Origin of the sequence: Paenibacillus sp. PastF-3 (genome assembly GCF_029893135.1) — a bacterium.
Lineage (GTDB): Bacteria > Bacillota > Bacilli > Paenibacillales > Paenibacillaceae > Paenibacillus_AQ > Paenibacillus_AQ nitricinens.
In genome coordinates this window covers 1-57,671 of sequence record NZ_JARXWM010000011.1, presented here as the reverse complement: position 1 = coordinate 57,671, position 57,671 = coordinate 1, and the positions used below count along the sequence as shown (strand labels likewise).

Sequence of the window (57,671 nt, the reverse complement as noted above, 5' to 3'; positions counted from 1 at the left end):
GGCTAAGGAATTTCTGACGCAAGGGATGAAAGTATACGAGGTGGCCGAGAAGGTAGGATATATGAACCCTGATTATTTCAATGCTAAGTTCCGTAAATATGTAGGAATCTCACCAACTTCTTATCGAAAAAGCATCTAAGGATGGTGTGGTGTTCTTGTCTTGTCTGTTATACCCGTGGCTGAGTTCAGGTGGTTTTCCGAACTTCAGTCCACGGGTCTTTTTTTTGTTTTCCCTACTCCCACCAATTGTACGTGGTGAAGTATTAATGCAGTTAAATAGATACCTGGTTAAGCTTATGCAGGCGGAGATATAATGCATTTTCTTTTGATTTCGGTTCAATGAAATCTGCTGGAAAAGGAGTGAAGAGGAATATTTGGAACTGTAGAAGCGGAGCGCTCGCCTTTATCCTCGGATTTCTACCGCGAGAAGCGGTTCATATCAGGAAATCTGAGGATAACAGCGATCGGAAGTCCAAATATTCCGCGTAGCGACTAACATCCAGGTGAGTGTTTCCAGAAGTCCAATCCAAAGAATAATGCAGACGCCAGCAGCATTAGCCCCCCTGTGTCGATGAGCCGAAATGAGAATTCACCCCGGACAAAAATCTCTAATTTTCACCTGATTTTAAGTCGAATTTATAGGGTACTGCAATCGCTTACAAAGTTTTAGAATTATGACATAGAGAGGAGGGGCTTTATGAAAGCGGACACAGTAACTGCTCAAATCCCGCCGGACACCCGAATGCGCAACAAAAAGCCTGCTTCAGGAGGACGGTTTTGGAGAAGCTTTAAGAATCAAAAGTATTTGTGGATGATGTCGATACCTTTTGTCATCTGGGCATTCGTTTTCAGTTATCTCCCCTTATGGGGCTGGACGATGGCTTTTCAAAAGTACAAGCCCGCACGTGGCTTTTTTGAACAAGAATGGGTAGGTTTTGAACACTTTAAGACACTGTTCAGTGACTCGCAATTCCTTCTGGCGCTGCGTAATACGCTGGCGATGAGTGGAATGGGTCTCATCGCAGGCTTTATCTTTCCGATAACGTTTGCAATATTGCTAAACGAAGTTCGCCTCGGATTTTTTAAACGATTTGCTCAGACGGTCTCGTATTTGCCCCACTTTGTATCTTGGGTGGTTGCAGCGGGGATTGTAACTAAAATGTTATCTAGTGAAAATGGTCTTGTAAACGATCTCTTGTTAACAATTGGATTTATAGACTCACCTATTCAGTTCATGGCTCAGGGCCATCTCTTCTGGGGAATCGTTACTTTATCAGATGTGTGGAAAGAAACCGGGTGGAATGCGATTATCTACCTTGCAGCTATCTCGGGTATCGGACCTGAACTGTACGAAGCGGCCCGGGTAGACGGAGCCAGCAGGCTCCGCCAAGTATGGCATATTACCCTTCCAGGTATCCGGCCGACTATTACAGTGCTACTCATTATGTCGATTGGTAATTTGCTGAATATCGGCTTTGAGAAGCAATTCTTGCTTGGAAACAACCTCGTTACCGATTATTCTCAGGTGCTGGATCTGTACTCTCTGAAATACGGACTAGGCATGGCGAGATATTCCTACGGTACCGCGATCAATATATTCAACTCAGTGATCAGTGTAATCCTGCTGTTTACGATTAATGGAATCTTCAAGCGTACAACTAAAGAGAGCCTTCTGTAACACAGAAGACCTTCTACCAATCGTGGCTGCAATATTGCCCTTTTCATGAAAGGAGAGCGTTACAGTGGGGAACACAGCTATTACCGGAAAGTCGTGGTCAGACCGGATCTTTGACTTCATAGTGTACTTCGTAGTACTGTTCGTGGTTGTAATCACGATCTATCCGTTTCTGAATGTGCTTGCGATCTCGCTGAATGATTCAGTGGATAGTGTGCGCGGCGGTATCACCATTTATCCCCGGGAATTTACCTGGGACAATTACTTGAAAATCTTCAGTTTCGCAGGGCTGATGACAGGGTTCAAAATATCCGCTTTGCGGACAGTCATCGGTACTTTGTTCGGACTGATCAGTGCCTCGATGCTAGCATTTACGATCAGTCGTCCTGACTTTGCAGGCCGCAAGTTCGTCTCCACATTCTTGGCGATGACCATGTATATCTCTGGAGGGATGATTCCAATATACATGCTGATCAAGGATCTGCACATGATGAACAGCTTTGCAGTCTACGTATTGCCTGGATTAGTTAGTGCTTTTAATGTCTTCGTTATCCGCTCCTTTATTGACGGTCTGCCGTATGCACTGCAGGAATCGGCGAAACTGGATGGAGCGAATGATTTTACCATTTACTGGCGTGTCATCCTGCCGCTGATGAAGCCGGCTCTAGCAACAATCGCGCTGTTCCTGGCGGTAGGTCAATGGAATGCATGGTTTGATACGTATTTGTATAATGGTTCAAGCCCTCAGCTGACGACATTGCAATATGAACTGATGAAGGTTCTGCAGAGTACAACCAGTGGTAATGGTGGCGATTACCGCTCCAACATTGCTTCTCTAGCTTCGAATCAGGTCTCGCCAGAGTCTATCAAGATGGCGATTACGATTGTCGTAACCGTACCAATTTTGTTGGTGTATCCGTTCATTCAGAAGTACTTTGTTCAAGGTATGACACTTGGTGCTGTGAAGAGCTAATCACAGCTACAGGGGAGCTTAGTCTCCCCTGCACTTTAATTGTGTTTTGTATCCGTTTTCTTTTCCTGTGGGAAGTTTTGGGATAAGTATTAACAGGATTTATCTGTGATACGATAGATAAACAATTTTAAGGAGGGTTTATGTAATGGGGAATAATAGAAAAATAAAAGCTAAAGCAACTGCACTTACACTCACTTCTATTATGATGCTCGGCATGCTCGCAGGTTGTGGTGGAAATAACGGCAATAACGCAGCTGGAGATGCAGCTAAAAATGCAACAAATAAGGGTAATGCGGCTAATTCGGCCAATGCGGTTGAGGATACTTCTCCGCTCACGATGACTTTCTTCAGTGCTGACCCTAACCCGAACTGGACAGGCATGCAAGACGAAGTTGGTAAAGTGATTACGGAAAAAACAGGAGTTACCTTGAATGCTGAATACGCGGTTGGTGACCCTGCTCAAAAAGTAGCGTTGATCGCAGCGAGCGGTGATTATCCGGATCTGATCAGTGCCAAGACCGACGTAAGCAAGCTGGTGGATGCAGGCGCAATGCTTGATCTGACAGATCTGATTGAAAAATATGCTCCGAACATCAAAAAAGTATTAGGCGAAGAAGGCATGAAACGCTCACGCTACAGTGATGATGACCACGCGATTTATGCTATTCCTACGTATGCAGGTGTGGATAACAAATACTTTGATGCTGGTGGCGGATTTGAACTACAGCATCGTGCTGTTAAAGAAGCGGGATATCCTGTAATTAAAACGGTCCAAGATTATGAGAACGTAATCAAGGCTTACCTGGAAAAACATCCCACCGATGAAAATGGTAACAAAAACATCGGTCTGACCCTAAATGCAGATGATTGGTACATGTACATTACAGTAACTAACCCAGCATTCACTACTACAGGCTCTCCTGATGATGGTGAATATGCAATCGATATCGACACACAAGAGGTAACTTATCACTTCCGTCGTCCTGCTGAGAAAGAATATTTCCGCTGGCTCAACCATATGAATGATATCGGATTGCTTGACCCGGAAAGCTTCGTTCAAAAGTATGATCAGTACAAAGCTAAAATCGCTACCGGCCGTGTTATTGGTTTGATTGACCAAGACTGGGGTTATGGCGATGGAGAAAGAGCATTGAAAGCTGAAGGTAAGCTGGATCAAGGATACGGTCACTATCCAGTAACCCTGTCTGAAGAGTACAAAGAAACTTCCTTCTGGCCTACAGGCTTTATGGGTGGTAACGGTATTGGGATCAGTGTAGATGCTAAAGATCCAGTACGTGCCATTAAATTCTTGGACTACTTAGCATCCGATGAAGGTCAAGTATTGGTTAACTGGGGTATTGAAGGCAAGCATTATAACGTAGTTGACGGCAAACGTGTCATTCCTGAAGATGTGAACAACCGCAAATATAATGACACTACCAATTTCCAAAAAGAAACAGGACTTGGCAATGTCGGATCAAACTATGCTCTGCTTAGCGCTCACTATGGTGACGGCGTATTGGACCCAACTGGAAATTACTATACAACTCGTTTCCCTGAGCAAGTAACTGTAGGCTACAATGCAGTTGAAAAAGAAACACTTGCTGCTTATAAAGCAACAACTTGGAAAGACCTCTTCCCAAATGAAGATGAATTCAAAGTTAAACCTTGGGGCGCGGCATGGAACATCACGATTCCTGGGGATAGTGAAATTGTCGTTCTCGACAACAAGCTGAAGGATATCAGTTGGAAACGGATTCCTGAAGCCATCTTGTCCAAACCAGCTGATTTCGACAAAGTTTGGGATGCTTATATGGCTGAACTGGATAAAGCTGACGTGACGAAAGCTGAAGATTTACGTGAAGAGCTGGTTAAACAACGCGTGAAACTTTGGAATGAGTAATTACTGAATCGCGGCTAATAAAATAAAAGCATGAAGATGGCGGGAAGTCCGAACGAAAGTCCGGGCTTCCCGCCGATTTCTTTTCATCTGTAATTACAGGATAGGAGGAATATACGTGGGAGAAGGTAAGAACACTGGGCGGCATGATCTCTGGTATAAGCAGCCGGCGGCTGTATGGGAAGAGGCAATGCCAGTCGGTAACGGCCGTCTGGGCGGCATGGTCTTTGGCGGAACGGAAGAAGAACTGATTCAACTAAATGAAGACACCTTATGGTCGGGCTTTCCACGGGATACAGCTAATTATGAGGCGCTGCGTCATTTGGCTCCGGCCAAACATTTAGTGGCAGAGGGGGAATACAAGAAAGCGGAAGCACTGGTAGATTCCAAGATGTTAGGCAGACGGACTGAATCCTATCAACCGCTCGGAGACTTGCGAATGAAGTTCAATCTTGGCAGTCCTATAGAGGATTATCAGAGGGAGCTTGATTTGAATCAAGCGCTTGCTACGGTATCCTATACTGCTGGGGATGTAAGGATTGTGCGCGAAGTTTTGGCCAGCAGACCAGATGAACTTATAGTCATTCATATCCATGCAGAGGGGAGAAAGGGTGTGGGCATTCTACCGGATTTCTCGGTGGCTCTGACTTCGCCGCATCCTTCTCGAACAGAGATTACTCCTGACGGTATGCTGATAATGACCGGTCGTGCCCCGTCGCATGTTGCTGATAATTATGTAGGAGATCATCCGCGTGCTGTATTATACGAAGAGGGTCTCGGCATAAGTTTTGCCGCTGCAATGGAGATCCGTACAGATGGCGGTAATTGTAGAGCTGAGAACGGTATATTGTCGGTTTCAGGTGCGCGCTCCATTACGATCCGTCTAGCTGCAGCAACCGATTTTGCCGGGTATGACCGGATGCCAGGAAGCGGCGGTAAGCTACCTTCGGAGTTGTGCCTAGAGCAATTGGCTTTATCTTCTACTGGATATGCGAAGCTGAAGCAGCGCCATCTAGAGGATCATCAGTCCTTGTTCCGCCGCGTGGAGTTGACGCTTGCATCTTCGTCCTCCCGGATAGAGCTTCCCACGGATGAGCGACTAAAACGGTACCAGGAGGGGCAGGCAGATTCTGCGCTAGAAGCGCTGCTGTTCCAGTATGGCCGGTACCTGATGATTGCTGGCTCACGGCCGGGTACACAAGCTCTGAATCTGCAAGGGATCTGGAATCCCTATCTCCAGCCGCCATGGAACAGTAATTATACGACCAATATAAACACTGAAATGAATTATTGGCCAGCCGAGTTATGCGGGTTGGGTGAATGCGATGAACCTTTAATCGATTTTATTACTGAACTTAGTGTGGCTGGCAGTCGTACAGCAAATATTCATTATGGCGCACGTGGCTGGACGGTGCATCATAATACAGATTTGTGGCGTATGACATCTCCGTCAGACGGCAAGGCGATGTGGGCATTTTGGCCAATGGGAGGCGTTTGGCTCTCTCGCCATTTATGGGAACGTTACGCTTTCCGTCCAGACGAGGAATATTTGCGCAACACAGCTTTTCCTTTGTTAAAGGGAGCCGCATTATTTTGTCTGGATTGGCTGGTAGAGCTGCCTGATGGAAGATGGACAACGGGTCTGTCTACGTCACCGGAGAATGTATTCTTGACTGCTGATGGCAAGCCATGCAGTGTTTCAGCTGGCTCAGCTATGGATTTATCGCTGATCGATGAGCTGTTCAAGCATTGCATTCGGGCTGCTGAGATTTTGAATACCGATGCCCAGCTGAGGCAGGAGCTGAGTCAGAAACAGGAACGACTCGCTCATCCTGGGATTGCACCGGACGGACGTATTCGTGAATGGAGTGAGGATTTTGCTGAACAAGAGCCTGGGCACCGCCATGTCTCTCATTTGTATGATTTATATCCCGGAAATGTAATTAGTCCTTCCTCCACACCAGAGCTAGCGGAGGCAGCAGCGTTAACGCTTAAGAAGCGCTTGGAAGGCGGGGGTGGACACACGGGCTGGAGTGCAGCCTGGCTGCTTAATCTATATGCACGTTTGAAGGATGGAGGGAGTGCGTATAGCTGTTTACGTCGTATTTTGCAAGATTCAAGTCTGCCGAATTTATTCGGTAATCACCCTCCATTTCAGATTGACGGTAACTTCGGAACTACGGCCGGAATTGCTGAAATGCTCTTGCAGAGTCATCAGGAAGGGCTTGAATTATTACCGGCTCTTCCAGAAGAATGGTCTGATGGTAGTGTGAAAGGCTTAGTAGCACGTGGCGGCTTTATCACAAATATAGAATGGCGTGAAGGACGCTTAATGAAGGCGGAGCTGACCTCGACTCATGGTCAAATCTGCAGAATTTATAGTCACCAGCCTTTGCTCATTCAAAGTTCTGATGGTTCACGAATAGGGCTAGAGATGGAATTTGAAACCGTAATAGGAGAGACCTATATCATTACACCACAAAGCGAATAAAACACATCGTTCTAGCATATAGGCTGTTCTCAGAGTAGAATTATTCTACAGGGAGCAGTCTTTTTTTGCCTAAACGCTCATTATCTATTAAATGGTAGGGTTCGTTATAAGACTATAGGAGCCGGAGGAACGGAATATATATGTGGAAAAAACGCTTTACATTAGTAAAGATCATTCTGGGAGGAGTGATTATATTCGCTGCTATTCCACCGATGATTTATTGGGGCTGGGGTCATGCTTATGCGGCTTCGAGTTCACCCACCCTTCGTTCTGTAAATGAAGTAGCGCAGAAGCTAACGGGTGCAATGAACAACCGAAGGGAGACCATTACTTTTACTTATGAGAGCAAAGGTTCAAATTTGAAAACGAAAATACAAGCGGCCCTGGATCAAGCGATGGCTAGTGACCCTTATTTGTATTACATTATAGACAGCTACGGATATACTTATCGAGGAAGCGCAAGCTCTGTAAAAGTTACGGTGGAAGTGAAATATTTGGAGACGCTGGAGCAGACGGCTTTTGTGAACAAAGAAGTGAAGGCTGCGCTGAAGAAGATCATAACGCCGGGCATGAACAATCATCAGAAGGTGAAGGCGATCCATGACTGGGTTGTGCTTCATCTGAAATATGATACTTCGTATCGTAAATATACGGCTTATGAAGGATTGAAGAGTGGCAGCGCCGTTTGCCAAGGGTATTCGCTGTTGACCTATAAGCTGTTAAAGGAAGCTGGATTCACGAATAAAATCGTTGAGGGTACAGCAAAGCAGCCGGGAGGACGTAGTCAGTTGCATGCCTGGAATCTAGTATTATTAGATGGACGGTGGTATCATCTCGACACGACTTGGGATGACCCGACACCGGATAAGGCTGGCGTTATTAGTACGGCGTACTACATGAGGACAGATGCACAGATGCGTCAGGATCATAGCTGGACGAAATCCTATCCGGCAGCGTCGGTAGGTTATCATAAGACCTTGTCTGCACTTGTGGAGCGTGGAGGACAGAGTGCAGCTGTGTATAAAAAGCTTCAGAAGGATCTCAATTATGAGCTATATGCCGAGGAGCTAATTGTACGTTCGGTAGGAGATCTGACTCGGCTAGCGAATAAGGCAATGGCCTCCGGTGAGGTGTCTATATTATTCCGCTATCATGGAAGTGGAGCACAGCTTAAGAATGACCTGCAGGAGCTATATAAGCTTGGACTAGAGGATGTATCTTACTCCAGTTCTGCTTTTGACAATACGGGCGACCTCAAAGTGTTTGTGACTTGGGAATAGAAGGATATAAGAAAGGGACATCCCATAAGCCTGAATGGCTGCGGGAGATCCCTTTTTGTTTTTTTTACGGGTTCTTATTCGCGAATCTCTTTGTATATTACTTCAATGATGCCTATAATCTGAAGCGCTGATTAACAATTAGGGAAAATCTCCCTGAAATTCACCTGATTTGTTGGTAAATATAGAACTCAACCCAATTATTAGGGAGAAATCCCCTAATTCCATTCAATTTAAGAGCTTTCTATCTATCTTTAGGGCGATTTTCCCTAATTACTTTCACATAGCTTAGCTGCAGTGAACGCCAAAAATGAAGGAGCTAAGCGTTGAGAGACTGCTAGGCTCCTTCATTTGCATTCTAACAATGTTTTACTACTCAGATTGCTCAAAACAGCCACTTTTTCAAGTCATTTTATTCTGGGTGAGTACTAAGATCGCATTTATCCAAAGGAATAATACTGCTCTTTCGGAACCAGCGATAGCCGAACCAGATTAAGAGAAACAGCGGTAAGCTGATATAAGAAACGGCGATACCATACCAGTCGATCGTTCCACCTGTGAAGGCGCCCATATTCTGACCGAGTATAGCTACAATACAAAGTGCTAAGGCAAAAATAGGTCCGAATGGGAACCATCTGGCCCGGTAAGGTAGTTCATCTAGGGAATGGCCTTGTGCTATAAAGGCACGTCTGAAGCGGTAGTGGCAGACTGCAATGCCTAGCCAGTTAATAAATCCGCACATCCCAGAGGCGTTCAGTAGCCAGTTATATACGGCACCATCACCAAAGAATGAAGCAAGAAAGGCGAGCATTCCGACAGCCGTAGTTACTAGCAAAGCGCCAACAGGGACACCACGGCGATTAAGCTTGCCCAGTGCGCGTGGAGCCATTCCATCCTTAGCCATTGCATACAGGACACGGGTGGAAGCATACATTCCAGAGTTCCCTGCCGACAGTACAGAGCTGAGAATGACGGCATTCATTACGGATGCAGCAATGGCAAGCCCGGCTTTATTGAACACGATCGTAAACGGACTGACTCCGATGTCATCGATGCCACCACGCAGCAGATCTGGATTCGTATAAGGAATCAACATTCCGATTACAAATATAGCAAGGATATAAAAGATTAATATACGCCAGAATACTTGGCGGATCGCAATGGGGACGTTGCGGCGTGGATTCTCGCTCTCACCCGCAGCAACGCCGATTAGCTCGGTACCCTGGAAGGAGAATCCGGCTGCCATAAATACCCCGACGAAGGCAAAGAAGCCACCGTTGAAGGAACTGCCCCCCATTTGGAAGTTACTGAAGCCTACAGCTTTTCCACCCATAATGCCGAATATCATGAGCACCCCGACAATAAGGAAGGCGATAACGGTAATGATTTTGATAATAGCAAACCAATATTCTGATTCCCCATAGCCACGAGCAGATAGGAAATTCAGACCGAACATCAGTAGAAGGAACACCAGACTCCAGAGGAAGGAAGGACTGTCCGGGAACCAATATTTGATGATGAGGGTAGCCGCTGATAGCTCTGCTGCAATCGTAACCGCCCAGTTATACCAGAAGTTCCAACCGATGGCGAAACCAAAGCCAGGGCTGACAAAACGAGTGCCGTAGGTACTGAAGGACCCGGAGTCCGGTAAATAGGTGGCGAGCTCTCCAAGACTAGTCATGAGAAAATAAACCATTACACCTACAGCCGTATAAGCCAGAAGGGCTCCACCAGGTCCTGCTGAAGCGATCGCGCCGCCACTGGCTAGAAACAGACCCGTCCCAATAGATCCGCCTAGTGCGATCATGGTCAAATGTCTTGCTTTGAACGATTTTTTAAGCGCAGGCTGATTCATGTTGCCTTGCGCTGGGTTGTGCTGATTGCCCTGCATGAATATGACACTCCTTATGATCTAATCTTACTGTTCATGAACGGGGAGCGCTGAGCTGCTTACTCCCGCAATGCGGGAGGTATACTTCGATGATGCACGAAACATACAAATTCTGTAAACGCAAAGAAGCCGCAAACTATGTCTGCGGCTTCCATCTATACAGCTCCGCATCATACTCCCTGTGAAGATAGCGCAACACACTGCAGTCTGCTACTTACGCAGGCTGTACAATGTGACAGTTCCGTGCCTTTCGGCAACGGCCCCAGCCTGCACCGCTGTAAGAGCTACAGCGCAAGCTTCGGCGGATATTCCTTTCGGCGTGATTCATAGACGGCTCTAACGTCTCCACACGCGTACTTTTTATATCCGCGACCTCTACCTCATCTTAGTATGACGAGGCTATCTTTACTTCATTCATTTATAAACAACAGGAATTAGTATAAAGCAAGTTTACTTCTCAAAGCAATGACAAAATCAGGTACTTCCGTGTTAATTACGGCGGCGCTCTGACATCTGTTGCCATACAGTGCCTGCTGCGGCTTCACCTGAGGCGATACGTTCCAAAGCCATCTTGGCTTGAAGGCCAACCTCGAACTCTGGATCATCCGCTGCAAGTGTGAGCGCATCTTGAGCTTCAGATGTGCCAACTTCGTAGAGAAAACGAGCTGCGCGCCAGCGGACAAGCTTGCTCTTATCCGTTAGTGCTGCCGTCATCACTGGCGTGGCGGCAGGATCGCCGATGTCGGATAGCGTATCGCCAGCCGTACGTCTTACGGCTGGGGCGCTGTCAGCCATCGCCTCATAGAGCAGCTCCATCGCCTCAGGTGTGCGAAGGTCGCCTAGATACACGACAGCAAGCCTGCGAATATGCAGCTTGGGATCGTGTAGCGCTGCCTTAAGCTCCGGCAGGAGCTCCGCCGTCGGCGTAAGATCCTCGAGCGCGGCGTAGCGCACGCGCCAATCCTCATGCTTCAGGTCTCGCAGCAGCTCATCCTGCGTGCGAGTTCGTCTCTGCTCGACGAACTCACCTTCGGCTCCGTGCGCAATAGCTTGCTGCACGAGTGAGTCGAGGCGTTCCTGCGGATACGCTGCCTCGATTTCTTGCTCGACCTCGCGCGCAATGTCCGCGGGCTCGCCATAACGCACGCCGTAATCGGTGAGCTTGCGCTCTTTGATCATCACGGCGCTAGCCACATCCATAACCGCTTTAGTAAAGCGGTTAGCTAAGGATATGCGCTCTTCATTCGCGCCTGTTTTTACGCGGATTTGCATCGGAATTCCGCGGAACAATTGGACGAAGACTTGCGCTTCCCCAAAATGCGCACCGGCATTCTCGTCAGCCAGACTCCAATCTCCAGTTAATCCTTCGTTGCTCCCGAAGCGGCTTTGAACTTCCCTTAGAATGGCCGCCCAATCGGCGTTGCCTTTGCGCTCAAGTGCTGCAAAGTCAGCGGCATGATAAATGCTAGTAACGCCCGGTATCGTTAACATTTCACGTGCCCAAGCAGGTGCGGAACGCTCACTTTCTGGCGTATAGGTTTTGCGAATTCCGGGTTCTAAACTTTCGTCCAAATGTAGCTTCATCGTATTTGGACTTGGAGTCGGTTCAATAAAAGTAATCTTCATACGTAGCTCCCCCTTGAACGGTATATGCACCGCCATACTTTATACACATATTATCTCATTTCTGGCGTGAAACCAAAAGAACTCTTCTATTATTTCGCTAAAGTCTGCCATTGTGAGGAATAAAAGGGCGAACCTTTATCATGCTATTTGTATATTTTGCAAAATACGCTGCTGTTCAATATAGTTGTAGTATATTCGCAAAAGCTAGGATTGCCCGGTAAACTTCTGAAGAAGAGGTGTTGTATGCCTAAAACTCGTTACCATAACGTCGATAATGTAAGTACCGATAAATCATTAAAGGAATTTCGCCAGTGGCGTGAGGAGCGTCGTCGCAAGAAGAAGGACTATTCTTATGTTGTACCGAATACGCCGCCCAAAGTATCTTATCTGTCTGAGAATCGATTGGAGAATACCATTACGTGGATTGGGCATTCAACATTTTTCCTTCAATATGAAGGGATGAATATCATTACAGATCCCATCTGGGCGAGAAGGCTAGGCTTTGAAAAAAGACTGGGACAACCTGGGATTCCACTTAGCGAAGTGCCACCGATTGACCTGATTCTGATTTCGCACTCTCATTATGACCATTTGCATATCGCCTCTATCCGTAAATTATATCGGGCAGGGACAACGCTTGTAGTTCCTGTTGGTCTGAAGCGTAAAATGCTTCGCAAAGGGTTCCACAACTGTGTGGAAATGGAATGGTGGCAGGAGATTAAGCTAGGTAAGATCAAGCTTAGTTTTGTTCCTACTCAGCACTGGACGCGGAGAACGCCATGGGATACGAATACTTCTCATTGGGGTGGGTACATCTTGGAGCCCGCTGACTCCGGAAATCAGAAGTCTTCTCCAAATCTTTATTTCGCTGGGGACAGCGGTTATTTCCCAGGCTTTAAGGAGATCGGAAACCGTTATAAGATCGATATCGCGCTTATGCCGATTGGGGCCTATGAACCGGAATGGTTCATGACCTCTCAGCATGTAAATCCTGAGGAAGCCATACAAGCTTTCCTAGATGTAGGGGCGGAGACCATGATTCCGATGCATTACGGTACCTTCAGACTTGCTGATGATACCGCCCGGGAAGCACTGGATCGTATGGAGAATGCCCGAGTTAAACACGCGATTTCGGAGGAAAGAATTCGTATACTCGGTTATGGAGAAACACTGGTCGTACAAAAGGAGAATCGCACATCTGGGGAATAATTGAAAAAATTCCTCCTTAAAAGTTGTCGCTGTAAAACAGCTGGAATAAGTTTCGTAGGAGAGAGATCAGCTTAAATGCCTATTTCACGGGATTTTTGCACTGATTTTATGCTATAATGAGCCGAAACCCTAAAGTGAAAAGGATGGTAATGCGTAATGATTAGCACAAGCGGCGTAACACTCCGCTACGGAAAACGCGCTCTCTTCGAAGATGTAAACATAAAATTCACCCCTGGTAACTGCTATGGTTTGATTGGTGCCAATGGTGCTGGTAAATCAACCTTTCTGAAAATTCTGTCTGGGGAGATTGAAGCGAACACGGGTGATGTTCATATAACACCAGGTGAACGCCTTGCAGTTCTGAAGCAGAATCATTTCGAGTACGATGAATTCCCGGTACTTGAAACAGTAATTATGGGTCACACTCGTCTTTATGAAATCATGAAAGAAAAGGACGCGCTTTATGCGAAGTCAGATTTCACGGAAGCAGATGGCCTACGTGCCGGTGAGCTTGAAGGCGAATTTGCAGAACTTAATGGCTGGGATGCAGAGCCGGATGCGGCAGCTATGCTGATCGGTCTTGGTATTATGCGTGAACTGCATGATAAGAAAATGGCCGAACTGAGCGGCAATGAGAAGGTACGGGTACTCTTGGCACAAGCCTTGTTTGGCCGTCCAAATAACCTCCTGCTCGATGAGCCTACCAACCACTTGGATCTAGAATCGATTGGCTGGTTAGAGAACTTTCTCATGGATTATGAAGGTACTGTTATCGTCGTATCCCATGACCGTCACTTCTTGAACAAAGTATGTACGCATATTGCGGATATTGATTTTGGCAAAATCCAGATGTACGTTGGTAACTACGACTTCTGGTATGAGTCCAGTCAGCTTGCTCAAGCTTTGCAGCGTGATTCGAACAAGAAGAAGGAAGACAAGATCAAGGAACTGCAAGCCTTTATTCAGCGTTTCTCGGCCAATGCTTCCAAGTCTAAGCAGGCGACTTCTCGTAAGAAACAACTCGAGAAAATTACGTTGGATGACATTCGTCCATCTAACCGTAAATATCCGTTCCTCAACTTCAAACCTGAACGTGAAGCAGGTAAGCAGCTTCTGACAATCAGTGGATTGACCAAATCGGTTGAAGGTGAGAAGGTTCTTGATGAAATCAGCTTTGTAGTTAACAAAGGTGATAAGATTGCTTTCGTGGGTCCTTACTCCCAGCCTAAATCACTGCTGTTTGATGTGATCATGGGTGAGCAGGAAGCGGATGCAGGTGAATATGCATGGGGAGTCACTACAACTCAAGCTTATTTCCCGAAAGACAACTCCAGCTATTTCGATGGCGTGGACATGAATCTCGTAGAATGGCTGCGTCAGTATTCTAAAGATCAAGATGAGACGTTCCTACGTGGATTCCTTGGACGGATGCTGTTCGCCGGAGAAGAAGCACTGAAGAAAGCAAGCGTATTGTCCGGGGGCGAGAAGGTTCGCTGTATGCTGGCGAAGATGATGCTGAACGGTGCGAACGTGCTTGTATTCGATGAACCTACCAATCACTTGGATCTGGAATCCATTACGGCACTGAATAACGGACTGATCGATTTCGACGGGACTATTCTATTCACTTCCCATGACCATCAGTTCATCCAAACGATTGCTAACCGTATCATTGAGATCACACCTACAGGTGTAATTGATCGCACGATGACATACGATGAGTATTTAGAGAATCCAGAAATTAAGGAAATGCGCCAACGCATGTATCCTGTAGAAGTATAATATTTACTTTCCGCCGTTATGCGGAAGGAACCCGTTAAGCAGCTACTCTAATCCTAATAGGATTGGAGTAGCTGTCTTTATAATTTCTATTTTGAAAAGATAACGGCAGGTGATGCTTGTGGACAGAACTATTTTTATTATGAGGCATGGGGAGACCGAATTTAATACGCAAGGTCGTTACCAAGGCCAATTGGATTCACCTCTGACTGAGCATGGAATGGATCAAGTCAGACAAATGAGCAGGCTGCTTCGTTATTCGGTGGATCATCCCTCTGAATGGAAGGTGATTTCAAGTCCACTTGGGAGAGCGCTGCAAAGCACACAAATTTTGTGTGATATCTTAGGTTATGATTTCAATAAAGTAGAAACGGATTCTAGGTTAAGTGAGGTTTCCGTTGGTTCTTGGTCAGGGTTAACGCTTAAGGAAATTGAGCAGGGCTGGCCGAATAGTCTTGAAGATACGACTATGTATGATTGGTATTTTCGTTCACCAGATGGAGAGAGCTATGAAGCGGTTCAGGAGCGTGTTACAGACTGGCTAGATAGCTTGTCCTCCACTCCGCGGGTCATTGCGGTTACACATGGATTAACAAGTAGAATTCTACGGGGAGTATACGCGGGGCTTGCAAGACAGGACGCCTTATCACTTGAGGTTTCCCAAAGCGCATGTTTTCAGTTGGCTAATTATACAATAAAGAGAATCAGTTATGAATTTGATGAGTTCTAGCCCATCCATTAAGGCAGACGAACGCATAAAAGGCTGCGTTGTCCCTGAGGGATACGCAGCCTTTTATGTTTATAAAATAGTGCTAGGATCCGCCGGTACGACGGCGTTGGTTGCTAGGCTTTTTGTTATTCTGACTTTTTAGGGGTTTAGCGGATCCTGCCTGGAAAGTTGATCCAGGTTTAGAGGAAGATTGTTGTTTCTTCTGCTCCAGCTTTTGCCGGATAGCTTCAGCTAAATTGATTTTTCCTTTTTCATTGTTTTCGCTCATTATGATAACCTCCTTTGAAGCAAGTCCTTCACTTTATTCTAATTGTTTTTAAATGCTGCTACAAGGGCAAGAATAATTGAAAGAATTCTTTTCTAACAAAACAGAAAACGAGGAGATAGCCCAAATGGTTGATATTTACGAAGATATACGTAAAGGCGAGCGTGGCGCTTGGGTTAGTATAGCCGCGTACCTCATTTTATCGACATTCAAGCTGGTTAGCGGTTATCTATTCGCCTCTAGTGCATTGGTCGCGGACGGTGTCAATAATTTAACTGACATCGTAGCATCTGCAGCCGTGTTGGTTGGTCTAAAGATTTCGCGGAAGCCGCCTGACTCTGACCATGCTTATGGACATTTTCGGGCAGAGACAGTAGCTGCATTGTTGGCTTCATTTATTATGGCGGTAGTAGGTATTCAAGTGATTGTGGAGGCGGTGCGGTCCTTTTTCGATCGTGCAAAGGAAACCCCGCAGCTATGGTCTGCTGGTGTGGCCCTAGTGTGTGCAGTAGCAATGATGGGAGTATACATATACAACAAAAGGCTGGCTAAGCAGATAAATAGTAGTGCACTCATGGCAGCGGCGAAAGATAATTTTTCGGATGCTATGGTTAGTATAGGTGCTGCTGTTGGGATTGTAGGTGCGCAGTTCGGACTGCCGTGGATTGATTCTGCGGCGGCAGTAGTTGTCGGACTAATTATCTCTAAGACGGCATGGGATATTTTTCGTGACTCGACCTACCGGCTTACGGATGGCTTTGATGAAGATAGATTGATGGATCTACGTAGTACGATTGCTCGAACACCGGGAGTAGAGGGGATTAAAGATGTGAAGGCACGGGTGCACGGGAACCATGTACACGTGGATGTTGTAGTGGAGGTAGACGCGAATATTACAGTGGTGGAAGGTCATAGGATTAGTGATTCCATTGAAGAGAGAATGAGCAAGCTACACAATATTATGAATGTACAGGTGCATGTGGAACCTAAAGATTAAATTGAAAAATTCTATTTTAAGGAAAAAACAAACATATTCAAGGAGGATTCAAGACTTTAGTCCTGTGTTTTACCATAAAGTGGCATGATTATATGTGCAATTTGGAGCATGTTCCAAATCCCGGGCAAGCCTATAATGAGGGCATAAAGGAATGTAGTACATACCTTTGTTGAAATCTCATCATGGTATTGGGGGAACGTATGATTAAATCACATAAGCAATTAACAGCATCCTTATTGGTTTCAGCTGCAATTGTTGCAGGTTTAGGAGTATCTGCTCCTGGAAATGCAGCAGCAGCCTCAAGTCCATCAAATTCAGTTATGGCAGCAGCAGCCGGTCAAACAGCGGTCATCGAGGCAAGTGTTCGCCTTCGCAGTACACCTTCTACAAGTGGAGAAGTAGTGAAGTATTTGCAAAAGGGAGATCAAGTGCAGATTGTGGCACAACCGAATAGCTATTGGTATCAGGTGAAAGCAGCGGATGGATCCGTAGGCTATACAAGTGCAGATGATAAGTATATCAGCGTAAATTCATCATCAGTAGGTACACCAACAACACCATCAGCACAAACGGGAACCATAAAGTACGGAGTGAATCTTCGAACTACACCTTCTACAAGCGGAAAAGTACTGAGACTTCTGAAGAAGGGGGAACAAGTACAGCTTCTGGCACAGCCGAACAGCTCCTGGTATCAAATTCAAACCTCTGATGGTAGCATTGGATATATAAGTTCAAGTGATCAATATACTTCGTTCGCTAATAATGGGGGGACTGGGACGGTAACGCCGACACCAACGCCGCCAGCACCAGTACCACCTATTTCTACACCTGGGGCTTCTGCCCAAATCGAGAGTGTAATCTCAGCAGGTATGGGCTATCTTGGGACACCTTATGAGTTTGGTTCCAGCAGATATGATACAAGTACCTTCGATTGTTCTGATTTTATCCGGCAAATTTTCATGGATGGTGTGAATCTGAAACTGCCTGCTGATTCCCGTCAACAGGGAGATTGGGTGAAATCGAATAGTACGGTAGTTACGTCTACTTCCGGTTTGAAACGCGGCGATCTAATGTTCTTTATGGATTATAAAGGGAACTCCGCTTCAGCGTATGAAGGGGTCGACAAATCTAAGGCAAGAATATCGCATGTTGCTATGTATCTAGGAGATGGACAAGTTCTCCATACGTATTCCGTAGCTTCAGGCGGGGTGAAAGTAGATAAATTAAGCGCTTCTTGGACGAATCGTTTCCTCTTCGGGGGATCGGTCATCCGATAATTATATAGGTATACAGAAGCGGCAGCATCGCATGTTTGTGACGGGTGAACAAAGGCGGCGTAAGCGCAAAAGCTACCCCCTCAGTAGAATGATCTACTGAGGGGGTAGCTTTTTGTATATATAAGAGTTTATATGTTCCGTTCTATAAATTATCCTTATATTTCTCGCTTAAACACTTGCCGTCCTTATAGGGACGCCGAAGGCATTTATGCTTGTTATCATCTTTTTTGTACTAATTACATAATTACATTGGCAGCAACAGGAACCTTTACCCACGCTTTTCCTAGCCAAGTGTAGATTTCTCTCCATTCATTGCCCCAAGTATCCGTAATCACTTCACCTGTGGTATCAAGCGTTTGAGCGCTAAGCCAGCCTGCGGGAATCATACTGCCAACTGAAAAGTGGAAAGCTGTTTTTTCGGTTAGAACAATTTGTGGTGTGGCTGGAGTAATATCCGATGGGGTAATGATCGTTTCAAAAGATGTTGTGTAAGTGCTTCCATCTGCGGTCGTAGAATCTGTAGTTGTCCCTGTTACCTCTGCGGCTGATGCTGTAGCTGCTATTGAAGCCATAAGTCCCAAGGCAACTGTTATGCTGGCGAATTTTTTCATGTTAAGTTCCTCCTCATTATGATCTAATTTCAAAACTTTTTCTTATTTTCTCAAGTGACATCTGTGTGGGAATGACCTATACTTTCTGCATGATGAATAAGATATATGGATAGTTATGGGAGGAGGCTACATCGATCTACCTCTGCGTCCCGTGAAGAGGGAAACAACAAACAGAACCAAGAATACGAAGAATAGTATCTTTGCAAGACCAGCAGCGGCTGCTACAAGATTGAAGAAACCAAAGATACCAGCGATTACAGCTACAACTAGCAGAATTGCGGACCATTTTAACATTACATATCACCTATCCTTTTTTTGATTTGTAGTCATTGTATAAACGGGGACTTTGATTCTGAAACAAAGGGGAGCAGGGAGTTTTGACAACGCTCGACAGATTGTTTCGGCATATGGTAGTAGGGGTAACTATGCAGTATACAAGGCTGATTAGCCACTATTTATGAGATTTGGAAGGGGTTATGAATATGATCATTGAACTTAGTGTAGCTCTCGTTGCCATCGCATTCGCAATACTTGTTTTCTTTCTAATTAAGACTTTGCAGTCAGCGAAGCAATCTCTTGACAAAGTAAGCCAGACCTTGGTGGAAGTGCAGAAGACGATGGATGAACTGACTTATGAAGTGAAGACTACAGTCAGACATGCAAATGAAATTACCGCTGATGTACAGAATAAAATTCAGAAGATTGATCCTGTCATAGATTCTGTGAAGAATTTGGGAGAAGTTATGAATGAGTTGACCTTAACCGTTAAGCAAGTTTCAGTAACTGTGATTGAAAGATATCGTAAATCACATGAATTGAGGGAGAAGCGTAAGGGGGTATCCTTAAAAGAAGCTCCGCTGACTCCAGCTGAGGAACGTACGGTAAACTCTTATGATGCTGTTAATAACGAGAAAGCACCGGGGAAAATAGCTACTGTGTTAAAAAGTGTGGATGTAGCTGCAACTCTTTGGAAAAAATTCCGTCATTAAAGTTAAGGCAGCAAGTCCTCTGTAAATGGCGGCTGCAGATAAGAAAGGTGGGATAACAACATGAACATTATCATTCTTTTGTTTAGTCTACTTTCCCCATACTTTGATGCGTCTCCACAGTTGACGCCTATCTCAACTTTTAGTGATCAGCCTAAGACAGTTCTCACATTTGAATATTCCTCAGAAACGAGCCCTTCTATAAACCGTTTTGATTCACTGCAAGGTGTTGCTTTATATGCTACGAAGGAAGAATTGCTTCTGGCCAAGGGTGATCCGCTTGCGGTAACAAATGATCCATTGCAAGGGACAGAGGAGTACCAATATGCAGATGTGACAGTGGGTGTTGGTGAGGGGGTTGTGCTGTATGTGCATGTCTCACCATCTCAAGCACAGCAGTTTGGTCTACAGGTAAATGGGGTGGGAATTGATCCCATGAAGGATAATGTGCAATCTACCTTGGGTAAACCGTATTTTATAGCCGAAGATGGAGATGTGTATATGAGAGGAAATAATGCGCTCAAAATATATCGAAATTTAGCAGGTGAATTTGAAGGTATTGATTTATTTGATAGTATTTCTTCTTAATATGTTTCACTTTTGATCATTTTGGTTAATAAATAGGGGCTGTCTTTACCATAGAGTAACCTCCCGAACCACTACATGTAGTGGCTCGGGAGGTTACTTTGCTGAAGGCGTAAATGAACCTATTACTATATTTACATATATTAAAAATAGAAATAACACATTTAAATAGCGTATGATATAGGTAATGAGTCGCAGAATTTTTCGTTCGTAATACTATTCGTGTGAGGTGAAGATGATGAGAATCTTAATCGTAGATGACAATCCGACTAATGTTATCATTATCCGTGAAATCCTGAAAAAAGAAGATTACCGAAATTTCGTAACCGCATCCTCAGCAAAAGAGATGCTTACGCGGTTGGGTATCGGTTCTGTGAGTGAAGATGGACGTCCTCGGATGTCCGATATCGATCTGATTTTACTGGATATGATGATGCCGGAAATGGATGGAATCGAGGCATGTCGTGTTGTGCAGCAATACGAACACCTGAAGGATATTCCAATAATAATGGTTACAGCTGTTGGAGATTCCAAGAAGCTGGCAGAAGCACTGGATGCAGGTGCAGTAGATTATGTTACAAAACCCATTAACAAAGTGGAGCTGATGGCCCGAATTAGGCTCGCGCTGCGGTTGAAGCGAGAGAAAGATTGGCATAAGGAACGAGATCAGCGGATTCAAGAAGAATTGAGACTGGCCGCACTTGTTCAGAATGCTGTGTTGAGCTCGCCTCTTCAGGAAGAGAATTTTGAGGTCAATGCCATCTATCAGCCATCCTCTGAGCTTGCCGGTGATTTATACGCGTGGTACCCCCTTGGTGATGGCCGATATGGCGTGATCCTGCTGGACATTATGGGACACGGAATATCGTCCTCTCTTTTTTGTATGTTTCTTGCTTCTGTATTAAAGGACACGGTAACTACGTATGTAGAGCCGGAAAAGGTAATTCAGGAGCTCAATCGAAGGTTTAATCAGCTCTATATTGAGAAAAAGTTGATCCAATACTACTTTACGACCATTTATCTTGTGATAGATACCCGTATGAAACGTATTGACTACGTTAACGCCGGGCATCCACCAGCGCTGTTTTTTGAAGGCGAGGCTAAGACTCCAATCATGCTGGAGAGTAACTGTCACCCAGTAGGTCTGTTTGAACGGATCGATATTCAGCCACAGAGCTTAACCTATGAAGATGAAGGGCATTTAGTTCTTTATACAGATGGTCTATTGGAACTGGTTGAGGGTGAACAAGAAGAGCAGCTTAAATTTATGATTCAACATTTAAATGTTGAACATAAGTGGAACGAAGAAGCTATTCGGGCTGCATTTTTCAATGTAGAGGTTCCTAAAGAGCGTGATGATGATAAATGTATTGTGTGGATCTCACTGAAGAAGGGAACAGATAGAGAATGAAGATAAAGGCTAAACTCTTAATTGGCTTCAGTGCCATGTTAGCGATTATGCTTGCACTTACGATGATAGGATACGACCGCTTAAATTATATGAATGACCAACTGGAAGGTTATCAGGATAGATATATGAAGGGGCGGTCTTCTTCGGGGATGCGTGGAGAAGTCAATGATATGGCGCGAATATTGACCACGACCATGCTAAGTGCAGATGCATCATCGGTAGAATCTCAAAAGAATGAGATTGATAAAAAGATTACTAAAGCGAATGAGTACTACGAGAAAATAAAAGCGTCGATGACCAGCGCTGAAGAGATGCAAATGGTTAGTCAAATAGATGATGCGTACACCTCTTATATAAATTATCAGGAAAAGGTATTGAAACTGCTATCGGCTGGTTATTTTCAAAATGCCAGCACATATTCCAACACAGAGGGACAAGCGATTCAGAATGCCGTGTTAAACGCTCTGAACAGTCTCTCTGATTATAATGCTTTTATTATGAACGAAGAGAGTACGAAGGCCAACGAAGCTTATAAAAGTTCGACTCAGATGGTAGTTCTTATGATGATTCTGGGCTTACTTCTCGGACTTGGAGTAGTTCTATGGATCATCCCAAGCATCACACGGGGGCTTAATGTCGTTTCAATGATGATTACCAGCTTTGGCAACGGTAGAGTGAGAGCCATACGGCGTATAAAGGTTACTACTAAAGATGAAATTGGTGAGGTTGCTCTCGTCTTTAAGAAGATGGCTTTAGATCTTGAACAGAAGCAGCAAATGGAACAGGCCTATGCGCAAGCGCAGAATGACCAATCCTGGCTGAATGCGAATGTTGCTCAGGTGACGGAACTATTGCGAGGTGTTAGCTCCTTGGATCAGGTCTCACAGACCTTCATCAATGAGTTTACCCCTGTGCTGGGAGCACAGTTCGGAGCTGTTTATTTAAAAGATGCCAATCGTCCTGATTTTTTACGAAGCAGTGGATATTATGCAGTAGATAATGATAAGAAACCTAAGGACGGGTTTATGATTGGAGAAGGGCTAGTAGGACAAAGTGCGCTCGATATGCATCCAATCAGACTGGAGAAGGCTCCTGAAGACTATTCATCCGTTAAGTCCGGATTCGTGGATGCGCAACCTGGATATATTTCTATTCATCCGCTTATTTTTGAAGATGAACTGCTGGGCGTAGTAGAATTTGCTTCATTCCAACCTTTTAGCAGTTTGAAAAATGATTTGCTGCAGCAACTTGCGAATAATTTAAGTATTATTTTTAATAATATTAGCCGTCGTTTGATCGTGGAGAAGTTGTTGCGTGATTCACAAGCTCTTACGGAAGAGCTGCAGTGCCAGTCGGAGGAATTACAGACTCAGCAAGAGGAATTGCGTCGTTCCAATGAGAACTTGGAAGAGCAGACGGATGCGCTTAAACGGTCGGAAGAACTGCTTCAGCGTCAGCAGGAAGAACTGGAGCATTATAATACGGAACTTATTGCTAAGACTCGTGCTTTAGAGGAACAAGTGCAGGAGGTCGAGGAGAAGAAGGATGAAATTGAGCATGCTAAGATTCAGTTAGAGAAACAAGCGATGCAATTATCTGTGACAAGTAAATATAAATCGGAATTTATGGCGAACATGTCCCATGAATTGCGGACACCGCTCAACAGTCTTTTGATCTTGTCTCAACTGCTTACAGAGAATAAGGATGGTAATTTAACAGAGAAGCAGGTTGAATTTGCACATACGATTTACATGTCAGGAGCAGACCTGCTTAAGATGATTGATGAAATTCTGGATCTTTCCAAGGTTGATGCAGGAAAAATGGAACTGAATCATGAAGAAATTAAACTGACTGAGCTGAAGAGCTTTGTGAAGCAGAATTTCGCTCCGCAGGCACTCAAAAAAGGACTCTCCTTACGGATTACCTTTAACGAGCCGTTGCCAGATAGCTTAATTGCCGATAGTCATCGCTTGAAGCAGATCTTAAGAAATTTACTCTCGAATGCCTTTAAATTTACAACCGAAGGTTTCATTGAATTTTCAGTTAGCCCAGCAGATAACAATCTATTGCCACTAAACTTGCCAAGTGATAAAGAGTATATTGCTATCGCTGTGAAGGACAGTGGAATTGGTATTCCGGCTGACAAAACAGATATTGTATTTGAAGCCTTTCAACAAGTAGACGGAACAACCAGTCGTAAATATGGAGGCACAGGTCTGGGATTGTCGATCAGCCGTGAATTGGTTCGTATAATGGGGGGAGCTATTGCATTGGAATCCCGTGAGGGACAAGGCAGTACCTTTACTTTGTATTTGCCAGTGAAGGCGAATTACATTAAACAGCCTGCAGCAACAGAAGCTGCTGTAACCAAAGAAGATTCAACGTTTAATGAATATATTGGAGATATGCTTCCAACCCTTAAACCAACGCCAGTCCATGAACCTATTCCACAATTGATGATCGATGATGACCGTGATCATTTGACTGCAAATGATAAGGTTCTGCTTATTATTGAAGACGATGAGAGCTTTGCGAAAATATTACTGGATATGGCTCATGGCCGCAATTTCAAAGGGCTTGTAGCCCTTCAAGGCGATACTGGACTGCAGATGGCGAAGACTTATCTACCTGATGCAATTATTCTAGACATTCAGCTGCCTGTAATGGACGGTTGGACCATCCTTAGAGAGTTAAAAAGCGCATCTCAGACCCGCCACATTCCTGTCCATGTCATCTCTGTAAATGATGAAGTGAAGCAGGGGCTTATGATGGGGGCTATGGCTTATTTAAGAAAACCATCTTCTAGAGAAGCTCTAGAGCGGGCGTTCTCGCAAATCGAGAACTACACCTCCAGTACGTTGAAATACTTGCTGATTGTTGAGGATGATGAGATTCAGCGTCGTTCTATCATGGAATTGATCGGTCACGACGATGTGGCTATAACCGCAGTTTCAACTGGCGGGGAGGCACTGAGTGAGCTACGGAAGCAGAGATATGATTGTATGGTTCTGGATCTGATGCTTGAGGATATGACTGGTTTCGATCTGCTGGATCAAATTCGTGATGATGAGGAATTAAATGATCTACCTATTATTATTTATACGGGTAAGGATTTGGATAGCAAAGAAGAGACACAGCTACGCAAATATGCGGAATCAATTATTATCAAGGATGTACGTTCTCCAGAACGGTTATTAGATGAGACTACGCTGTTCTTGCACCGGGTAGAAGCCAATCTTCCGGAAGATAAACGTAAGATACTGCAGAAGCTTCATAATAAAGAAGAATTGTTCGAAGGAAAGAAAATACTGCTCGTTGATGATGATATTCGCAATGTGTTTGCGCTCTCCAGCGTACTCGAAGAGTATCATATGGAAGTGAAGTTTGCGGAGAATGGACGCGAGGCGCTGGAAATGCTAGTAGAACAAGAAGATTTCGATCTTGTACTAATGGATATGATGATGCCGGAGATGGACGGATATGAGGCTATGCGCCGGATTCGCGAGATGCCGCAGTATAAGAAACTGCCTATTATTGCGCTTACTGCCAAAGCTATGAAAGAGGATCGTGCCAAATGTATTGAAGCGGGGGCTTCTGACTATATGAAGAAGCCAATCGCAACAGGTCAACTTCTATCTTTAATGCGAGTCTGGCTGTATTCGTAACCTCAATATTGGGGTAATACTTTAAAAGAACTAACAAAAAGCCATTCTTCAAAAGTACGGCGTGTTGATAAGGGAGTCGGGATAACAATGAAAGCAATAGAACACGGATATGAAGAGCAACCCGTTCTGGCGGGAAGTGACGAACTGGAGCAAATTGAGATTGAGCTGCTTCTTGATGGGGTACACCGTTTATATGGCTATGATTTCCGGAATTATGCGTTGCCTTCATTAAGACGACGCATCTGGCATCATGTCCATGCGGAGAATGTACTCACCATATCCGCGCTGCAAGAGAAGGTTCTGCATGATCGGGCTTGTTTTGAACGATTTGTCTACAGTCTCTCTATTCCTGTGACTGAAATGTTCAGGGATCCGGGATTATTTCTAACTTTTCGCCAGAAGGTAGTTCCATTGTTAAGAACCTATCCCTATATTCGTATCTGGCATGCTGGATGTTCCACTGGGGAGGAAGTTTATTCCATGGCCATCCTGCTTCATGAAGAAGGGCTTTATGATAAGGCTCGAATTTATGCCACAGATATGAATGAGCGTTCTTTACAGCAGGCTAAGGAAGGCGTTTATGATATTAGCAGAATGAAGCAATATACTAAGAATTATTTGGAGGCAGGAGGTACTCGGGCATTCTCCGAATACTATACTGCAAAGTATAACTCGGTTATTCTACAGCCTTATTTACGCAAAAATATCATTTTTGCTGAGCATAATTTAGCTACTGACACTTCATTTAATGAATTTAATGTTATTTTCTGCCGAAATGTAATGATCTATTTCAATGATGAGCTTCGTGATCATGTTCACGGGTTGTTTCATGAAAGTCTAAGTCGCTTTGGAATCCTTGTTCTGGGCTCTAAGGAGTCCATTCACTTTACGAAATATAGCGATTGCTATGAATCTTTAGACAGAGTGGAGAAAATATACCGTAACATAAAATAACGCATGTGGGAGGGTGGTCCTATGGGGTTTCAAGAACCAATTCATATACTACTAGTAGACGACCGTCCTGAAAATTTGCTGGCGCTGGAGGCAGTGCTTGAGAGCCAGCATTACGAGCTAATTAAAGCTACCTCCGGTGAAGAAGCGTTGCGCTGTTTGTTAAGGTATGATTTTGCTGTCATTGTACTAGATGTACAGATGCCGGGTATGGATGGAATTGAAACTGCAAAATTGATCAAGGCCAGAGAGAAAACGAAGGAAATTCCGATTATTTTTATCTCTGCCAATAGCAAAGAAGCGGAGCATTTATTCGCTGGCTATTCGGCAGGGGCTATTGATTATATGGTCAAACCTTTCATTCCACAAATTTTGAACTCTAAGATACAAGGCTTTGTCGAAATGTACATCACAAGCAAGAAGCATCAGACTCAAACCATGCTGCTGCAGCAAAAGACGAAAGAGCTGGAAATCATTAATAGTGAGCTTATCAAGGCAAAAGAAGAGGCGGAGATCGCCTCGAAAGCAAAGTCGGAATTTCTAGCCATGATGAGTCATGAAATTCGTACACCTATGAACGGCGTAGTTGGCATGATCGATCTGTTAATGGAGACGGATCTTACTTCTGAGCAAAAGGAATATTCGGAGATCATTCGGAAAAGTGCGGACACGTTGATTACGGTAATTAACGACATTCTTGACTTTACTAAAATGGAATCCGGAAAAATGGAAGTTGAAGAGCACTTATTTGAACTTCGAAATTGTATTCAAGAGGTGTTCAGCCTCTTCTCGATAGAAGCGGGAAAGAAGAACCTGGAGCTCGCTTATTTTATTGATCAGAAATTGCCTCGGCTTTTATATGGGGATATGGCTCGTTTACGCCAAGTTCTAATTAACCTGATCGCTAATGCAGTTAAATTTACAAATCAAGGTGGGGTCTATCTAGTCGCCTCGATCAAGAGCGTTGCGGATCATAAGATGGAAGTTGAATTCACAATTATGGATACGGGGATTGGTATTTCTCCGGAGAAATGTGACCGATTATTTGAGCCCTTTTCGCAGCTTGATTCTTCCATGACACGGAAATATGGGGGAACAGGTTTGGGATTAGCTATATGTAAATCTCTTGTCGGAATGATGGGCGGAGAAATTCGGGTAGAATCGATGGAGCAAAAAGGAGCTACTTTTATCTTTACGATTCAGGCATCCATGCCAGGAGAAGATTTGATAGGCGGATATCAAGAAGAGGAATCCACGCATCTTGTTCCCAATCAAGAGGGGAGAAGTAGAATCCTTGTTGTGGATGACCATCCGATTAATCAGCGTCTAATGGTCAGCATGCTGGATAAGCTGGGCTATGCGGCCGATATGGCTGAAGATGGTCAACAGGCTGTGGAGATGGCGATTAAACGTCCTTATGATTTTATCTTTATGGACCTTCAAATGCCAGTGATGGATGGCTTGGAGGCAACCGCTCAAATTCGTCGAGAGGGCGGTCCTGCTGCCGAGAAGACCGTTATCATTGCAATGACGGCGAACGTCATGGAAGGGATTCAGAATCGCTGTAAGGCCTCTGGAATGGATGATTACATCAGCAAACCGCTGAAGATGAGTAGTATAAAACAAATTATTTCTCGATATTCTAGCAACGACAATGTATTAGTAGAACCTGATATATCTATTTTCCAAGCGTAATCTAGTATTTACCAATTCGATTTTTTAACGTTTTCTGATTCAAAGGTATATCATTAAGGTTATTAATATAGAAAATATTTGTTCAGGAGAGATCGTCTAATGAATACGCATAAAAGTAACAAGTTCCATGCTAAGACAGAAACCAAAGGGAATGTATGCACAGTTTTCCTGAGTGGTGAACTTGATTTATCAGTGGCTTCCGATTTCCGCCTGGTTATGGAGCCACTTGTGGGAGATACCAAACTAGATTTAGTTATTAATCTAAAAGAATTAAAATACATCGATAGCACAGGGATTGGTATTCTACTTTCGATCCTGAAATCAAGACAAGGAATGGACGTTAAGTTTATGGTTGAGGATGTTCCTCCACAAATTCAGAAGCTGTTTGACATGACTGGTATTTCCAAGTTTTTTGCCTCCCAAGAGAATTCCCACTAGGAAAGGATAGAACAAAGAATGAGTGATGATGTGCAAAAAGTAATTCTTCAGTTGCCTGCTAGCGCAGAGTATGTGGATATTGTTAGGTTGAATTTATACGGCATTGCCTCGAAAATGGGTTTCACCTATGAGGATATAGAAGACATGAAAGTGGCAGTGTCAGAGGCGTGTAACAATTCAGTATTATATGCTTATGGCCAAAAAGACGGAATAGTAGATGTTATTTTTGAGGTAGAGGAAAGCTCCTTATCCATTACAGTCAAAGACGAAGGGGAGAGCTTTGACGGCTTGGACAAGTCTAATGAACGTATGACACTGCACGATAAGGAGTTAAGTGACGTTCAGGTTGGCGGGTTAGGGTTCTACTTAATGCAAGCGTTGATGGATGACGTTAGTGTCGTAAGTGAAGCCGGAAAAGGGACGGTGGTAACTTTGAAGAAGCACCTTAATTTTAGCGAGGAGAAAGTATGAGTGACAAAGTGACTCCCCCCGAGTCCATGAATGAAGCAGTCACCCAAATTTGGGAGTATCAGCAGACCAAGGATAACGATCAGGCGACGTTGCTGATACAGAAATATGAGCCTATGGTGAAAATGGCTGCTGGGAAAATTTCCCGTAATCGCCCCGACTTGTATGAGGATTTATATCAGGTCGGGCAAATGGCGCTCATCCGGTTACTGCAGCAATATGATATCAGTCTCGGAATCCCTTTTGAGCCCTATGCGATGAAAAGCATGATTGGACATATGAAGAATTATTTGCGTGATAAATCTTGGTACATACAGGTTCCTAGACGGATTAAAGAAAAAGGAGCGCTTGTTCAACACGCGATTGATGAACTTACAGTGAAGCTTGAGCGTTCTCCTGCGGTCGATGAGATCGCTCATTATCTTGATCTGTCTGTTGAAGAAACTGTAGAAGTACTGGCAGGCAGAGAATGTTACCATTACGTATCTCTGGATTCACCGCTTTCCCAAGAGGAGACTGGAGCTACGCTAGGGGAGCTTATCAGCTCTGATGCGAACGATTACGAGACTGTAGAGAAACGAATGGATCTTCAGCAAGCACTAGGACAATTGAAGGAGCAAGAGCAGCAGGTGTTATTGCTAGCCTTCCAAGATGGTCAATCCCAGCGGGCAATCGCTCAGAAGCTGGGGGTTTCACAGATGAGCGTTTCACGGATACAGAAGCGGGCCACTGAGAAGTTAAAGCAGATTATGGCCAACTCATCCTATTGAGCTCCTTTATGTGTAATATACATTACCTGGATTTGAATTTTACTGTTCGACGATAAGGACATGCCTCTCTCCGTGCCTGGAGAATAGCATGTCCTTTATTTGTGTTCTACAAAGCCCTTACCCCGCTTGTCCGGCTAACCTTGAAGGATTAGACGGACAAGCGGGGTAAGGGGAGCGGTGATAGATGGGTGATAGATAGCCCAGTTGTTAGCTGTTCGCATCGATGTATTTTTTGATCTCACCAAGGTACTCACCGATCACGGGAACATCAAGAAATAGGCTGAGAATGTAACCCAGAACACCAAGAACTACGAACGTTCCGAGAGATAGGCCGAGACCTCGGGATATACCGGCCATTAAGTTTGTGATAATTCTTTTTTTTGGATCTGAATAGTTATCGAGGATGTCCTTAAATTCTGATTTTTCGAGTGAGTCAGCAATCTTATCCAGACGATTGTTTAAGCGTTTGACCTCATGCCGTAATTCGAAAGGATGTTCATCAATTTCATATGCTTTTGTTTGGCTATTTGTTTCTCCCATGGAGCACCCCTGCTTTCTGTAGCCCGAACGGGCATTTATTAAGGATCTATTCAGTCAGATGAATCTTTATAGAGGGTATAACTAAACAACAGCCAGCTGCGGACAGCTGGCTGTTGTCGGATGAAATGATAGCTGTATTATGCCGCAGATTAGTAACTGGATTTATAGGAGGATTTAACATCCTCTTTTGCATCTTTAGCCTCATCGGCGACTTCTTTAGAGGATGCTTTGGCTTCGTCAGCCACTTCTTTAGAAGCGTCTTTCACATCAGAGGCTACATTATTTGAGGCTTCACTTACAGTGTCACCAATTTTGCTGCCTGCGTCTTGAAGGGTAGCGGCAATTTGCTGCTTGCTGTCACTGACAGTTGTGTAGATATCAGAGGCTTTGACTGAAACCGTACTAGCCAGATCGGTTGCTTTTTCACCTACCGTTGTGGCAATGGCTTTGGTTTTGTCAGTTACGACGCCAGCCACTTCTTTGGTTTTGTCAGTAGCAAGCGTAAGTTTATCAGACAGATCACTACGCATTTCACGGCCAGGCTTTGGTGCAAATAACAGGGCTGCGGCAGCACCTATTAAGCTACCAATAAAGATGCCTTTGAAAAAGTTGCTTCCGTTTTCTACTTCATGCTCTACTTTATGTTCTACGTTACTCATCACCAATCACTCCTTATAAGTTATCTTACTTCGTATTTAAACTTTGGCGTATAGGCTGAAACAATTGATGAATAAGGGGACGATGGCGAGAGTCACTTGTTCTAGACTATTTATTAACAGCTTGGAATACCACATAGAACGAATTCGGGCAGATTGAGATGTAGTAATTTTTCAGAAAAGCAAGAATCTGAGGAGGCGTCACTCTGGATTTATTGCTGATGGAATTGTTTTTGTGTGGTTTCTAAAATCTTCTTGGTGTGGAGAGGATTGAAGAATGATGAAAATAGGAGTAGAATTCCTCATGGAACTAACACTTAAGGGAGTTTGTGATGTACAAAAAATCCCCGGAGCACGGGGTTATTTTCTAGCATTTATTAAATGTAGAATTCTAATAAATCCTTGTGGGTTATAGAGCAGCAAGAGAAAAGAGGAGAGTTACCATGGAAACAGTATTAGTACGAGAATACCGGTCGGATTTGCTGGAATGTGTTCATAGTGGACATATTGCTATCGTAGGAGAAAATGGGAACGTAAAGGGCTATGCAGGTGATCCTGAATTTGTATCCTTTACCCGTTCTGCAGCCAAGCCGCTTCAGGCTATCCCGGGCATTCGTGGAGGAATCGTGGAGCATTATGGTTTTACACCTGCTGAGGTTGCTCTAATGACTGCTTCACACCGAGGAGAAAGCTATCATGTTGCCGCGTTAGAGAGTATTTCCTCCAAGATTGGCATCGATGAGCAGCAAATGATATGTGCCACTAGCTATCCACTGGATTATACGAGTAGAGAGAATGCCATTCGCGGCGCGGGCAAAAGAAAGTTCTATCATAACTGTGCGGGCAAGCATATGGGGATTTTATCGTATAGTAAGCTCAAAGGACTGCCACTTGAAGAATACGCCCAGCCGGAGCAAACGGTTCAGCGTGAGATTATAGATACGATTGCTTATATGGCTGGTGTGGCTCCAGACAGTATTGGCCTAGGTACGGACGGATGCGGTCTGCCGGTATTTGCCATGCCTTTGACCGCCTTGGCGACTGCATATTTGAAATTAGCGAATCCTGATTTAATTGCTGACGAGACAACTCGCAAAGCGGTCACTACGATCACTGCGGCCATGAATGCTCATCCGGAGATGGTTTCTGGGTCTGGACGCCTTGATTCAATCCTTTTGGAAGATGAAAATATTATTGCTAAGGGTGGATTTAAGGGTGTATATTGCTTCGGGTTGCGCCGCGAGCGACTGGGCATCGCCTTCAAGATTCTGGATGGATCAGAAGAAGAGTGGGGACTTATTGTACAGGGGATTTTAAATCAGATTGGATACAGTCAGAAAAATACTTTGGAAAAGCTGCGTAATGCATTTTCAGGTGTGATCTACAATGATGGTGGTACACGGGTAGGTCATGCAGATACAGATTTTCAGCTTCATTTCATGAAATAGGAACTTAAAAAAGAGCCCCTCGCTGCGCATCCATCTCGGATACGCAGTGAGGGGCTCTTTTTGTAAACGAAGAACAATTATTTCTGACGCAGACGGCCGAGTTCGGAGACGAGCGCTTCCACCTGAGAAATACTGAGTCTATCGCTGCTCATAGCTACCTCATAAACATCGAAGATATCTTCATATTTATCTACTGAAAAAGCGGAGGCTTGCATTGCAGCAGCACTTGCCATCTTCAGTTTGTTCTTGATGGCCTCGATCATATATTCAACATTTTCCTGACTAGGTTGTGTTAAATCCATAGGGTTATTAACATCCTCTCTGTATACTGATTCATGTATTTTACCATGATTGTGAGCTTGATCACCATTTTTTTGTCGGACTCACAGAAATCATGTTAAATTAAAGGCATGAAATCAAGAATATCATCGGAGGGAGGAAAGGTATTGGCAATTAGAGAACAGGGAAGCGGTAAACGAAGCAAAAGGGACGAAGTAGGATTGGTGTCCTTTTTTATGGAAATTGCAGCGCTGCATGCAGCGAAGAAAGTCACGTTTCTGTGTATCGGAACGGATCGATCTACAGGTGACGCTCTCGGTCCACTAACAGGCAGTAAACTTCTGGAATATGGTTTTCCGCACGTAATCGGGACGTTGCCATCTCCTTGCGATGCGGATAATTTGGTGGCCAGAGTCGCTGAGATTCCATCTGAGCATACCATTATTGCTGTGGATGCTTGCCTAGGACCTCCAATAGCTCTTGGATATTACTTCGTTTCGAATGAGCCGCTTCAGCCAGCACAATCGGTGGGGGTATGCCTTCCCGCAGTGGGGCATTATAGCTTGGCGGCGATTGTAGATATCAACGGTCCAAAGCCCTATCGGACGCTGCAGACGACTCCACTACATAGAGTTATGGTTATGGCTGAACAAATTGCCGCCGCAGCAGCAAAAGGGTTTGGAATTGAGCGTTAAGAATAGGATGCCAGTTTCAAGAAGAGCTGTTTTGCTTAATAATAGATATTAGTTAATATATCTTAGTATTTTGGAAAGAGGGAAGCAGCCATGGAAAGAGTACGTTGTGACGGAAGCAATATTTGCTACAGTGATCAGGGAAAAGGCGAGGTTATTGTATTATTGCATGGCTTTTGTGGAAGTGCTGAATACTGGGAACAAGTCATTCCCATCTTAAGCAGCGACTACCGAGTGATTGCTCCCGATTTACGTGGTCATGGAGCTTCAGAGGCTCCACTAGGCCCCTATACGATTGAACAAATGGCAGACGATGTTCTGGGCTTGTTAGATATACTAGAAATTTCTGAATGCACCATGCTGGGACATTCACTTGGTGGATATATTACACTTTCGTTCGCGCAGCGGTATGCCTCTCGATTGAAGGGCTTCGGATTAATCCATTCTACTGCATATCCGGATAGTGAAGAAGCACGGGAGAATCGATTGAAAAGTGTCAGCAGAATTCAAAATGAAGGCATTACTCCTTTTGTGGACAGCTTCGTCCCAGGAATTTTTGCTAAAGCAACTGCTTCTGCATCACCGCATCTGCTGGAGCGAGCCAAAGAAATTGGCTACAAAACTCCTCCACAAGGAGCAGCGGGAGCTGCACTGGCAATGCGCGAGCGTCCGGATCGACGTGATGTGATCACAGCTACCACGTTGCCGGTACTACTTGTGGCTGGCGAGCAGGATGGACTGATTCCTGCGGAACGCACCTTTACTTCGGATAAACCAAATATAACGCAAGCTATGATTTCTGGAGCGGGCCACATGAGCCTCTTTGAAGCTCCTGAACGGTTAGCTGAGGTTATCAGGGAATTCACCCAAGCTACAGTTAATATTAACAGTCATTCATGATCGCTGAAAAATAATTCAAAAAGAGGCAGCTCCGCGTCAAAGTAACTGGCGTGGGCTGCCTCTTTTACATGGAGACTACTGAAATTTGCAGATGGATGGAACAATCTTCTTTCTCTACAAGCTCATAAGTGGCATAGCGAAGTGCAATGGTTTAAGATAAATGAATAGCACATATGAAATGGCTAGATACAAAAGATTTACAGTTCCAGAATGGAAAAGGGGGAAGTTCATGTTCCGAAGAGACTATATTGTCCGAATGATCGAAGATATGACGGCGATGGTTGCCAAGGTTCTAACGCTAAAGCAAGAGCGGAAGACAACGGAAGCCTTATGGGAAATTGATGAGCTATTGAACCGTCATTTTCCGCTGAACTCACGTCTTTTAAATTCACTATCAGTAGAAGATATTATAGATATGTTCCGGTTTAACGGTGTGTTGGAGTCAGATAAGCTTCAAGGTGTAGCCAAGCTGCTTAAGGAAGAGGGCAGCATTTATGCTGCAAATGGCGATCATGATGCGGCACTATTTAGAAGTATGAGAGCACTGCACTTATATTTGTACGCAGATTTACACGGAGCTGATCGAGAAATACTGCAGATGACAGAGGATATTGATGAACTTTTGGAGGAAGTTAAAGCGTATCGTCTTCCAGCCAAGACGGAACGGCTGCTTCTAGTTTATATGGAGTCTATCGGACATTATAGTAAAGCGGAGGACGGTCTTTACCGACTATGGGAGCAGGGGGAAGATGTCTCACTGGAAGGTGATGAGCTGTACAGACGGCTGCTGCTTAAATCACCGGAAGAATTGGAACAAGGCTTGCTCCCTATCCATGAAGTGGAACAAGGATGGAAAGAGTGGCACCGGATCACAGAAGTTCGGAGGGAGTCGGAAGCCTAATGAATACCCCTTTATTTATTATCGATGCCTTTGCAGGAAAAGCATATTCAGGAAACGCGGCAGCAGTATGCTTGCTGAGGCATCCAGTCGACGAGGCATTTATGCTGAAGACAGCAGCAGAAATGAACTTGTCAGAGACGGCATTTCTCTGGCCGGAGACTGATGGATATCGCCTGCGCTGGTTCACGCCCAAGGTTGAGGTTGATTTATGTGGCCATGCTACTCTAGCGAGTGCACATATATTATGGGAGTTAGGAATGCTGGCTCCAGATGTGGAAGCTAGATTTTATACACGCAGTGGGTTGCTAAGAGCTTCTCGTGCGGATGATCTGATCTCACTGTACTTCCCGCCTTATGAGCTTAAGTCTTCTCCTACAATTCCGGCTCTTATAGAAGCACTTGGTATTTCAGAAGCAAATGTGGTAGAAACTATGCTATATGCTGACAATGTACTTGTACGGCTCGATCAGGAATCCCTAGTTCGCGAACTTAGCCCAGACTTCGGGGCTTTATCCCGGCTTGAAGAGAGAGCCTTTGCGGTTACTGCAGAAAGCTCCACCGAAGGCATAGATTGTGTGTCACGGTTTTTTGCACCGAAGATGGGGGTAAATGAGGATCCGGTCACGGGCTCAGCGCATACTGCGCTAGCACCTTTCTGGGCTAGTCGACTTAACCGTACGCAGTTGACTGCTTATCAAGCTTCCGAACGAGGAGGCTTGCTTCAACTTGAGGTAAGCAAAGATCAGATTAAGATGTCTGGCCGAGCAATAACTATTGTTAGTGGAGAGCTGCAGGTGAAGCCCTGATAGGATAACTCTTGTAGAGCCGTGATATAATGGAACGATGTTGGTTAGGAGACATAGAATCTCCATTTTTAATCCCGAAAGTGAGATGTGCGTTGTGGAATCTTTAAAAGCTCTTATTGAACAACTGATTAATGACCGTACCTTGATTATGGCTACCTTAAGCCAAGTGCGTAACAAAGGGGAGACCTGTACGAAGGTACAGATTAAACCTGTCGAACTAAAAGGTAAGTTGCATTATCAGTTTGCGTCCTATATTGGTACAAAGGTTGAACATCGCAATGTACCGGCAGAATTAGCAGCGGAGGAAATGACCCTTTTATTTAGAGAATCATATCGCCAAGGCTTGTTATGCACGGTGGAAGCGGATTATCAGGTACTGATTAGCAAGAAATTCAAAGTATCTATCCTTACCAAGTCTCCAAGTAAAAAAGAAGAGCCGGATCTAGCACACAACCGGCGCAAGCGCTATGTGCTGGAGGATGGAGAACCTGTGCCATTTCTTGTGGAGCTTGGCATAATGAACAGAGAAGGAAAAGTACTGGCCAAGCGATACGATAAGTTCCGGCAAATCAACCGTTTCTTGGAGATGGTTGAGGATGTGCTTGCCGATCTGCCAACTGGACGGCCATTAACGATTGTTGATTTTGGCTGTGGTAAATCGTATTTGACCTTTGCTCTTTATCACTACCTGACCGTCCGCAAGAAGCGGGAGCTTAATATTATTGGACTTGATTTGAAAGCAGATGTAATTGAGCATTGTAATGAGCTGGCTGCAAAAATCGGTTATAATCATCTGAAGTTCCTTGTGGGTGACATTGCCGAGTACGATGAGCTGGATCAGGTAGATATGGTTATAACGCTTCATGCTTGTGACACAGCTACAGATGCTGCACTCGAAAAAGCAGTACGTTGGGGCGCCTCCGTCATTTTGTCTGTGCCTTGCTGTCAGCATGAATTGTTCGCTCAGATTGAGAATGAAGTAATGAGTCCGTTGCTTTCACATGGGATACTTAAGGAGCGTTTCTCTGCCTTGGCTACGGATGCTATCCGTGCCAAATTGCTCGATATGATGGGTTATAGCAGCCAGCTGCTGGAATTCATCGACCTGGAGAATACACCGAAGAATATTTTAATCCGTGCCGTTAAAAGCTCGGGTGGTGATAACTCCGTCAAATGGCGTGAATACACCGCCTTCCGTGATTTTATAGGGGCGAAACCTTACCTTGAGCGCGTATGTGCGGACCTGCTTCCGAGTGGAAGTTCGGTGGAGGGGTAGCGCGAGCAATTCTCTCCATCTGGCGGGATTTTCGAAAAATAGTTGTATATTATGCAATTACATTAGGACGCAGTAGCGAAGATCAGAGGTTAGTTGTACTTTTTGCAACTATAAATCTTTTTTGATGAGAATTGGGACGGTACAGCTCCTTCGTGGAGAGGTATCGTCCTTTTTGCATTCTAGTTTTGCGAAGGGGAAATGTGGAAAGGATAGAGATAACTTAACGAATATAGGGGTATCTAAATGGGGAGCGTTAACAGAGAGCGGAATCCGGATTCAATAATCGTATATTTTAGTGCAGCCTTAGTCATCGCAGCCGGAGTAGGAGCTTGTTTGCTGCGGGGATTTTTTTTTACAGAGGAGATGTACCTCTTTCTGACCCTATGGTTTGTGATGTGTTCTGCTGTTTTGCTTTATTTGTACATTGGCGTAAGCAATAGGAGAAGTAGCTTAGGGGGAGCAAGTGGAGTAAGTAGAGCTTTGAAAATAATGTTGGCTGCACCCTTAATAGTTCTATCACTCTATCTGATTCATTCGCTAAGAGAACCCCTTTCGGCACAGGGAACAATGAATGAAATATTACGGTGGGGCTTGTATGCTAGCTTTGCATTTTTGGTTTGTTTTTGTGCGTTGAATCGGGTGGGGCGTCAGCTTATCATTGCCGCATGGACTATATTGGGCATGTTCTTAAGCATAAGTGCTTTGCTGGCAGTGTGCGGGGTACTAGAGTTACCTTTCGCTGTAGCCTACAGCAATTCACCGGAAGTAAGCATCACTGGTGCCAGATTAGCAGGAGTGATGGAATATCCTAATGCTTTTGGTGCTGTGATGGCTGTTTTTCTATTGGAGCGGTTGTTTGCTGTCGCTGCTTATTATGAAAGACCTCAGAAGATTGTGAGGATGTCGCCAGCAGGAGGTTGCGGTGTTGGGCGAGAGTCTGAAAAGACAGGGATAGAGTATACCGGGTTGGGATATGGGAGTGAGTGCGTAGAAGAGGAGCGTGGGAGTGAAAAGGTAAGCGTAAATGTAGGAGTGGAGCGGCGAGAAGCGGGAAGCACGGCCGCCGCGCTGCTGCGCTTGCTGCCGCTGTTCCCGTACGCCGCCGCGCTGCTCCTCAGCGAGTCGCGCGGCGCGTGGCTGACGGCGGCTTGTGCCTGCACCGCCGTCTTGCTCTGGAAGCGGCAGCTCATCGCGCCGCTTCTTACCGCTGGCGCCGCGCCCGTGGTCGCCGCGGCGCTGCTCTACCGCCAACTGGCCCGTGCCGGGTTGGCGGTAGAGCCTCTGCCCGGCCTGCTGTGGCTGGCCGGGCTTTGGGCCGGCGCGTGGCTAGCCGGCCTATGGCTGTGCCGCAGCCAGCGCAGCGCGGCGGGCAGTGCCCGAGCCGCCATGCTGGCATTGGCGGCGGCAGGTTGGACGGCGGCGGGCACCGCCGTCCTCCTGCACGTGCGCGAGCGGATCACCGGACCGTCAACGACGGTATCCGCGCGTGGTCTGTTCTACCGCGACGCCTGGCGGCTGGCGGTAGAGGCACCTTGGCTGGGGCACGGGGGCGAGACTTGGCGGAGTTCATATCTCGCCGCCCAATCCCGCCCTTATGTTGGCAGCCAAGTGCATAGCGGTTATCTCGACATCCTGTTGAACCTAGGATTTGTCGGCCTCGCAGCCATACTGTTAATGCTGCTGGCAGCAGGCTGGTTGCTGGCTAAGAGATCGCTGCGTCTCTTGCCGCCATTTTTGGTTATCGTTTTGCATAGCGCAGTCGATTTTGACTGGAGCTACGGATTAATCTGGCTGCTGCTTTTTTGGCTGCCAGCACTTGCCCTGTCTGAATATGAGCAGAAACATCAATCTGTGAATACCCGCTTTACGTCCATAAGTTTGTTCACCACTCATTTCGGACCCGTGACTCCACCGCCAACTCAATCGACGTCCGCGAGCCCACAGGCAACTCACCTCGAGTCCGCGACCTCGCCTAAACTCGCCCATCCATATCCCCGCCGACTATTCATCACTGCCGCCTGCTCCCTTTATCTCATGCTATCTGTATTGTCCCTTCATGCCGCACAAGGAGAGAGGTACTACAGGCAAGCAGTTCAGACGGTTGATTCCTCGGTGAAGATAGATATGCTACAGCAATCGCTAACGTGGAATCCCCGGTCTCCTAGAACAGCGGTAGAATTATCCAGGCTGCTTACGAACGAGAAGGGCGTGAGAATACTCCAGCAGAGCTTGCTATACTCCCCGAGGAATGCACGTTTAAGCTGGGAAATGGCTGGGCGATGGATGTACAGTGATGATCCGGGAGCTGCACTGTATTGGATACATCGAAGTATTCGGTTGGATAAATACAACAACGCTAAGTGGGTCAAAGGAATTGAAGGCATGCTAATGATGGGCCGAAAAAAGTTAGCGGAAGGGAATCGAGTGGAGGCTATAAACTGTTTTGCCTCAGGAAATGAGCTTTTGCGGCAGTATAGAGTGTTGGCAGACTACGAGGCTGGAAAAGGTGAGCAGCATAATGATCGAAAGTTCCAAATGACAGAACAAGCCGACGACCTGAGTCGGCGGCTTAGGGGATTAGCTTCACGATTTTAACTGACGCGAAATGATCCAAGAGTACAGAACGGGAACGATAATAGCAAGCACAAGTGCCGTAATAATAAGGACCTGAGACAAGATTCCGCTCCAAAAGGCTCCTCCAAAAATGAGCAACCCACCGATCATCCACATTCTTCCCGAGAGACGATGTGTTTTTCGCCACACCTCTGGGCTGGAAAGTGTCCATGCTGTACGAACACCGAACAAATAATTATCTTTTATCTGTGGCATGAAGTTGCCGAGCGCAATAAACATCACTCCGACGGCTCCTATAGCAATTTTGCCCACGTTAATATCTTTTCCCAATCCGTAAGCAACTGTGAGCACAAGCATGAGATTAAAAAGCACCCCAATAGTGAGTCTGCTCATGGCATAAGCATTTTCGAACTTCTTGTAATTTTCTCGCTTAGGGTCGATGCTGCGTGTGAACTGCAATATCAGGGGGAGCACAATGCCCAGAATACCCCACATGGGAATAGCTATGTTTTTATCCCAATAGCGGTTGACCTTGCCGGTAATTCCGAACTGGGCAGGCAACTCTTGCGGCAGCTTACCGTAATTGATTAAAGCATAAGCTAGTGAAGCTAAACCTAATATTACAATTAGTGTATCTTGCCATCTCCATTTAAAATCCTTCATCGTCAATCAGCCTCCTTCTCAGAATCAATATTCTGACGGCTTTGCTTTCCGTCCAAAGCTTTACTTTCCGTCTCCGTTTGCTTTCCTGTACCTGTTAGCTCGAGCAGCCAGCCAAGAACCTCTTCCAGAACCGTCGTATTTAAGGAATACACAATGAATTGACCTTTTCGTTCATCCTGTACGAGATCGGCATGCTTCAGAGCATTCAGATGGTGAGAAATACTTGGTTTAGACATGTTGAAGAAATCGGCGATTTCACCTGCGGTGCGGTCTTTTTCCCTTAGTAACCGAATGATTTGGCGACGGGTAGGGTCAGCTAGTGCTTTGAAAGACTCATTCATATGCCACCAGCCTTTCGATATTTAGGTAATTATCTAAATATATAATAATCCTTCGTATTCTTATCTGTCAATGTGTACCTTCCTCATTTTGGGGTTAATCGAATGGTCCCAACTCTTTTTAAGAGAGGATCGAAATAGGGTGACGGCCTTGTTCCTGTAAGTAGAAGTGATAAGGTTGCTTGTGCTAGAATAGGCTAAGAGAAACTGGAAAAAAAGCAGAGCGGCAAAGCTTCTATAAATATAAGAAAATAAAAGTTTAGTATCTATACTTTATTTCTTATATTTCTCGCTTAAACGTCTAGCGTCTTTATAGTCGTCAAAGATGTTTATGTTTGATACATAGCCATATTCTGCAGAAAATGGAGGAGGAGCACGGTTGCATATTATTTCTGATCTGATCTCAACATTGTTTGAATGGATTCAAAGTCTTGGTTATTTTGGGATTATGATCGGACTTATGATTGAAGTCATCCCGAGTGAAATCGTACTGGCTTTCGGTGGCTTTTTAGTATGGAATGGAGATATTAATTTTTTTGGTGCCGTATTATTCGGTACGATCGGCGGAGTCATTGCACAGATTTTTGTATATTGGATTGGTCGTTACGGTGGCAGACCTTTTCTCGAGAAATACGGCAAATATATTTTTATTCAAAAGAAGCATATTGACCATTCGGAAGAGTGGTTCAATAAATACGGGACGGGCGTAATCTTTACAGCACGTTTTATTCCCATTGTTCGCCATGCCATTTCTGTTCCAGCGGGTATTTCTCGTATGCCTTTAGGTAAGTTTACTTTGTTGACTACGCTTGCTGTTATTCCATGGAGTGCATTGTTTGTATATCTGGGGATGACCTTGGGGAATAAATGGGAAGATATTGACCAAGTAGCCGCTAAGTATACCAACGAAATTATTCTTGTAGCGATCGCTCTGATCATCATTTACTTTGTGTTTAAATGGTACAAATCCAAGAAAAAGGGGACTACAAAATGAAGCAGAATGTAGCTCAAAAGTTTGGAAAAGGCCTAACACCGCGCCAATTCGTAGAAAGTATGACGAAGAACCAACAGGCCTTTGAATCCTGGTATGAGAAGTTTACTTGGGAAGATGAGAACGATAAGGAATATTTCGAAAGTCTGAACCACCGAGACGATTTGCGGGTACTAATCCTGGCAGCGGATTGGTGTGGAGACGTAGTACGCAACATTCCTGCTGTATTCCGTATTCTGGAGACGGCGGGTATGAAGACAGAGGTATTCATTTTGGAAGAGAATCTGGATCTTATGGATAATTTCTTGACCATGGGTGGAAGATCTGTACCCGTCGTGATTTTTGCGGACACTGGCGGATATGTGCTCGGACATTGGGGTCCTAGACCAGAGCATGTGCAGCGTATAATGAGAGAGTTCAAACGTGAGAATCCTGATCGTGAGGCCGCTGATTACGACAGCAAAATCGCAGAAGCACGTACAGCAATGGGGCAAGCTTATGGGGAAGGAACGGAATATCAGACAGTGATTGCCAAAGAACTGCGTAGTCTGATTTCCGGATTCTAGGGCAGATGCTAAATATTCGTTCATTTAATCTGGGTCCGCTTCAGACGAATGCCTACTTACTGACAGGTGCGGATCCTGCGAAGGGTATCATCATAGATCCCGGTATGAATCCTGCTGCGTTAGTGCGGAGTATCGAAGGAATGGAAATCGAAGCTATTTTGTTAACACATGCACATTTTGATCATATGGGCGGTGTGGATGAAATTCGTAAAGCTAAGAAATGTCCTGTTTATTTACATCCACTTGAAAGTGAATGGCTAAGCAGCCCCAAGCTGAACGGTTCACTAATGTGGTCGGAGGTGTCACCTCCTCTAGCTACAGATCCTGCGGAATATGATCTGGCAGAAGGGCAAGTTCTGCAGTTCATTGGACACACTTTCCGTGTATACCATACACCTGGTCACTCTCCAGGCAGTGTAAGTTTCCTTTGTGGAAATGATCTATTCTCCGGAGATGTACTCTTTAAAATGGGAGTTGGACGTACAGATTTGCCTGGTGGTAGGGAACGAGATCTGTTTGATTCTATTCGTGGCAAGCTATACAAAATGGATGATGAAGTGAAGGTTTATCCAGGACATGGTCCACGGACAACTATTGGATTTGAAAAGATTCGCAACCCTTATGTTCAAATATAAGGAAGTATAAGTTTTGCACCTATACTTTATGTCTTATATTTCTCGCTTAAACGTTTGTCGTCCTTATAAGGACACCGAAGGCGTTTATGCTTGCTCAATAGACGTTGGTTCTAGTAGAACCGACAAAAACCGAGGAAGTTTTAATAGACAAAAGACTACAAAAGGACTAGAATGAGGTTAATTAAATGTAACATTTACCTCGCGAAGCACGCAGACTGCGGAATTAATCCCGGTTTGCGTTCTTTTTTTGTCTTCATATAGGCTTAAAAGCATGGAGGGAAGTAGAATGGAGAAGAATATATACTACCCGCTGGACTATGGTTGGTATGACTCCAAGGAGAAATGGAACCATTTTTGCAGCAGTAATTGCCGATTTTTTTCGGAGTGTCCAGGAAAGGCTGGCTTTTGTGCATCCGAAGAACGTAGAGACATACAATTTGAAAATAAGGATCTTCGTAATGGCTTGCTTCAGGAGACCAGTGGGGTTTACGGGGGAGTATCAGTGTTTTCAGGAGACGAGATCAGAAGGACGTCTCTTTTTTGGCATTTTCCGGCAAGGGAAGGGATCATTCAGCCCTGGCGGCGCAAGTTGTGGGATCTCAAAAAATAATTATTAAGTGGAATGAACGATTCATAATACATATTCGTACTACAAATAGAAACGAAATCTTGAATGGAGGGGCAGATGAGCGATCAGTCGCTGGAGAGAATCAGACGGGCACAGCAGGGAGATACTTCAGCATTGTCTTCACTGCTGCGAGAACACTATACTTTTTTATTCAAATATTTAATCAAGGTGACCATGGACCCGTTGCTGGCAGAGGATCTTGTACAGGACACCATGGTCAGATGTATGGAGAAGATCAGCACCTATAACGGAACTTCTTCCTTTTCCTCTTGGTTAATCACAATTGCCACCAGAATATTTATTGATCGCAAGCGGCGCTGGAAGCGTGAAGCGGAATGGAAACAGCGGGAGCAGCAGGAACAGGGGATCCGTTCGATTCGTTGGCGATTTGAGAGCAGAGGGGAAGAGTGGAGTGAAGTGCTGGATTCCCTCTCCAGATTACCCTCTGCACAAAGAGTGGCTGTGCTATTGAAGCATTACTATGGCTATAGTTATGACGAAATTGGCGAGATCATGCGAGTTCCTTCAGGTACAGTCAAGTCGCGTGTATCCCTTGGTCTTAACCAACTACGAAAGGAGCTGAATGAGGATGGAGAAGGATAAAGATAAGGAGCCTGAGATGTATTTGCACAAGCTTTCAAATGAGCTTGACCGGTTAGATGCACAATATAATGACATCACACCACCTTCATTACAGGAACTGGAGAGGTTAATGGTTGATGCCTCTGTGCATAGAAAGAGCATGGAACGTAAAGAGCTGCTGTTATTCTGGGGCATATCTTTGATCCTGGTCAGCGTATTTCTATCCATTCTCGGTTCTGCACCGATAATCTATTGGATTATTCAAGCGATTATTCCTATTGCGGGACTCAGTGCTCTAGGAATAGCGAGGATTAGGAGAAACAGAGAAGGTGCGCAAGAATGAATGAGCTGCAGGATGTGCCCCTATGGTTATGGTTTTGCATAGCTATAGCATTAATGCTGCAAGGGACATGGCTATTCCGGGATGCAAGACGACGCGGAAGAAAAGCCTGGTTCTGGGGTCTATGGGCTATAACTACAGTTCCTTCACCTGCTTTGGTCTATTTACTTGTTGTCATTCTACCGGAAAGACGTAGGCGAAAGAAGTTGTAAAGGTCCGGGATATGAGCTCGTTCCTTTCATAACACAAAAGGAGTGGTAATTCATGGAAGATGTAAAATGGGGATTAATTATGCCGTTGATCATTTTGCAGGCTTTACTGGCTATTATCGGTTTGATTTCTTTAGCCAAAGCAGATAAAGTGCGCGGTCCAAAATGGTTGTGGATTATAGTCATTATTTTCGGAAATATATTAGGCAGCGTAGCTTATTTCACGATAGGAAGGAAAGATGTCTAATGTCACTCCTTCAAGTTACAAATATACGCAAAAGCTATGGGGCGCATATTTCCGTACATGATATAAGCTTTGATATTGAAAAAGGAAGATGTGTTGCCTTACTAGGGCCCAATGGTGCAGGCAAGACGACCACACTACGTATGCTGGCAGGTCTTCTAGAACCTACCTCTGGAATGATTTCGTTTGAGGGGAGCCGTCCTGGATCAGAATATCGCAGAGGACTAGGATATGTACCGCAATCCCCAGCCTTTTACGGTTGGATGACTGGACAGGAGTATGTTGTGTTTGCTGCAAAGCTTAGTGGAATGGGAGCTAAAGAAGCAACAAGCAACGCTTTGGAATCGCTTATGCGTGTAGGCCTCAAAGACGATGCACGCCGCAAGATTGGTGGGTATTCCGGGGGGATGAAGCAGCGGTTGGGTCTCGCACAGGCACTTGTGCATCGCCCTCGACTGCTTTTACTGGATGAGCCCGTATCTGCACTTGATCCGATCGGCCGCAGGGAAGTGATGGAATTGCTGCGAGAAATACGTGAAGAGACAACGGTAGTTTTCTCCACGCATGTGCTGCATGATGCGGAAGAGATTTGTGACGATATTATTTTAATGAATCATGGACACATTGCTGAGCAGGGGTCTTTGTCGCAGCTTCGTTCACAATACAGCCTTCCTGTTATTCGTTTACGTACCGAGAAGCACAAAGAAGCCATTCAGTGGCTGGAATCTCTTGCCTCAAAGCCGTTTGTACTGGAGTCGGAGTTGTTTGGAGATCATGCGGTTTTTAATGTGAATAATGTGGAAAAGGCCCGCCAGACGATTTTGCAAGAAGCAGCGCAGCTCGAAATTCCATTGCTGCAATTTGAAGCAGGCTCTTCCACATTAGAGGATTTATTTATGAAGGTGGTGGGCGTATGAGCAGCACCTGGGTCCTTTATCGAAAAGAAATGCTCGAGATGGCTCGCAGTTATAAGCTAATCTGGATACCTGTCGTGTTCATCATTTTAGGCATTATGCAGCCTTTAACCACTTATTATTTGCCGGAAATATTAAAAGCCTCCGGGGATGTGCCCCCAGGTCTGCTGGAAGGGTATGAAATACCGAGTGCCGCAGTTGTGATGGCGCAAGCACTGGGACAGTATGGAACAATTGGAATGCTGGTATTGGCGCTAGGCTCGATGAATACTTTAGCTGGAGAACGCTATAGCGGAACTATGGAGTTAATTCTAGTAAGACCGGTTTCTCCCGCGGCCATAGTGATCGCTAAATGGACAGCTCAACTGACCCTGCTTGTTGTTGCGCTTGGATTGGGTGCAGCGGGTGCAGCTTATTACACGGAGCAGCTAATTGGATCGCTATCATGGGGCGAGGTTATCGCAGCTTCAGGGGTATATGGTTTGTGGTTATTATGTATTGTCTCGGCTACGTTGTTGTTTAGTGCCTTTTTAAGACCTCCAGTAGCCGCTTTTTTAGCACTGGCGTTAATGGCTGGATTGTCATTAGGCTTAAGCTTATTGCCTACATGGTTTGACTGGACACCCGCAGGACTTTCCGGGCTGTCAGCAGGAATTCTTACAGATGGAGAGGGCTTTAGAGCAGGTCCATATCTTTCTGCCGGTGTATTGATCCTAATTTGCCTTGTTGGGGCCGCCCTTTTGACAAGAAAGAACAACCTTCCCAATTGATTATTAAGCTGTGCTGTATCGAATATAGTATATTTTAAAATATAAGAAAGTATAAGTTTCACGCTGTACATTATCCTTCTATTTCTCGCATAAACGCGTATCGTCCTTAGGGGACGCCGAAGGCGTTATTGCTTGGTACAATTTTCAGGATCGTCTGGCCTGCCGCTAGACAGTTCTATCTTTTTTTAGTAGACTGTTGAAACAAGCAAAATCATGATAGATTTTGGGGTCAGGAGGTAGGGCGATGCTGCGTTTAGGAGAAAAGATTGTCATTGTTGCGGACGCTTTTGAGCAGAGTCTTCCTATCGGGGAATACGGCTACCTAATTGCTTACGACCGCAATCCCGATAATGCGTTTGACTATGTTATACGTGTACCGGAAGCCAATAGGAACTTTTATGTTCCGGCTGAAGACATTGAGGCGGAAGAACATTTATTAGTAGCTGAGGCTGAAAGAGCAACGCATGAAGCGTTAATTGATTATGCTTTGTCCACGTACAATGAGAAGCTGTTCCATCATTTGATGAACGGTGAAGATATGGATACAGAAGAGACGGAAACAACGTCAAGCGAAAGCATGTCCCAAGCAGATTTCATTAAACAAGTGAATCTTAGAGCTTGGATTTAAGGAAGGCCGGCGAAAGCCGGCTTTTTTGTTATAACCCCATCATTGAATTGTCTAAGCTTCTACAATATAATTAAAAACGTTATCCGGGCACTTTAGCCCTTTAATTAGGAGGGATTTATCTTATGAGCATTACCGTTAAAGATGTGCAGCATGTGGCCAAGCTGGCTCGTCTGCAATTGAGCCCGGAAGAAGAGGCAACCTTTACAGAACAAATGAATGCTATTTTACAATATGCTGAGAAGTTGAATGAGCTAGATACGGAGAATGTGAAGCCGACCACGCATGTACTGCAGGTCAGTAATGTGATGCGTGAGGATGTTGTGAAGGAAAGCCTAACGCAAGCGGAAGCACTTCTTAACGCACCTGATGATGAAGACGGACATTTCAAGGTTCCGGCTGTTTTGGAATAACTACATAATTAGAAAGGGGGAAGAATCTTGAGCCTGTTTCAAAATCGATTGCCTGAAGTACATCGCATGTTAACTGCTAAAGAGGTATCGGTCAGTGAACTGACTGAAGAATCGCTGGCGGTTATCGCTGAGCGGGATAAGAAAGTAAATGCATTTTTGACCTTGAACGAGGAGGGCGCTCGTAGCACCGCACGCGCTTTGGACGACAAACTGGCATCCGGAGCAGCACGTGGGTTGCTTTTTGGTCTTCCTGCGGGAATTAAGGATAATATTGTAACGAAAGGACTGCGTACGACCTGTGCCAGCCAATTTCTAAACAATTTCCAACCGATTTACAACGCTACTGTTGCTTCAAAACTGCAGCAAGCAGATGCCGTAACCATTGGTAAGTTGAATATGGATGAATTCGCGATGGGCGGTTCTAACGAGAACTCAAGCTTTGGTCCCGTACGCAATCCTTGGGATTTAGAGCGTGTGCCTGGCGGTTCCAGCGGTGGATCTGCTGCTGCAGTAGCTGCGGGTGAAGTGTTCTTCTCATTAGGTTCTGATACTGGGGGTTCCATCCGCCAGCCAGCCTCCTATTGCGGCGTTGTAGGTCTCAAACCTACCTACGGCCTTGTGTCACGTTACGGTTTGGTAGCCTTTGCTTCCTCTCTGGATCAGATTGGCCCGCTTACGCGTAATGTAGAAGATTCTGCATATGTTCTTCAAGCGATTGCTGGTTATGATGCACAGGACTCTACTTCAGCTAAGGTAGACATTCCTGATTATTTGAGTTCGCTGACTGGTGATGTTTCCGGTCTTCGTATCGCTGTACCTAAGGAATACTTGGGAGCGGGTGTCGATGCTTCAGTTCGTGAGACGGTCTTGTCCGCACTTAAGGTGCTGGAAGGAATGGGCGCTGTCTGGGAGGAAGTTTCATTACCACATACGGAATATGCAGTAGCGGCTTATTATTTGCTGTCTTCATCGGAAGCTTCATCGAACCTTGCCCGGTTTGACGGTGTACGTTATGGCGTACGTGTAGATGAAGGTGGAGGATTGCTCGATCTGTATCAAAATTCCCGAAGTCGCGGCTTTGGTCCTGAGGTAAAACGTCGTATTATGCTGGGGACTTATGCACTAAGCTCTGGATATTATGATGCTTATTATTTAAAAGCGCAAAAGGTGCGCACTTTGATTAAACAGGATTTTGATGACATCTTTAAAAAATATGATGTGGTCATCGGCCCAACAGCGCCTACTACAGCATTCAAATTAGGTTCACAAACGGAAGATCCGCTGACTATGTATCTGAACGATATTCTTACGATTCCTGTGAGCTTGGCGGGTATTCCTGCCGTTAGCGTTCCTTGCGGCTTTGCGGAAGGCATGCCAGTAGGCCTGCAAATAATCGGTAAAGAGTTTGACGAGAGTACGATTCTGCGTGTTGCTCACGCTTTTGAACAAAATACTGATCATCATAAGCAGCGTCCACAGCTGTAGTAAAGGAGGGAATGGGATTACTTATGTCTAAATACGAAACGGTCATCGGCTTAGAGGTTCACGTAGAGCTTCATACCAACTCCAAAATCTTTTGCGGATGCTCCACTGAATTTGGAGCCCCGCCTAACACACATACCTGTCCTGTCTGCCTGGGTCACCCCGGCGTATTGCCAGTGCTCAACAAACAAGCGGTAAATTACGCTATGAAAGCAGCGATGGCGCTGAACTGCACCATCGGTGATGTTAGTAAATTTGACCGCAAGAACTATTTTTACCCCGATTCTCCGAAAGCCTATCAGATCTCACAATTTGATCAACCTATCGGTTTGAACGGCTGGATTGACATTGAAGTCAATGGAGAGACCAAACGGATCGGCATTACTCGTCTACATTTGGAAGAGGATGCGGGTAAGCTGACGCACGTAGATGGCGGTTTTGCTTCGCTTGTCGATTTTAACCGGGTGGGAACTCCACTTATCGAAATCGTATCTGAGCCAGACTTGCGCTCCCCAGAGGAAGCTCGTGCTTATCTGGAAAAAATCCGTGCCATTATGCAATACTGCGACGTATCGGATGTGAAGATGGAAGAAGGATCGATGCGCTGTGACGCGAACATCAGTCTACGCCCAGAAGGCCAAGAGGAATTCGGTATTAGAGCAGAGCTTAAGAACATGAACTCCTTCCGCGGTGTGCTGCGTGGACTGGAGTATGAACAATATCGTCAGGCTGAGATCCTGGATGATGGTGGAGTAGTTGTACAAGAGACTCGCCGCTGGGATGAAGCCCAAGGGAAAACTTTATCTATGCGTGGGAAAGAGGAAGCGCACGATTATCGTTACTTCCCAGATCCGGATCTGATCGTGCTGCATATTGACGATGCCTGGAAAGAATCCATTCGTTCGACGATCCCGGAATTACCGGATGCAAGACAAGCTCGCTACAGTGAAGAACTGGGTCTTACAGCTTATGATGCTGGTGTGATCACTTCCTCTAAACCTTTAGCGGACTTTTTCGAAGAATGTCTTACTTATACGCAGGATGCCAAGGCTGTAGCTAACTGGATCATGGGTGAACTGCTTGCTTATTTGAATAGTAATAACCTGGAATTGCCTCAGGTCAAAATTACGCCGCAAGGGCTCGGGGAAATGATTGGCCTCATTGCAGGCGGAACAATCAGCAACAAGATCGCTAAAACGGTATTTAAAGAAATGCTAGAAAGCGGTAAATTGCCTGCTGCAATCGTTGAGGAAAAAGGTCTGGTACAAATCAGTGATGAAGGTGCCATTAAAGGAATTGTGGAAGCTGTCGTAGCTGCTAATCCACAATCAGTGGAAGATTATAAAGCAGGTAAACAGAAAGCAATCGGTTTCCTCGTAGGACAAGTTATGAAAGAAAGTAAAGGTAAGGCAAATCCAGGTCTTGCGAATAAACTTCTGATCGAGGTATTGAGCAGCTAAACCTTATATTTCTCGTATAAACGCTTGCCGTCCATAAAAGGACGCCAAAGGTGTTTAGACTTGGGGTAAAATACTTATGTAATAAGCTAAGGGCTTGTCGGCAACGGCAGGCCCTTAGCGGCATATAAGGGGACTAGTAGGGATGAATACAATTATTAAGCTAAACCTCCAGGATGATAGTACCATTAATGAACTATGGAGCCTCCAGCATAAGGCCTACCGACTAGAAGCTGAATTAATAGGGTTCCGTGAGATCCCACCGCTTATGGAGACGAGAGAGATGCTCAGCCACTCTAAAGAGGATTTTTACGGCTGCTTTGATGAAGATGAAGAACTGATGGGTGCTATTGCTATAGAAGAAGAATCCCCGGGTAAACTCACGATTACGCGGATGATGGTGGGACCGGACTTTTTCCGTAGAGGGATTGCAAGCAGTCTTTTGGAATATGTATTTGAACATTTTTCAGGGATGGAGCAATATATCGTATCTACGGGGAAGCTAAACTTGCCTGCCGTATCTTTGTACAGCAAGCATGGTTTTGTACCTATGGGATCGCAGGAAGTTGCTCCCGGTGTGGAATTGATTGATTTTTATCGGAGTGGTTCACTTTGAAGAAGCATTTACACAGATCGTTGTTTACGAAAGGAGGAGCCGAGATATGACAAATGATTCTGCAATGCTCTCAGCGCAGGAAGAGCAGCGGGGTTCAGCCGTTCTTGAGACTACGGAGAGTGAGATTCAGAAGAAGATAATCCCTCCACGTCCAAAGCGGCGCCGCCGCAAACGCAAATTTATCGCTGGACTATTGGCAGCTCTCATCCCGGGAACTGGGCACTTATACTTTGGGCTTCTCCGCAAAGGAATTACCTTTATATTCTTGATACTATTGGATATCTCAGCTTTAATATATTTCTCATCCATTGGAATGCAGATTAATGTTCCATTGCTGATTTTACTTGCACTAATTATTCCGGCGGTATATTTCTATAATGTGTATGATGTACTGCAATCAGCGGACAAGATTCTTCGTTACCCTGAAGATCAAGAGCTTGATGATCCTATGGCAAATATAAATACACCTCCTAAGCGTCGTAGTATCGTCAGTGAACCTGGCGTATCCTTTGGATTTCTACTTCTTTTAGGGGGAGCAGTTCTCATTTTGTTTCGCCAAAAGCCGGCATGGCTGCAATTTTTTATTGAGCATTACTCCGAAGTGGCCGTGTCTGCCGTTTTATTATGTGGTGGTATATATATAGGAGTAAGAGAAATTGTCAGAGGAATCGTTTCGCGCAAAAAAAATGAGTCTCATAACCGGCATGTAGGAAGATATACGGCATCGGTCTTGCTTATTGCTATTGCCATCCCGTTGTTTCTGGATTGGAGAGACGGGTCGGATTATATGCTTTTACTCTTGAAGTGGTGGCCGGTCATCCCAGTGTTATGGGGGATTGAGTTCCTGTTCATGTATTTCTTCTCTGGTCGTTCAGGCTCTGTACAGAAGGGAACAAGAATCAGATTAGATTTACGCGGCCTTTTATCTGCTATATTGCTTGCTGCGAGTGTGTTTATCGTTGCCGAACAAGAACATTATTTATATCTGTGGAAAAATGTGAGTCTCAACCTTACAGCAGCTGCAGTCGACTATGGCGAGGCGAAGGGAAGCAAATTTCAGAAAGCTCCGCTTATTGTTCCAGTGAAGTTAAATACAGCTAAAATATCCGTTGATGGTATTAATGGGGATATTTTATTGCATCGGGCACCTGTAGATAATATTCAAATTACTACTACAGTTTGGGTAGATCAATTGGAGGGTCCGATGGCTGAAGCCATTTCGGAGCAGTCCTTTGTGGACGTTGTTGAAGGACCAACCATAAAAATCACTTCAAACAGCAAGGCTTATGGAGAATCAGGTAAGCGTCAGCCGCGAATGGATTTGGACATTTCTTTGCCGGAGGACCGCCGGTTTAACCTCGATGTTCGTACTATGAATGGTGGGATCACCCTGCAGAACATAGAAGCGATCGAAGATATTTCGCTGGAAACGGGGAATGGAGAACTTATTCTTCATCGTATCTTTGGTAATGTGAAAGGCAAAACACTGAATGGAGCTGTGCGTGCGAGATCCGTCCAGGGCAGTGTTGATTTATCAACGAGCGGTGGCAATATGAATGCATGGAATGTCACAGGAGCCTTGAAATTATCAACGGCAGTTGGCAATATCGGTGCATCCGGGAATGAAGCCGAGATCGATATTTCTAGCAAAAATGGTAATTTAGAGATTGATGGAGCTAGGTCGAAGCTGCATGCAGAATCCTTGAATGGCATCATTGATGTTCGTTCACATGAAGTCGGAGGAGACTGGGACATTTATAGTGCAGTTGGCGATATTCAATTGTATTTGCCGCAGTTAGGGAACTATAAGTTGAATGGCTCAAGTGGATATGGCGATATTATTTCAGATTTACCTATCTTAACCATTGATAAGAAGAAGATATCTGGTGAAGTGGGCACAGGTGAGTTCAAGATTCAGGTTGAGGGAAACAGCAACTTAAATGTGAGAGGTTATTGAAAAAAGTAATTTTTCTTATATAATAATGAATATAATGTATCGACTTCGTTGACAAGATTGAAAACCCAGTCTTACAATTATAAGAAATATTTCTTTTATTTTTAAATTTAAAAGGCGGTGACAGTCATGGGGAGTGGCGTACAACATGCATTGGAACAATTAAAAACAACAGGTGTCCGTATAACGCCCCAGCGTCATGCGATTCTTACGTATTTGATGGAAGCAATGAATCATCCTACAGCTGACGATATATATCGGGCATTAGAGCCTAAATTTCCGAGCATGAGCGTGGCAACCGTATATAATAATCTCAAGATGTTTATGGAAGCTGGCATGGTTCGTGAGTTGACCTATGGGGATAGCTCCAGCCGTTTTGATGCCAATGTGTCTGATCATTATCATGTTATCTGTCAACAATGCGGTAAGATTGAGGATTTCAGTTATCCTTCGCTTAGGGATGTAGAGCTGCATGCTGAGCAAGCTACAGGCTTTAAGATTACAGGATTGCGTATGGAACTGCATGGATTTTGCGAAAGTTGTAAAGAGAAGCAGCATTAAGACTAGAATAGAACGGTGTCAAGGTGATATACCAAGTGGCCACAATAAACGTGCGAAATCCGAAAGCGGAGGACTCACGTTTTTATTTTTATAAAAATATAAAGACGACAATGTCGTTTCTACTTGAATATAACAATTTGTAGGATAAATGACTATTTTCTACTGGTTATACGAAACCAAGTGGATGTTATAATCGTAATGTTAGAATCTATTAAAAATCATATTATTATCTGGAGGATATATTTTGGACAGAAGACTGGGACAGAGGCACGTCAAAAAGCGCGGAGGTTTTTTTAGGCGTTTATTTGGACTCTTAATCATTGTAGCAGCAGCATATTGGGTAGTGTTTTATGTATTGCCAAATCGTCAGCACATAGATGTAGATTGGAAAGCTCAAGCGCATCCCATCTTTGTAAAAGGAGAGCATACAGGTTATTCTGCCTCTGGAACTGGGGATAGCATGCTATTACCATTACCATTGTTGCAAGAGTATGTGGATCCTTCCATTCGTTATGAAGAGAAGACCAAATCGGTCATTTTATCAACGGATAGTGAGCTCCTTTACATGCAGGAGGATAAAACTGATGCTAGTCTGAATAATCGTCCGTTGCAGCTGCGGTTAGCGCCTGAAGTAAAGGAGAAAGTGACCTACCTTCCTGCGGATGTATTAGAAGATCTATATGGGTTTGAAATACAGGAGGATACAAATACCGGAGCAATATTACTAATGACGGCAGGAGAGTCTGTCTCGCTAGGAAAAGTTAAAGGTGAAAAAGGCGACAAGTCAGTAGCTCTACGAAATGAGGCATCCATTCACGCACCTATAGTTGCGGATATGTCTCCAGGGGCAGTCGTGAATATTTGGAATGAAGAAAATAAGGACTGGCTATTTGTACAATTAAGCAGCGGGTATGCAGGTTATGCCAAGGCAAGTGACATTGTTCGGGATGGTCAAAAGACAGTGGAACCGAAAAAATCCACACCAACACGTGCTGAACGTAACTGGAAAGGGAAGTCAGTGAATTTGTATTGGGAGGCTGTTTACCAACGCAAACCTAACCCAGAAACCTTCGGTGAGCTACCAGGCGTTAACGTGGCTAGCCCCACCTGGTTTAGTATTATAGATGGTGATGGCAATGTGCGCAGTCAGGCCGACAGTGCGTATGTGCAGTGGGCGCATGGGCGCGGATTAGAGGTATGGGGGTTGCTTAGCAATAGCTTCGAGCCAGACATGACTACTGAGGCATTGTCCACCTATGAGAAACGGATGAATGCAATCGTGCAGATCTTAGAGTATTCGGATTTATATAATTTGGATGGAATTAATATCGATTTTGAGAATGTGTATACGAAGGACGGAGAGAATGTCACTCAATTTATGAGAGAGCTAAAACCGATGGCTCAGGCTAAGAATCTAATCGTCTCCATAGACGTGACACCTAAATCTAATAGCGAGATGTGGTCAGCATTCCTTGATCGTAAGGCTCTGGGGTCATTAGTCGATTATCTAATCGTGATGGCTTATGATGAACATTGGGCGGCTAGCCCTATCGCGGGCTCTGTTGCCTCCTTACCTTGGGTAGAGAATTCAATAAGCCGGATCATAGAGGAAGACAATGTGCCGCCTGAGAAGGTGATTTTGGGGATCCCATTGTACACCCGCATCTGGACTGAGGCACAAGTAGATGGTAAGACAAAGGTAAGCTCCAAATCGGTTAGTATGAATGCCGTTGAAAAAATTATCAAAGAGAAGAAGCTAACTCCTACATTTGATAAGGATGCTGGGCAGAATTACGTAGAGTACAAGGAAGATGGCGCTCTTAAGAAAATATGGATAGAAGATAAGGTGAGCTTAAAATCAAGAGTTGAGCTTGCTAAGTCCATGGGGCTTGGAGGCATCGGATCATGGAATCGGAGCTTTAGCAATTCGTCAGCATGGGAAGCATTACAAGAGATTCATAAGTAATCATAATTATTTATAGCAAACAAAGAGGCTCCCATATCGGGGGCCTCTTTGTTGTATTAGCAAATATTTGAGTGCATTTTAACTAGTTAGTAATGAGCCTCTGTAAGGTGTGTTTAGCGGTTTAGTTGCTGATGCTCAAGCTGATCCGCAGTAATGGTGGCCTCAGCAGGATCCATAGTAAGAATGGTGTGACAGAACATACAGCGGTCTGTTTTGCCGAGCATCTTGGTCAGCTTGTGACATTCAGGGCACTCTAGCTGAACAGCACTCGTTGAGAGCATACCAGCCCAGAAATAGATCGCAAGACTTGCCATCATGGAAATTAAACCGATTACAAGTCCGATTCCGGCGAATACTTTCCCGGTTGATCCCCAGAATACGATGCCTGCTGTACCCAAAACCATAAGTCCCATTCCGAGCATTGTGAGCAGTAATCCCCATGTGCGAAAAGCGTTGATCTTAGCCGTTTTAAACTTCATGAGTGTTTGCTCCTAACTAAATATAGTTGGGTTGTCCAGAAGGAACTGTCTTTCATATGTAGAATAATAATTATAACTGAATTATAACTGACTGGACGCAAATTCGCCAAATTTAATGGAGGGAAGCATGGAATTATCCAATGTAACTTTGTTGAGTGGAGAAACGTTTGAAGAAAATGTTTTAGGAGCTGTCGCTTTGCGGCAGAAAGGGAGTACTCCTTTTCAAAGCGCACTACTTCACGATTTTGATATGGTTGTGTTAGTTTTACATGAGGAACAGGATTTAGAACATATTGTTCGCCACACCATTGCCGGTGACACACGGACCCAGTCAGTCCATATTGGCCTTTCCGCTTTGGAGAGGGCTGTCATGGCGGGAGATAATAACGAGCTCCTTACTAGTTTGATGATTGGGGAAGTGATTTGGGATCCCAAAGGAATACTAGGGGATATGCGCCGGGAGATTTTACAATTTGAAGGGCCTCTTAAGGAACGAGTGGAGTTCATGGAGTTTGCACGATTCTTGCATTTGTATGTGAAATCTAAACGGTATATAGAAGCTGGCTACATTATGGATTCGTATAACTGTGTATTGATGGCACTATATCATTGGGCAAGAATAGAAGTGAGTGAATCTGGTTCATTTCCAGAGCCGGCTATTTGGGAGCAGGTTAAAAGTATGAACACCTCAGTCCATAAACTATATGAGGAACTAACCATCAGCACGGAGACCTTAGAACAAAGAGTAGAGCTTGTACTTCTAGCGTGTGAATTTGGGATCATGTCCAAAATGACGGATTGTTGTGCATTGCTTTTTAATATTCTGAATAGCCGTAAGGAAGCGTGGAGTATAAAAGAATTACTACAGCATTCTGGCCTGTGTCAATTAGAGGCTGAGTTGCCCCTAGTTTTACGAAAGCTTGTTTCTCGATCGCTAATCCGTGAGATTACTTTATGGGCTGACGGTCATGGGGGAGAGGGTCATGCGATCCGATATACCTTATAGAGAAGAAATTAGATGCAGGATTTGCCGGTAATCTATAGATAAAATAAGTAGGGATAGGGAGAGGCTAAGCACTCTCTTTTTTGTTTGCACGCTATTATGAAACGCTCATATTTATGCTAATAAATTTATGGTTGACTCTTTCATAGTTCATGTGTTAAATTATAACTCGTCCCTCTGACACAGAGATGTGCTTTCGAAAACATTCGAAAGACAACCGAAAAAAGAAATTAAAAAAAAGGTTGACTAAAACGAGGACGCTGTGATATATTATAAAGGTCGCTGCTGAACAACACAACGACGAAATAAACAGCTTGATCTTTGAAAACTGAACAACGAGTGAGTAGGAAATCACGAAAGTGAATTCCAAAATTAGAGAATTAATTTTCTCGTCAGATGTTTCAAAATGAGCATATCGCTCTTTTCAATACTAATTGGAGAGTTTGATCCTGGCTCAGGACGAACGCTGGCGGCGTGCCTAATACATGCAAGT

The 57,671-nt window shown here is 44.8% G+C and carries 57 protein-coding genes, 1 rRNA gene and 1 riboswitch (1 of these 59 running past the window's edge); of the genes, 47 read left to right on the top strand and 11 right to left on the bottom strand.

Annotated features, from left to right (window positions below):
* The 6 genes from M2444_RS20850 to M2444_RS20825 all read left to right on the top strand — a co-directional run.
* Nucleotides 1-139, top strand: partial view of a response regulator transcription factor gene (locus M2444_RS20850; protein ID WP_094870984.1) — the 3' portion only. Its footprint begins 1,403 nt before the window's first position; only the last 139 of its 1,542 coding nucleotides appear in the window; its start codon lies beyond the left edge, outside the window; the stop codon is at nt 137-139.
* A 603-nt stretch (nt 140-742) separates the two neighbouring features.
* Complete coding sequence (locus M2444_RS20845; protein WP_256989940.1) at nt 743-1,678, top strand: ABC transporter permease; 936 nt, start codon at nt 743-745, stop codon at nt 1,676-1,678.
* Between the two features lie 64 nt (nt 1,679-1,742).
* Nucleotides 1,743-2,648, top strand: coding sequence for a carbohydrate ABC transporter permease (locus M2444_RS20840; RefSeq protein ID WP_094872458.1), 906 nt, complete (start codon nt 1,743-1,745; stop codon nt 2,646-2,648).
* A gap of 145 nt (nt 2,649-2,793) precedes the next feature.
* Nucleotides 2,794-4,551, top strand: coding sequence for an ABC transporter substrate-binding protein (locus M2444_RS20835; RefSeq protein ID WP_094872456.1), 1,758 nt, complete (start codon nt 2,794-2,796; stop codon nt 4,549-4,551).
* Nucleotides 4,552-4,666: 115 nt separating this feature from the next.
* Nucleotides 4,667-7,039 carry a glycoside hydrolase family 95 protein gene (locus M2444_RS20830; RefSeq protein ID WP_280787925.1) on the top strand — a complete coding sequence of 791 codons (2,373 nt, stop codon included), beginning with the start codon at nt 4,667-4,669 and terminating at the stop codon, nt 7,037-7,039.
* A 140-nt stretch (nt 7,040-7,179) separates the two neighbouring features.
* Entirely contained in the window at nt 7,180-8,319 is a 1,140-nt protein-coding gene (locus tag M2444_RS20825; protein WP_094877869.1) for a transglutaminase domain-containing protein, read from the top strand.
* A 409-nt stretch (nt 8,320-8,728) separates the two neighbouring features.
* On the opposite strand, the gene M2444_RS20820 is transcribed toward M2444_RS20825, so the two are convergent.
* Nucleotides 8,729-10,207 carry an amino acid permease gene (locus M2444_RS20820; protein ID WP_373455899.1) on the bottom strand — a complete coding sequence of 493 codons (1,479 nt, stop codon included), beginning with the start codon at nt 10,205-10,207 and terminating at the stop codon, nt 8,729-8,731.
* Between the two features lie 180 nt (nt 10,208-10,387).
* Nucleotides 10,388-10,593, bottom strand: a riboswitch (Lysine riboswitch).
* 103 nt (nt 10,594-10,696) lie between these two features.
* Nucleotides 10,697-11,833, bottom strand: coding sequence for a virulence factor (locus M2444_RS20815; RefSeq protein WP_094877867.1), 1,137 nt, complete (start codon nt 11,831-11,833; stop codon nt 10,697-10,699).
* Nucleotides 11,834-12,076: 243 nt separating this feature from the next.
* Between M2444_RS20815 and M2444_RS20810 the strand changes: the two genes are divergently transcribed.
* The 3 genes from M2444_RS20810 to M2444_RS20800 all read left to right on the top strand — a co-directional run bounded on the left by M2444_RS20810 (nt 12,077) and on the right by M2444_RS20800 (nt 15,551).
* On the top strand, nt 12,077-13,042 hold the full coding sequence (locus tag M2444_RS20810; protein ID WP_094877866.1) for an MBL fold metallo-hydrolase: 966 nt from the start codon (nt 12,077-12,079) through the stop codon (nt 13,040-13,042).
* A gap of 156 nt (nt 13,043-13,198) precedes the next feature.
* Nucleotides 13,199-14,824 carry an ABC-F family ATP-binding cassette domain-containing protein gene (locus M2444_RS20805; protein WP_094872450.1) on the top strand — a complete coding sequence of 542 codons (1,626 nt, stop codon included), beginning with the start codon at nt 13,199-13,201 and terminating at the stop codon, nt 14,822-14,824.
* A 118-nt stretch (nt 14,825-14,942) separates the two neighbouring features.
* Nucleotides 14,943-15,551 carry a histidine phosphatase family protein gene (locus M2444_RS20800; RefSeq protein WP_280787924.1) on the top strand — a complete coding sequence of 203 codons (609 nt, stop codon included), beginning with the start codon at nt 14,943-14,945 and terminating at the stop codon, nt 15,549-15,551.
* A gap of 82 nt (nt 15,552-15,633) precedes the next feature.
* On the opposite strand, the gene M2444_RS20795 is transcribed toward M2444_RS20800, so the two are convergent.
* On the bottom strand, nt 15,634-15,819 hold the full coding sequence (locus tag M2444_RS20795; protein ID WP_094872449.1) for a hypothetical protein: 186 nt from the start codon (nt 15,817-15,819) through the stop codon (nt 15,634-15,636).
* A gap of 124 nt (nt 15,820-15,943) precedes the next feature.
* Between M2444_RS20795 and M2444_RS20790 the strand changes: the two genes are divergently transcribed.
* Both M2444_RS20790 and M2444_RS20785 read left to right on the top strand, forming a co-directional pair.
* Nucleotides 15,944-16,813 carry a cation diffusion facilitator family transporter gene (locus tag M2444_RS20790; protein ID WP_042191865.1) on the top strand — a complete coding sequence of 290 codons (870 nt, stop codon included), beginning with the start codon at nt 15,944-15,946 and terminating at the stop codon, nt 16,811-16,813.
* Between the two features lie 200 nt (nt 16,814-17,013).
* Complete coding sequence (locus M2444_RS20785; protein ID WP_094877865.1) at nt 17,014-18,090, top strand: C40 family peptidase; 1,077 nt, start codon at nt 17,014-17,016, stop codon at nt 18,088-18,090.
* Between the two features lie 236 nt (nt 18,091-18,326).
* Here the strand turns inward: M2444_RS20785 and M2444_RS20780 are convergent, their stop codons facing one another.
* Both M2444_RS20780 and M2444_RS20775 read right to left on the bottom strand, forming a co-directional pair.
* On the bottom strand, nt 18,327-18,701 hold the full coding sequence (locus M2444_RS20780; protein WP_280787923.1) for a hypothetical protein: 375 nt from the start codon (nt 18,699-18,701) through the stop codon (nt 18,327-18,329).
* A 126-nt stretch (nt 18,702-18,827) separates the two neighbouring features.
* Complete coding sequence (locus tag M2444_RS20775; RefSeq protein WP_042131050.1) at nt 18,828-18,995, bottom strand: DUF1328 family protein; 168 nt, start codon at nt 18,993-18,995, stop codon at nt 18,828-18,830.
* Nucleotides 18,996-19,183: 188 nt separating this feature from the next.
* On the opposite strand from M2444_RS20775, the gene M2444_RS20770 reads away from it, so the two are divergent.
* The 9 genes from M2444_RS20770 (at nt 19,184) to M2444_RS20730 (ending at nt 29,670) form a co-directional block, all read left to right on the top strand.
* Nucleotides 19,184-19,690: a DUF948 domain-containing protein gene (locus tag M2444_RS20770; protein ID WP_094872444.1), complete on the top strand. Its 507-nt coding sequence runs from the start codon at nt 19,184-19,186 to the stop codon at nt 19,688-19,690.
* A 60-nt stretch (nt 19,691-19,750) separates the two neighbouring features.
* Complete coding sequence (locus M2444_RS20765; protein WP_280787922.1) at nt 19,751-20,275, top strand: hypothetical protein; 525 nt, start codon at nt 19,751-19,753, stop codon at nt 20,273-20,275.
* A 235-nt stretch (nt 20,276-20,510) separates the two neighbouring features.
* Entirely contained in the window at nt 20,511-21,683 is a 1,173-nt protein-coding gene (locus M2444_RS20760; RefSeq protein WP_094877863.1) for a SpoIIE family protein phosphatase, read from the top strand.
* Nucleotides 21,680-25,348 (top strand): response regulator, encoded by a 3,669-nt coding sequence (locus M2444_RS20755; protein ID WP_094877862.1) that lies wholly within the window; start codon nt 21,680-21,682, stop codon nt 25,346-25,348. The genes M2444_RS20760 and M2444_RS20755 overlap by 4 nt, the downstream gene beginning before the upstream one ends.
* 87 nt (nt 25,349-25,435) lie before the next feature.
* Nucleotides 25,436-26,302 carry a CheR family methyltransferase gene (locus M2444_RS20750; RefSeq protein WP_094877861.1) on the top strand — a complete coding sequence of 289 codons (867 nt, stop codon included), beginning with the start codon at nt 25,436-25,438 and terminating at the stop codon, nt 26,300-26,302.
* Between the two features lie 21 nt (nt 26,303-26,323).
* Nucleotides 26,324-27,994 (top strand): response regulator, encoded by a 1,671-nt coding sequence (locus M2444_RS20745; RefSeq protein WP_094877860.1) that lies wholly within the window; start codon nt 26,324-26,326, stop codon nt 27,992-27,994.
* Between the two features lie 99 nt (nt 27,995-28,093).
* The gene (locus M2444_RS20740) at nt 28,094-28,432 is read left to right on the top strand and encodes an STAS domain-containing protein (protein ID WP_042131044.1); all 339 of its coding nucleotides are present in this window, start codon (nt 28,094-28,096) and stop codon (nt 28,430-28,432) included.
* Nucleotides 28,433-28,450: 18 nt separating this feature from the next.
* On the top strand, nt 28,451-28,903 hold the full coding sequence (gene rsbW / locus M2444_RS20735) for an anti-sigma B factor RsbW (RefSeq protein WP_094877859.1): 453 nt from the start codon (nt 28,451-28,453) through the stop codon (nt 28,901-28,903).
* A complete protein-coding gene (locus M2444_RS20730) occupies nt 28,900-29,670 on the top strand; it encodes a sigma-70 family RNA polymerase sigma factor (RefSeq protein ID WP_042131042.1) in 771 nt (256 codons plus the stop codon). The genes rsbW and M2444_RS20730 overlap by 4 nt, the downstream gene beginning before the upstream one ends.
* A gap of 207 nt (nt 29,671-29,877) precedes the next feature.
* Here M2444_RS20730 and M2444_RS20725 read toward each other — a convergent pair whose 3' ends face one another.
* Both M2444_RS20725 and M2444_RS20720 read right to left on the bottom strand, forming a co-directional pair.
* Nucleotides 29,878-30,210 carry a DUF5665 domain-containing protein gene (locus M2444_RS20725; protein WP_094872436.1) on the bottom strand — a complete coding sequence of 111 codons (333 nt, stop codon included), beginning with the start codon at nt 30,208-30,210 and terminating at the stop codon, nt 29,878-29,880.
* 149 nt (nt 30,211-30,359) lie between these two features.
* Nucleotides 30,360-30,869, bottom strand: coding sequence for a YtxH domain-containing protein (locus tag M2444_RS20720; protein WP_076285477.1), 510 nt, complete (start codon nt 30,867-30,869; stop codon nt 30,360-30,362).
* Nucleotides 30,870-31,309: 440 nt separating this feature from the next.
* On the opposite strand from M2444_RS20720, the gene M2444_RS20715 reads away from it, so the two are divergent.
* Complete coding sequence (locus tag M2444_RS20715) at nt 31,310-32,314, top strand: asparaginase (protein WP_094877858.1); 1,005 nt, start codon at nt 31,310-31,312, stop codon at nt 32,312-32,314.
* Between the two features lie 77 nt (nt 32,315-32,391).
* Here M2444_RS20715 and M2444_RS20710 read toward each other — a convergent pair whose 3' ends face one another.
* The gene (locus tag M2444_RS20710) at nt 32,392-32,616 is read right to left on the bottom strand and encodes a DUF1128 domain-containing protein (RefSeq protein WP_042131036.1); all 225 of its coding nucleotides are present in this window, start codon (nt 32,614-32,616) and stop codon (nt 32,392-32,394) included.
* Nucleotides 32,617-32,760: 144 nt separating this feature from the next.
* Between M2444_RS20710 and yyaC the strand changes: the two genes are divergently transcribed.
* The 6 genes from yyaC (at nt 32,761) to M2444_RS20680 (ending at nt 39,763) form a co-directional block, all read left to right on the top strand.
* A complete protein-coding gene (gene yyaC, locus M2444_RS20705; protein ID WP_280787921.1) occupies nt 32,761-33,288 on the top strand; it encodes a spore protease YyaC in 528 nt (175 codons plus the stop codon).
* A 90-nt stretch (nt 33,289-33,378) separates the two neighbouring features.
* On the top strand, nt 33,379-34,185 hold the full coding sequence (locus M2444_RS20700) for an alpha/beta fold hydrolase (RefSeq protein WP_094872433.1): 807 nt from the start codon (nt 33,379-33,381) through the stop codon (nt 34,183-34,185).
* Nucleotides 34,186-34,414: 229 nt separating this feature from the next.
* Complete coding sequence (locus tag M2444_RS20695; RefSeq protein WP_094872432.1) at nt 34,415-35,086, top strand: DUF6483 family protein; 672 nt, start codon at nt 34,415-34,417, stop codon at nt 35,084-35,086.
* A complete protein-coding gene (locus M2444_RS20690; protein ID WP_280787920.1) occupies nt 35,086-35,892 on the top strand; it encodes a PhzF family phenazine biosynthesis protein in 807 nt (268 codons plus the stop codon). Before M2444_RS20695 ends, M2444_RS20690 begins: the two co-directional genes overlap by 1 nt.
* An 85-nt stretch (nt 35,893-35,977) precedes the next feature.
* Entirely contained in the window at nt 35,978-37,168 is a 1,191-nt protein-coding gene (locus M2444_RS20685; RefSeq protein WP_280787919.1) for a class I SAM-dependent methyltransferase, read from the top strand.
* Between the two features lie 243 nt (nt 37,169-37,411).
* The gene (locus M2444_RS20680; protein ID WP_348536928.1) at nt 37,412-39,763 is read left to right on the top strand and encodes an O-antigen ligase family protein; all 2,352 of its coding nucleotides are present in this window, start codon (nt 37,412-37,414) and stop codon (nt 39,761-39,763) included.
* On the opposite strand, the gene M2444_RS20675 is transcribed toward M2444_RS20680, so the two are convergent.
* On the bottom strand, nt 39,752-40,405 hold the full coding sequence (locus tag M2444_RS20675; RefSeq protein ID WP_094877855.1) for an SdpI family protein: 654 nt from the start codon (nt 40,403-40,405) through the stop codon (nt 39,752-39,754). The two genes, M2444_RS20680 and M2444_RS20675, sit on opposite strands and share 12 nt — an antisense overlap.
* Before the next feature lie 2 nt (nt 40,406-40,407).
* Nucleotides 40,408-40,746: an autorepressor SdpR family transcription factor gene (locus tag M2444_RS20670; RefSeq protein WP_094872426.1), complete on the bottom strand. Its 339-nt coding sequence runs from the start codon at nt 40,744-40,746 to the stop codon at nt 40,408-40,410.
* Nucleotides 40,747-41,122: 376 nt separating this feature from the next.
* On the opposite strand from M2444_RS20670, the gene uptA reads away from it, so the two are divergent.
* The 18 genes from uptA (at nt 41,123) to M2444_RS20580 (ending at nt 55,696) form a co-directional block, all read left to right on the top strand.
* Nucleotides 41,123-41,737 (top strand): undecaprenyl phosphate transporter UptA, encoded by a 615-nt coding sequence (gene uptA / locus M2444_RS20665; RefSeq protein ID WP_094872424.1) that lies wholly within the window; start codon nt 41,123-41,125, stop codon nt 41,735-41,737.
* Nucleotides 41,734-42,300 (top strand): thioredoxin family protein, encoded by a 567-nt coding sequence (locus tag M2444_RS20660; RefSeq protein WP_094872423.1) that lies wholly within the window; start codon nt 41,734-41,736, stop codon nt 42,298-42,300. The genes uptA and M2444_RS20660 overlap by 4 nt, the downstream gene beginning before the upstream one ends.
* A gap of 5 nt (nt 42,301-42,305) precedes the next feature.
* Entirely contained in the window at nt 42,306-42,935 is a 630-nt protein-coding gene (locus tag M2444_RS20655) for an MBL fold metallo-hydrolase (RefSeq protein ID WP_094877852.1), read from the top strand.
* 286 nt (nt 42,936-43,221) lie between these two features.
* The gene (locus tag M2444_RS20650; RefSeq protein WP_280787918.1) at nt 43,222-43,545 is read left to right on the top strand and encodes a hypothetical protein; all 324 of its coding nucleotides are present in this window, start codon (nt 43,222-43,224) and stop codon (nt 43,543-43,545) included.
* A 75-nt stretch (nt 43,546-43,620) separates the two neighbouring features.
* Nucleotides 43,621-44,166: an RNA polymerase sigma factor SigY gene (gene sigY / locus M2444_RS20645; RefSeq protein WP_094872418.1), complete on the top strand. Its 546-nt coding sequence runs from the start codon at nt 43,621-43,623 to the stop codon at nt 44,164-44,166.
* Entirely contained in the window at nt 44,153-44,488 is a 336-nt protein-coding gene (locus M2444_RS20640; RefSeq protein WP_094872416.1) for a YxlC family protein, read from the top strand. Before sigY ends, M2444_RS20640 begins: the two co-directional genes overlap by 14 nt.
* Nucleotides 44,485-44,697, top strand: a complete 213-nt coding sequence (locus M2444_RS20635; protein ID WP_094872414.1) for a hypothetical protein — start codon at nt 44,485-44,487, stop codon at nt 44,695-44,697. Before M2444_RS20640 ends, M2444_RS20635 begins: the two co-directional genes overlap by 4 nt.
* 52 nt (nt 44,698-44,749) lie before the next feature.
* Nucleotides 44,750-44,941, top strand: a complete 192-nt coding sequence (locus tag M2444_RS20630) for a PLD nuclease N-terminal domain-containing protein (protein ID WP_094872413.1) — start codon at nt 44,750-44,752, stop codon at nt 44,939-44,941.
* The gene (locus M2444_RS20625; RefSeq protein WP_280787917.1) at nt 44,941-45,855 is read left to right on the top strand and encodes an ABC transporter ATP-binding protein; all 915 of its coding nucleotides are present in this window, start codon (nt 44,941-44,943) and stop codon (nt 45,853-45,855) included. The genes M2444_RS20630 and M2444_RS20625 overlap by 1 nt, the downstream gene beginning before the upstream one ends.
* Nucleotides 45,852-46,622 carry an ABC transporter permease subunit gene (locus M2444_RS20620; protein ID WP_280787916.1) on the top strand — a complete coding sequence of 257 codons (771 nt, stop codon included), beginning with the start codon at nt 45,852-45,854 and terminating at the stop codon, nt 46,620-46,622. The genes M2444_RS20625 and M2444_RS20620 overlap by 4 nt, the downstream gene beginning before the upstream one ends.
* A gap of 244 nt (nt 46,623-46,866) precedes the next feature.
* Nucleotides 46,867-47,250, top strand: coding sequence for an ATPase (locus tag M2444_RS20615; protein WP_094872408.1), 384 nt, complete (start codon nt 46,867-46,869; stop codon nt 47,248-47,250).
* 122 nt (nt 47,251-47,372) lie between these two features.
* Nucleotides 47,373-47,660: an Asp-tRNA(Asn)/Glu-tRNA(Gln) amidotransferase subunit GatC gene (gatC, locus tag M2444_RS20610; protein ID WP_094878640.1), complete on the top strand. Its 288-nt coding sequence runs from the start codon at nt 47,373-47,375 to the stop codon at nt 47,658-47,660.
* 27 nt (nt 47,661-47,687) lie between these two features.
* Complete coding sequence (gene gatA / locus M2444_RS20605) at nt 47,688-49,145, top strand: Asp-tRNA(Asn)/Glu-tRNA(Gln) amidotransferase subunit GatA (protein WP_094872405.1); 1,458 nt, start codon at nt 47,688-47,690, stop codon at nt 49,143-49,145.
* 11 nt (nt 49,146-49,156) lie between these two features.
* On the top strand, nt 49,157-50,602 hold the full coding sequence (gene gatB, locus M2444_RS20600) for an Asp-tRNA(Asn)/Glu-tRNA(Gln) amidotransferase subunit GatB (RefSeq protein WP_440960807.1): 1,446 nt from the start codon (nt 49,157-49,159) through the stop codon (nt 50,600-50,602).
* Between the two features lie 142 nt (nt 50,603-50,744).
* Nucleotides 50,745-51,215, top strand: a complete 471-nt coding sequence (locus M2444_RS20595; protein WP_280787914.1) for a GNAT family N-acetyltransferase — start codon at nt 50,745-50,747, stop codon at nt 51,213-51,215.
* A gap of 46 nt (nt 51,216-51,261) precedes the next feature.
* Complete coding sequence (locus M2444_RS20590; RefSeq protein WP_280787913.1) at nt 51,262-53,172, top strand: DUF4097 family beta strand repeat-containing protein; 1,911 nt, start codon at nt 51,262-51,264, stop codon at nt 53,170-53,172.
* A 126-nt stretch (nt 53,173-53,298) separates the two neighbouring features.
* Entirely contained in the window at nt 53,299-53,730 is a 432-nt protein-coding gene (locus M2444_RS20585) for a Fur family transcriptional regulator (protein ID WP_094872400.1), read from the top strand.
* Nucleotides 53,731-53,974: 244 nt separating this feature from the next.
* The gene (locus M2444_RS20580) at nt 53,975-55,696 is read left to right on the top strand and encodes a glycosyl hydrolase family 18 protein (protein WP_280787912.1); all 1,722 of its coding nucleotides are present in this window, start codon (nt 53,975-53,977) and stop codon (nt 55,694-55,696) included.
* 113 nt (nt 55,697-55,809) lie between these two features.
* Here M2444_RS20580 and M2444_RS20575 read toward each other — a convergent pair whose 3' ends face one another.
* Complete coding sequence (locus tag M2444_RS20575; protein ID WP_094872397.1) at nt 55,810-56,175, bottom strand: DUF2614 family zinc ribbon-containing protein; 366 nt, start codon at nt 56,173-56,175, stop codon at nt 55,810-55,812.
* 127 nt (nt 56,176-56,302) lie between these two features.
* Here M2444_RS20575 and M2444_RS20570 point away from each other — a divergent pair, with 127 nt between their 5' ends.
* Together M2444_RS20570 and M2444_RS20565 are read left to right on the top strand one after the other, a co-directional pair.
* The gene (locus M2444_RS20570; protein ID WP_179281681.1) at nt 56,303-57,181 is read left to right on the top strand and encodes a nucleotidyltransferase-like protein; all 879 of its coding nucleotides are present in this window, start codon (nt 56,303-56,305) and stop codon (nt 57,179-57,181) included.
* Between the two features lie 428 nt (nt 57,182-57,609).
* Nucleotides 57,610-57,671 (top strand): 16S ribosomal RNA (locus tag M2444_RS20565); the annotation flags it as partial.

What these genes read in the sequence shown, in the direction of transcription:
- M2444_RS20845 (WP_256989940.1), top strand. Translation starts at nt 743, where the DNA reads ATGCGCAACAAAAAGCCTGCTTCAGGAGGACGGTTTTGGAGAAGCTTT.
- M2444_RS20835 (WP_094872456.1), top strand. Translation starts at nt 2,794, where the DNA reads ATGGGGAATAATAGAAAAATAAAAGCTAAAGCAACTGCACTTACACTC.
- M2444_RS20825 (WP_094877869.1), top strand. Translation starts at nt 7,180, where the DNA reads ATGTGGAAAAAACGCTTTACATTAGTAAAGATCATTCTGGGAGGAGTG.
- M2444_RS20820 (WP_373455899.1), bottom strand. Translation starts at nt 10,207, where the DNA reads ATGCAGGGCAATCAGCACAACCCAGCGCAAGGCAACATGAATCAGCCT.
- M2444_RS20815 (WP_094877867.1), bottom strand. Translation starts at nt 11,833, where the DNA reads ATGAAGATTACTTTTATTGAACCGACTCCAAGTCCAAATACGATGAAG.
- M2444_RS20810 (WP_094877866.1), top strand. Translation starts at nt 12,077, where the DNA reads ATGCCTAAAACTCGTTACCATAACGTCGATAATGTAAGTACCGATAAA.
- M2444_RS20805 (WP_094872450.1), top strand. Translation starts at nt 13,199, where the DNA reads ATGATTAGCACAAGCGGCGTAACACTCCGCTACGGAAAACGCGCTCTC.
- M2444_RS20795 (WP_094872449.1), bottom strand. Translation starts at nt 15,819, where the DNA reads ATGAGCGAAAACAATGAAAAAGGAAAAATCAATTTAGCTGAAGCTATC.
- M2444_RS20790 (WP_042191865.1), top strand. Translation starts at nt 15,944, where the DNA reads ATGGTTGATATTTACGAAGATATACGTAAAGGCGAGCGTGGCGCTTGG.
- M2444_RS20785 (WP_094877865.1), top strand. Translation starts at nt 17,014, where the DNA reads ATGATTAAATCACATAAGCAATTAACAGCATCCTTATTGGTTTCAGCT.
- M2444_RS20780 (WP_280787923.1), bottom strand. Translation starts at nt 18,701, where the DNA reads ATGAAAAAATTCGCCAGCATAACAGTTGCCTTGGGACTTATGGCTTCA.
- M2444_RS20775 (WP_042131050.1), bottom strand. Translation starts at nt 18,995, where the DNA reads ATGTTAAAATGGTCCGCAATTCTGCTAGTTGTAGCTGTAATCGCTGGT.
- M2444_RS20770 (WP_094872444.1), top strand. Translation starts at nt 19,184, where the DNA reads ATGATCATTGAACTTAGTGTAGCTCTCGTTGCCATCGCATTCGCAATA.
- M2444_RS20765 (WP_280787922.1), top strand. Translation starts at nt 19,751, where the DNA reads ATGAACATTATCATTCTTTTGTTTAGTCTACTTTCCCCATACTTTGAT.
- M2444_RS20760 (WP_094877863.1), top strand. Translation starts at nt 20,511, where the DNA reads ATGAGAATCTTAATCGTAGATGACAATCCGACTAATGTTATCATTATC.
- M2444_RS20755 (WP_094877862.1), top strand. Translation starts at nt 21,680, where the DNA reads ATGAAGATAAAGGCTAAACTCTTAATTGGCTTCAGTGCCATGTTAGCG.
- M2444_RS20750 (WP_094877861.1), top strand. Translation starts at nt 25,436, where the DNA reads ATGAAAGCAATAGAACACGGATATGAAGAGCAACCCGTTCTGGCGGGA.
- M2444_RS20745 (WP_094877860.1), top strand. Translation starts at nt 26,324, where the DNA reads ATGGGGTTTCAAGAACCAATTCATATACTACTAGTAGACGACCGTCCT.
- M2444_RS20740 (WP_042131044.1), top strand. Translation starts at nt 28,094, where the DNA reads ATGAATACGCATAAAAGTAACAAGTTCCATGCTAAGACAGAAACCAAA.
- rsbW (WP_094877859.1), top strand. Translation starts at nt 28,451, where the DNA reads ATGAGTGATGATGTGCAAAAAGTAATTCTTCAGTTGCCTGCTAGCGCA.
- M2444_RS20730 (WP_042131042.1), top strand. Translation starts at nt 28,900, where the DNA reads ATGAGTGACAAAGTGACTCCCCCCGAGTCCATGAATGAAGCAGTCACC.
- M2444_RS20725 (WP_094872436.1), bottom strand. Translation starts at nt 30,210, where the DNA reads ATGGGAGAAACAAATAGCCAAACAAAAGCATATGAAATTGATGAACAT.
- M2444_RS20720 (WP_076285477.1), bottom strand. Translation starts at nt 30,869, where the DNA reads ATGAGTAACGTAGAACATAAAGTAGAGCATGAAGTAGAAAACGGAAGC.
- M2444_RS20715 (WP_094877858.1), top strand. Translation starts at nt 31,310, where the DNA reads ATGGAAACAGTATTAGTACGAGAATACCGGTCGGATTTGCTGGAATGT.
- M2444_RS20710 (WP_042131036.1), bottom strand. Translation starts at nt 32,616, where the DNA reads ATGGATTTAACACAACCTAGTCAGGAAAATGTTGAATATATGATCGAG.
- M2444_RS20700 (WP_094872433.1), top strand. Translation starts at nt 33,379, where the DNA reads ATGGAAAGAGTACGTTGTGACGGAAGCAATATTTGCTACAGTGATCAG.
- M2444_RS20695 (WP_094872432.1), top strand. Translation starts at nt 34,415, where the DNA reads ATGTTCCGAAGAGACTATATTGTCCGAATGATCGAAGATATGACGGCG.
- M2444_RS20690 (WP_280787920.1), top strand. Translation starts at nt 35,086, where the DNA reads ATGAATACCCCTTTATTTATTATCGATGCCTTTGCAGGAAAAGCATAT.
- M2444_RS20685 (WP_280787919.1), top strand. Translation starts at nt 35,978, where the DNA reads ATGTGCGTTGTGGAATCTTTAAAAGCTCTTATTGAACAACTGATTAAT.
- M2444_RS20680 (WP_348536928.1), top strand. Translation starts at nt 37,412, where the DNA reads ATGGGGAGCGTTAACAGAGAGCGGAATCCGGATTCAATAATCGTATAT.
- M2444_RS20675 (WP_094877855.1), bottom strand. Translation starts at nt 40,405, where the DNA reads ATGAAGGATTTTAAATGGAGATGGCAAGATACACTAATTGTAATATTA.
- M2444_RS20670 (WP_094872426.1), bottom strand. Translation starts at nt 40,746, where the DNA reads ATGAATGAGTCTTTCAAAGCACTAGCTGACCCTACCCGTCGCCAAATC.
- M2444_RS20660 (WP_094872423.1), top strand. Translation starts at nt 41,734, where the DNA reads ATGAAGCAGAATGTAGCTCAAAAGTTTGGAAAAGGCCTAACACCGCGC.
- M2444_RS20655 (WP_094877852.1), top strand. Translation starts at nt 42,306, where the DNA reads ATGCTAAATATTCGTTCATTTAATCTGGGTCCGCTTCAGACGAATGCC.
- M2444_RS20650 (WP_280787918.1), top strand. Translation starts at nt 43,222, where the DNA reads ATGGAGAAGAATATATACTACCCGCTGGACTATGGTTGGTATGACTCC.
- sigY (WP_094872418.1), top strand. Translation starts at nt 43,621, where the DNA reads ATGAGCGATCAGTCGCTGGAGAGAATCAGACGGGCACAGCAGGGAGAT.
- M2444_RS20640 (WP_094872416.1), top strand. Translation starts at nt 44,153, where the DNA reads ATGGAGAAGGATAAAGATAAGGAGCCTGAGATGTATTTGCACAAGCTT.
- M2444_RS20635 (WP_094872414.1), top strand. Translation starts at nt 44,485, where the DNA reads ATGAATGAGCTGCAGGATGTGCCCCTATGGTTATGGTTTTGCATAGCT.
- M2444_RS20630 (WP_094872413.1), top strand. Translation starts at nt 44,750, where the DNA reads ATGGAAGATGTAAAATGGGGATTAATTATGCCGTTGATCATTTTGCAG.
- M2444_RS20625 (WP_280787917.1), top strand. Translation starts at nt 44,941, where the DNA reads ATGTCACTCCTTCAAGTTACAAATATACGCAAAAGCTATGGGGCGCAT.
- M2444_RS20620 (WP_280787916.1), top strand. Translation starts at nt 45,852, where the DNA reads ATGAGCAGCACCTGGGTCCTTTATCGAAAAGAAATGCTCGAGATGGCT.
- M2444_RS20615 (WP_094872408.1), top strand. Translation starts at nt 46,867, where the DNA reads ATGCTGCGTTTAGGAGAAAAGATTGTCATTGTTGCGGACGCTTTTGAG.
- gatC (WP_094878640.1), top strand. Translation starts at nt 47,373, where the DNA reads ATGAGCATTACCGTTAAAGATGTGCAGCATGTGGCCAAGCTGGCTCGT.
- gatB (WP_440960807.1), top strand. Translation starts at nt 49,157, where the DNA reads ATGGGATTACTTATGTCTAAATACGAAACGGTCATCGGCTTAGAGGTT.
- M2444_RS20595 (WP_280787914.1), top strand. Translation starts at nt 50,745, where the DNA reads ATGAATACAATTATTAAGCTAAACCTCCAGGATGATAGTACCATTAAT.
- M2444_RS20590 (WP_280787913.1), top strand. Translation starts at nt 51,262, where the DNA reads ATGACAAATGATTCTGCAATGCTCTCAGCGCAGGAAGAGCAGCGGGGT.
- M2444_RS20585 (WP_094872400.1), top strand. Translation starts at nt 53,299, where the DNA reads ATGGGGAGTGGCGTACAACATGCATTGGAACAATTAAAAACAACAGGT.
- M2444_RS20575 (WP_094872397.1), bottom strand. Translation starts at nt 56,175, where the DNA reads ATGAAGTTTAAAACGGCTAAGATCAACGCTTTTCGCACATGGGGATTA.
- M2444_RS20570 (WP_179281681.1), top strand. Translation starts at nt 56,303, where the DNA reads ATGGAATTATCCAATGTAACTTTGTTGAGTGGAGAAACGTTTGAAGAA.